This window comes from Actinomadura chokoriensis (assembly GCF_041463665.1).
Lineage (GTDB): Bacteria > Actinomycetota > Actinomycetes > Streptosporangiales > Streptosporangiaceae > Spirillospora > Spirillospora chokoriensis_A.
Map to the genome: position 1 here is coordinate 55939 of NZ_JAXCEJ010000001.1, position 57485 is coordinate 113423.

At 72.3% G+C, this 57485-nt stretch carries 52 protein-coding genes (2 of these 52 only partly in view); 24 read left to right on the forward strand and 28 right to left on the reverse strand.

Annotation, left to right across the window (positions count from 1 at the left end; all coding sequences use genetic code 11):
* Positions 1–1169 carry the 3' portion of a PucR family transcriptional regulator gene (locus SM418_RS00285; RefSeq protein WP_371938943.1) on the forward strand. It extends 250 nt beyond the left edge of the window, so only the last 1169 of its 1419 coding nucleotides appear in the window; its start codon lies beyond the left edge, outside the window; its stop codon occupies positions 1167–1169.
* Positions 1170–1259: 90 nt separating this feature from the next.
* Positions 1260–2135 (forward strand): hypothetical protein, encoded by an 876-nt coding sequence (locus SM418_RS00290; RefSeq protein WP_371938942.1) that lies wholly within the window; start codon positions 1260–1262, stop codon positions 2133–2135.
* Positions 2136–2326: 191 nt separating this feature from the next.
* Here SM418_RS00290 and SM418_RS00295 read toward each other — a convergent pair whose 3' ends face one another.
* The 6 genes from SM418_RS00295 to SM418_RS00320 all read right to left on the reverse strand — a co-directional run bounded on the left by SM418_RS00295 (position 2327) and on the right by SM418_RS00320 (position 8647).
* Entirely contained in the window at positions 2327–3058 is a 732-nt protein-coding gene (locus SM418_RS00295) for a Clp protease N-terminal domain-containing protein (RefSeq protein ID WP_371938941.1), read from the reverse strand.
* Positions 3059–3107: 49 nt separating this feature from the next.
* Entirely contained in the window at positions 3108–4022 is a 915-nt protein-coding gene (locus SM418_RS00300; protein ID WP_371938940.1) for an NAD-dependent epimerase/dehydratase family protein, read from the reverse strand.
* Positions 4023–4030: 8 nt separating this feature from the next.
* Entirely contained in the window at positions 4031–5554 is a 1524-nt protein-coding gene (locus SM418_RS00305; RefSeq protein WP_371938939.1) for a class I adenylate-forming enzyme family protein, read from the reverse strand.
* 136 nt (positions 5555–5690) lie between these two features.
* Positions 5691–6893 (reverse strand): cytochrome P450, encoded by a 1203-nt coding sequence (locus tag SM418_RS00310; protein WP_371938938.1) that lies wholly within the window; start codon positions 6891–6893, stop codon positions 5691–5693.
* Entirely contained in the window at positions 6890–7642 is a 753-nt protein-coding gene (locus tag SM418_RS00315) for a glycosyltransferase family 2 protein (RefSeq protein ID WP_371938937.1), read from the reverse strand. The genes SM418_RS00310 and SM418_RS00315 overlap by 4 nt, the downstream gene beginning before the upstream one ends.
* Positions 7643–7645: 3 nt before the next feature.
* Positions 7646–8647, reverse strand: a complete 1002-nt coding sequence (locus SM418_RS00320; protein ID WP_371938936.1) for a 3-oxoacyl-ACP synthase III family protein — start codon at positions 8645–8647, stop codon at positions 7646–7648.
* A 187-nt stretch (positions 8648–8834) separates the two neighbouring features.
* On the opposite strand from SM418_RS00320, the gene SM418_RS00325 reads away from it, so the two are divergent.
* On the forward strand, positions 8835–10043 hold the full coding sequence (locus tag SM418_RS00325; RefSeq protein ID WP_371938935.1) for a cytochrome P450: 1209 nt from the start codon (positions 8835–8837) through the stop codon (positions 10041–10043).
* Here the strand turns inward: SM418_RS00325 and SM418_RS00330 are convergent.
* Positions 10040–10444: an SCO2583/SCO2584 N-terminal domain-containing protein gene (locus SM418_RS00330; RefSeq protein ID WP_371938934.1), complete on the reverse strand. Its 405-nt coding sequence runs from the start codon at positions 10442–10444 to the stop codon at positions 10040–10042. The genes SM418_RS00325 and SM418_RS00330 overlap by 4 nt on opposite strands.
* Before the next feature lie 328 nt (positions 10445–10772).
* On the opposite strand from SM418_RS00330, the gene SM418_RS00335 reads away from it, so the two are divergent.
* From SM418_RS00335 to SM418_RS00365, 7 genes are all read left to right on the forward strand, one after another.
* The gene (locus tag SM418_RS00335; RefSeq protein ID WP_371938933.1) at positions 10773–12017 is read left to right on the forward strand and encodes a cytochrome P450; all 1245 of its coding nucleotides are present in this window, start codon (positions 10773–10775) and stop codon (positions 12015–12017) included.
* Between the two features lie 116 nt (positions 12018–12133).
* On the forward strand, positions 12134–13291 hold the full coding sequence (locus SM418_RS00340) for a steroid 3-ketoacyl-CoA thiolase (protein WP_371938932.1): 1158 nt from the start codon (positions 12134–12136) through the stop codon (positions 13289–13291).
* Between the two features lie 69 nt (positions 13292–13360).
* Complete coding sequence (locus SM418_RS00345; protein ID WP_371938931.1) at positions 13361–14350, forward strand: MBL fold metallo-hydrolase; 990 nt, start codon at positions 13361–13363, stop codon at positions 14348–14350.
* A gap of 189 nt (positions 14351–14539) precedes the next feature.
* Positions 14540–15811 carry a cytochrome P450 gene (locus SM418_RS00350; protein ID WP_371938930.1) on the forward strand — a complete coding sequence of 424 codons (1272 nt, stop codon included), beginning with the start codon at positions 14540–14542 and terminating at the stop codon, positions 15809–15811.
* Positions 15812–16114: 303 nt separating this feature from the next.
* Positions 16115–17425, forward strand: coding sequence for a glycosyltransferase family 4 protein (locus SM418_RS00355; protein WP_371938929.1), 1311 nt, complete (start codon positions 16115–16117; stop codon positions 17423–17425).
* Between the two features lie 42 nt (positions 17426–17467).
* Positions 17468–18229 carry a class I SAM-dependent methyltransferase gene (locus SM418_RS00360; protein ID WP_371939018.1) on the forward strand — a complete coding sequence of 254 codons (762 nt, stop codon included), beginning with the start codon at positions 17468–17470 and terminating at the stop codon, positions 18227–18229.
* Entirely contained in the window at positions 18219–19334 is a 1116-nt protein-coding gene (locus tag SM418_RS00365; RefSeq protein ID WP_371938928.1) for a prenyltransferase, read from the forward strand. The genes SM418_RS00360 and SM418_RS00365 overlap by 11 nt, the downstream gene beginning before the upstream one ends.
* On the opposite strand, the gene SM418_RS00370 is transcribed toward SM418_RS00365, so the two are convergent.
* Complete coding sequence (locus SM418_RS00370; RefSeq protein WP_371938927.1) at positions 19331–20044, reverse strand: class I SAM-dependent methyltransferase; 714 nt, start codon at positions 20042–20044, stop codon at positions 19331–19333. The two genes, SM418_RS00365 and SM418_RS00370, sit on opposite strands and share 4 nt — an antisense overlap.
* Positions 20045–20207: 163 nt before the next feature.
* On the opposite strand from SM418_RS00370, the gene SM418_RS00375 reads away from it, so the two are divergent.
* The 3 genes from SM418_RS00375 to SM418_RS00385 all read left to right on the forward strand — a co-directional run bounded on the left by SM418_RS00375 (position 20208) and on the right by SM418_RS00385 (position 22683).
* Positions 20208–20399 (forward strand): ferredoxin, encoded by a 192-nt coding sequence (locus SM418_RS00375; RefSeq protein ID WP_371938926.1) that lies wholly within the window; start codon positions 20208–20210, stop codon positions 20397–20399.
* An 85-nt stretch (positions 20400–20484) separates the two neighbouring features.
* Positions 20485–22368 carry a DUF8508 domain-containing protein gene (locus tag SM418_RS00380; protein WP_371938925.1) on the forward strand — a complete coding sequence of 628 codons (1884 nt, stop codon included), beginning with the start codon at positions 20485–20487 and terminating at the stop codon, positions 22366–22368.
* Positions 22369–22497: 129 nt separating this feature from the next.
* On the forward strand, positions 22498–22683 hold the full coding sequence (locus SM418_RS00385; RefSeq protein ID WP_371938924.1) for a hypothetical protein: 186 nt from the start codon (positions 22498–22500) through the stop codon (positions 22681–22683).
* Positions 22684–22957: 274 nt separating this feature from the next.
* Here the strand turns inward: SM418_RS00385 and SM418_RS00390 are convergent, their stop codons facing one another.
* Both SM418_RS00390 and SM418_RS00395 read right to left on the reverse strand, forming a co-directional pair.
* The gene (locus tag SM418_RS00390; protein ID WP_371938923.1) at positions 22958–25582 is read right to left on the reverse strand and encodes a WD40/YVTN/BNR-like repeat-containing protein; all 2625 of its coding nucleotides are present in this window, start codon (positions 25580–25582) and stop codon (positions 22958–22960) included.
* 111 nt (positions 25583–25693) lie between these two features.
* Positions 25694–26254, reverse strand: a complete 561-nt coding sequence (locus SM418_RS00395) for a DUF1707 SHOCT-like domain-containing protein (RefSeq protein WP_371938922.1) — start codon at positions 26252–26254, stop codon at positions 25694–25696.
* A gap of 204 nt (positions 26255–26458) precedes the next feature.
* Between SM418_RS00395 and SM418_RS00400 the strand changes: the two genes are divergently transcribed.
* Together SM418_RS00400 and SM418_RS00405 are read left to right on the forward strand one after the other, a co-directional pair.
* Positions 26459–27043: a Uma2 family endonuclease gene (locus SM418_RS00400; RefSeq protein ID WP_371938921.1), complete on the forward strand. Its 585-nt coding sequence runs from the start codon at positions 26459–26461 to the stop codon at positions 27041–27043.
* A gap of 56 nt (positions 27044–27099) precedes the next feature.
* Positions 27100–27798, forward strand: a complete 699-nt coding sequence (locus SM418_RS00405; RefSeq protein WP_371938920.1) for a cupin domain-containing protein — start codon at positions 27100–27102, stop codon at positions 27796–27798.
* 54 nt (positions 27799–27852) lie between these two features.
* On the opposite strand, the gene SM418_RS00410 is transcribed toward SM418_RS00405, so the two are convergent.
* The 10 genes from SM418_RS00410 to SM418_RS00455 all read right to left on the reverse strand — a co-directional run bounded on the left by SM418_RS00410 (position 27853) and on the right by SM418_RS00455 (position 39430).
* Positions 27853–28857, reverse strand: coding sequence for a sugar phosphate isomerase/epimerase family protein (locus SM418_RS00410; protein WP_371938919.1), 1005 nt, complete (start codon positions 28855–28857; stop codon positions 27853–27855).
* 1 nt (position 28858) lies between these two features.
* Positions 28859–29998, reverse strand: coding sequence for a Gfo/Idh/MocA family protein (locus tag SM418_RS00415; RefSeq protein ID WP_371938918.1), 1140 nt, complete (start codon positions 29996–29998; stop codon positions 28859–28861).
* Between the two features lie 139 nt (positions 29999–30137).
* The gene (locus SM418_RS00420) at positions 30138–31232 is read right to left on the reverse strand and encodes an ABC transporter substrate-binding protein (RefSeq protein WP_371938917.1); all 1095 of its coding nucleotides are present in this window, start codon (positions 31230–31232) and stop codon (positions 30138–30140) included.
* Between the two features lie 90 nt (positions 31233–31322).
* A complete protein-coding gene (locus tag SM418_RS00425) occupies positions 31323–32348 on the reverse strand; it encodes an ABC transporter permease (protein ID WP_371938916.1) in 1026 nt (341 codons plus the stop codon).
* Positions 32345–33871 carry a sugar ABC transporter ATP-binding protein gene (locus SM418_RS00430; RefSeq protein WP_371938915.1) on the reverse strand — a complete coding sequence of 509 codons (1527 nt, stop codon included), beginning with the start codon at positions 33869–33871 and terminating at the stop codon, positions 32345–32347. The genes SM418_RS00425 and SM418_RS00430 overlap by 4 nt, the downstream gene beginning before the upstream one ends.
* 15 nt (positions 33872–33886) lie before the next feature.
* Entirely contained in the window at positions 33887–35074 is a 1188-nt protein-coding gene (locus SM418_RS00435; protein ID WP_371938914.1) for an ROK family transcriptional regulator, read from the reverse strand.
* A 212-nt stretch (positions 35075–35286) separates the two neighbouring features.
* Positions 35287–35892 carry a GTP-binding protein gene (locus SM418_RS00440; RefSeq protein ID WP_371938913.1) on the reverse strand — a complete coding sequence of 202 codons (606 nt, stop codon included), beginning with the start codon at positions 35890–35892 and terminating at the stop codon, positions 35287–35289.
* On the reverse strand, positions 35873–36262 hold the full coding sequence (locus SM418_RS00445; protein WP_371938912.1) for a DUF742 domain-containing protein: 390 nt from the start codon (positions 36260–36262) through the stop codon (positions 35873–35875). Before SM418_RS00445 ends, SM418_RS00440 begins: the two co-directional genes overlap by 20 nt.
* A gap of 1 nt (position 36263) precedes the next feature.
* Complete coding sequence (locus SM418_RS00450) at positions 36264–36710, reverse strand: roadblock/LC7 domain-containing protein (RefSeq protein WP_371938911.1); 447 nt, start codon at positions 36708–36710, stop codon at positions 36264–36266.
* Complete coding sequence (locus tag SM418_RS00455; RefSeq protein WP_371938910.1) at positions 36707–39430, reverse strand: sensor histidine kinase; 2724 nt, start codon at positions 39428–39430, stop codon at positions 36707–36709. The genes SM418_RS00450 and SM418_RS00455 overlap by 4 nt, the downstream gene beginning before the upstream one ends.
* 601 nt (positions 39431–40031) lie before the next feature.
* On the opposite strand from SM418_RS00455, the gene SM418_RS00460 reads away from it, so the two are divergent.
* Complete coding sequence (locus SM418_RS00460; RefSeq protein ID WP_371938909.1) at positions 40032–40874, forward strand: sirohydrochlorin chelatase; 843 nt, start codon at positions 40032–40034, stop codon at positions 40872–40874.
* A 29-nt stretch (positions 40875–40903) separates the two neighbouring features.
* On the opposite strand, the gene SM418_RS00465 is transcribed toward SM418_RS00460, so the two are convergent.
* Together SM418_RS00465 and SM418_RS00470 are read right to left on the reverse strand one after the other, a co-directional pair.
* Complete coding sequence (locus tag SM418_RS00465) at positions 40904–41701, reverse strand: enoyl-CoA hydratase/isomerase family protein (protein ID WP_371938908.1); 798 nt, start codon at positions 41699–41701, stop codon at positions 40904–40906.
* Between the two features lie 4 nt (positions 41702–41705).
* Positions 41706–42608, reverse strand: coding sequence for an SDR family oxidoreductase (locus SM418_RS00470; RefSeq protein WP_371938907.1), 903 nt, complete (start codon positions 42606–42608; stop codon positions 41706–41708).
* A 214-nt stretch (positions 42609–42822) separates the two neighbouring features.
* Here SM418_RS00470 and SM418_RS00475 point away from each other — a divergent pair, with 214 nt between their 5' ends.
* On the forward strand, positions 42823–43887 hold the full coding sequence (locus SM418_RS00475; RefSeq protein WP_371938906.1) for an NAD(P)H-dependent amine dehydrogenase family protein: 1065 nt from the start codon (positions 42823–42825) through the stop codon (positions 43885–43887).
* A gap of 46 nt (positions 43888–43933) precedes the next feature.
* On the opposite strand, the gene SM418_RS00480 is transcribed toward SM418_RS00475, so the two are convergent.
* Entirely contained in the window at positions 43934–44611 is a 678-nt protein-coding gene (locus tag SM418_RS00480; RefSeq protein WP_371938905.1) for a DedA family protein, read from the reverse strand.
* A gap of 164 nt (positions 44612–44775) precedes the next feature.
* Between SM418_RS00480 and SM418_RS00485 the strand changes: the two genes are divergently transcribed.
* The 6 genes from SM418_RS00485 (at position 44776) to SM418_RS00510 (ending at position 52228) form a co-directional block, all read left to right on the forward strand.
* Positions 44776–45684: a glutathione S-transferase family protein gene (locus SM418_RS00485; RefSeq protein ID WP_371938904.1), complete on the forward strand. Its 909-nt coding sequence runs from the start codon at positions 44776–44778 to the stop codon at positions 45682–45684.
* 61 nt (positions 45685–45745) lie between these two features.
* Positions 45746–46417 (forward strand): AIM24 family protein, encoded by a 672-nt coding sequence (locus SM418_RS00490; protein WP_371938903.1) that lies wholly within the window; start codon positions 45746–45748, stop codon positions 46415–46417.
* A gap of 83 nt (positions 46418–46500) precedes the next feature.
* Entirely contained in the window at positions 46501–50223 is a 3723-nt protein-coding gene (locus SM418_RS00495) for a multifunctional oxoglutarate decarboxylase/oxoglutarate dehydrogenase thiamine pyrophosphate-binding subunit/dihydrolipoyllysine-residue succinyltransferase subunit (RefSeq protein WP_371938902.1), read from the forward strand.
* A gap of 87 nt (positions 50224–50310) precedes the next feature.
* Positions 50311–50490 (forward strand): DUF6104 family protein, encoded by a 180-nt coding sequence (locus tag SM418_RS00500; protein ID WP_371938901.1) that lies wholly within the window; start codon positions 50311–50313, stop codon positions 50488–50490.
* A 187-nt stretch (positions 50491–50677) separates the two neighbouring features.
* A complete protein-coding gene (locus SM418_RS00505; protein WP_371938900.1) occupies positions 50678–51502 on the forward strand; it encodes a DUF4097 family beta strand repeat-containing protein in 825 nt (274 codons plus the stop codon).
* A 3-nt stretch (positions 51503–51505) separates the two neighbouring features.
* Positions 51506–52228 carry a PadR family transcriptional regulator gene (locus SM418_RS00510; RefSeq protein WP_371938899.1) on the forward strand — a complete coding sequence of 241 codons (723 nt, stop codon included), beginning with the start codon at positions 51506–51508 and terminating at the stop codon, positions 52226–52228.
* A gap of 42 nt (positions 52229–52270) precedes the next feature.
* On the opposite strand, the gene SM418_RS00515 is transcribed toward SM418_RS00510, so the two are convergent.
* The 4 genes from SM418_RS00515 to SM418_RS00530 form a co-directional block, all read right to left on the reverse strand.
* On the reverse strand, positions 52271–53239 hold the full coding sequence (locus SM418_RS00515) for a zinc-binding dehydrogenase (protein ID WP_371938898.1): 969 nt from the start codon (positions 53237–53239) through the stop codon (positions 52271–52273).
* Between the two features lie 71 nt (positions 53240–53310).
* Positions 53311–54114 (reverse strand): amino acid ABC transporter ATP-binding protein, encoded by an 804-nt coding sequence (locus SM418_RS00520; protein ID WP_371938897.1) that lies wholly within the window; start codon positions 54112–54114, stop codon positions 53311–53313.
* A gap of 13 nt (positions 54115–54127) precedes the next feature.
* Positions 54128–55039 (reverse strand): amino acid ABC transporter permease, encoded by a 912-nt coding sequence (locus SM418_RS00525; RefSeq protein ID WP_371938896.1) that lies wholly within the window; start codon positions 55037–55039, stop codon positions 54128–54130.
* Between the two features lie 3 nt (positions 55040–55042).
* Positions 55043–55951 (reverse strand): ABC transporter substrate-binding protein, encoded by a 909-nt coding sequence (locus SM418_RS00530; protein ID WP_371938895.1) that lies wholly within the window; start codon positions 55949–55951, stop codon positions 55043–55045.
* A gap of 330 nt (positions 55952–56281) precedes the next feature.
* On the opposite strand from SM418_RS00530, the gene SM418_RS00535 reads away from it, so the two are divergent.
* The gene (locus SM418_RS00535; RefSeq protein ID WP_371938894.1) at positions 56282–57472 is read left to right on the forward strand and encodes an NAD(P)-dependent malic enzyme; all 1191 of its coding nucleotides are present in this window, start codon (positions 56282–56284) and stop codon (positions 57470–57472) included.
* On the opposite strand, the gene sodX is transcribed toward SM418_RS00535, so the two are convergent.
* Positions 57459–57485, reverse strand: partial view of a nickel-type superoxide dismutase maturation protease gene (sodX, locus tag SM418_RS00540; RefSeq protein WP_371938893.1) — the end only. Its footprint extends 444 nt past the window's final position; 27 of the gene's 471 nt are visible here — the last part of the coding sequence; the start codon falls outside the window, past its right edge; it ends in the stop codon at positions 57459–57461. The genes SM418_RS00535 and sodX overlap by 14 nt on opposite strands.

The following is a 57485-nucleotide window of genomic DNA, read 5'->3' on the forward strand; positions in this document are numbered from 1 at the left end:
GCGCCATCCCGGACGACCTCGTCGACGCCTGCCGGCGGCACCGGCTACCGCTGTTCAAGGTCCCGGAGGACGTGGCGTTCGCGACCGTCACCGAGGAGGTCGTCCGGCACCTGTCCGGGGCGCGGGCCGCCGACCTCGCCGCCGTCCTGGACCGGCACCGCCGCCTCGTCGAGGGCACCGGCCTCGGCGCCGTCGTCGACCTCGTCGGGCACTGCCACGTCCTCACCCCGACCGGCCGCGTCGTCGCCGGCCCGGCCCCGGCCGACCCCGCCGCCCTCGCCGCGGCCTTCCTCACCGCGCCCAGGCTGCCGCACCACGTCCCCGCCCTGGACGCGTCCCTCTTCCCGGTCGCCGCCGGAACGCCGCGCGTCGCGGACTGGTTCATCGCCTTCGAGGGCGACTTCACCGACTGGCCCGCCGAACGCCGCACCCTCACCGCCGAGCTCGCCGCGATCGTCGCGCTCGAACGAGCCCGGCTGGACGTCCCCGCCGACGTTGCCGTCGTCACCGGAGGGGACGTGTCCCGGCTGGCCGACGTCCGCCATGTCGCCGTCGCCGCCTCCGGCCGGGGAGGGCTGCGCCCCGCCGAGCTGCGCGCCCTCCTCGCCGAGATCTTCACCGCCGCGCACCCGGCGGTCGGCGTGCTGGACGAGGAGGCCGTCGCACTCGTCCCCGCGGGGGACCGGGACATCGCCGCGGCGCTCCAGAGCGCTCTGGACTTCCTCGCCCCCGGCCTCGCCGGCGACGGCATCGCGGCCGGCGTCAGCGACGCGGCCCCGCCGTCCGGCCTGCGCGCCGCGATCGAGGAGGCCCGCCACGCCCGCCGCCTCGCCGCCGCCCGCCCGGCCCCCACGTGCGTCGTCCGCCATGACGAACTGGCGACCCACGTCCTGCTGCTGGCCAGCGTGCCGGACGACGTCCGCCGGATGTTCGGGGAGCGCCTCCTGGACCCGCTGCGCGACTACGACAGGTCCCATGGCGCCGACCTCGTCCGCACCCTGGAGACGTTCCTGCGGCACTCCGGCTCATGGACGCGCTGCGCCGAACAGCTGCACCTGCACGTCAACTCCGTCCGCTACCGCATCCGGCGCATCGAGGACCTGACCGGCCGCGACCTCTCCAGCCTGGAAGACCGGGTCGACTTCTTCCTGGCCCTCCGCCTCGGCTGAGCCCGGTCGCCACGCAGCGGTAGCGCGGTTCACGGCGAGTCATTGGATAGTCAAGATATCCAATAGTGATCGCACGATAGCTTTCCGTGCATGGTCACCGCCAAGCACGAATCCCCCATACAGATCATCCGCGACGCCCCGGAGGTCGTCGTCCAGTTGCTCAGGACGGGCTTCGGCGTCGACGTCCCGGACGAGGTGACGATCAGGTCGACCAGCGAGGCGTGCACGCAACTGGCCCCCACCGCCTACGTCGCCGACAACGTCGTGGAGATCTGCGAGGCGGCCTCCCCGGAGCCGACGATCGGGGTCGTCGCCGAAACACAGCTCGCAAAGGATCCCGCCAAGCGCGGCACCTGGCCGGTCTACCTGACCACGCTGCACGCCAGAGTCAAGTGCCCGTGCTACCTGCTGGTCATCTGCCCGGTGCGCTCAGTGGCCGAATGGGCACGGAAACCGATCCGAATCGGGCATCCGGGCTTCACGCTCACACCGTACGTGGTCGGCCCCGGCATGGAGCCGCTCGTCACCAGCACCGACGAGGCCGCACAGGCGCCCGAACTGACCGTCCTGGCGACGCTCGCCAACGTCATGCCCGCCGACAAGGCGAGCCTGGAGATCACCTACGCCGCACTGGCGACCATTGAGAACAAGGATGAGAAAACCGGCCGCCTGTACACTGACATGGTGATGGCCGTGCTCTCGAAAGCCGCTCAGAGCATCCTGGAGGAGTACGTGACCACCGGTACCGCCGACTACGAGTTCAAGAGCGAGCCCTTCCTGCGCACCCGCGCCGAGGGAAGGGCCGAGGGGGAGGCGGAGTCCCTGCTGCTGGTTCTCGACGGGCGGGGACTGGTGGTGTCCGATGCGGCACGAGAGCGGATCATGGCCTGCCGGGACGAGTCGGTTCTCCGCGCCTGGCTGCGGCGGGCGGGCACGATCGGGTCGACGGACGAACTGTTCCGGTGATCCCGCCTCCGCCGGCCGCGCTTCCCCGTCCCGGTTGAGCCGCACACGGCATCGAACCTGCGGCCTCTCCCGCTTGGAAGACCGGGGCGGCTTGTTCCCGGCCCTCCGCCTCGCCTGACGCGGGGGTCAGGAGGTGTGGCGGGAGAGGGGCGCGGTACGCGGAACGCATCGCAGCGTCCCGCCCGGCCGGACTACGGGGTTTCGTCGGGGGCCATGGCCTGCAGCGCTTCGGTGATGTTCGCTTCGGCGGCGGCCTTGTCGATGCCGGCGCCGGAGAGGATGCCGGTGCCGTTCTCGAGCTCCAGGAGGGCGAGCAGGATGTGCTCGGTGCCGATGTAGTTGTGGCCGAGGCGGAGGGCCTCGCGGAAGGTCAGTTCGAGGGCCTTCTTGGCGCCCTGGTCGAAGGGGATGAGCGCCGGGAGGTCGGCGGACTCCGACGGCAGCGCGGCGGTGGCGGCCTGGCGGACGGTGTCGAGCAGGACGTCCTGCCCGGTGATGGCCTTGGCCGCGAGCGCCTCGGGTTCGGAGAGCAGGCCGAGGACGAGGTGGGCGGGGGTGATCTCGGCGCTGCCGGCGGCGCGGGCCTCGTTCTGCGACGCGATGACGACGTTGCGGGCGCGGGTGGTGAACCGGGAGAAGCCCTCGGACGGGTCGAGGTCGGGGGACGCGCCCTTCGCGACGAAGCGCTTCTGCGCGGCCTGCTTGCTGACGCCCATGCTCTTGCCGATGTCGGTCCAGGACGCGCCGGAGCGCCGCGCCTGGTCGACGAAGTGGCCGATGAGGTGGTCGGCGACCTCGCCGAGGTGCTCGGCGGCGATCACCGCGCTGCTGAGCTGTTCGAGGGTGTCGGTGTGGACCTTCTTGATCGCGTTGATCAGGTCGTCCAGCCGGACCTGGGCGTTGGACTGCGCGGGTTCGCTCATGCGTCAACCATAGGTTGACGATCGATGATCGTCAACCCAAGGTTGACGATTACCAGCCGGCGGCGCCCGCGAAGGACGTCGGGCGCGGGTCGTAGCCGAGGACCTGCCTGGCGGCGGTGATGTCGAGCGTGCGCTCCAGGGCCAGATGGCCGATCGCGTAGCGGGTGATGCGCGGGGGTTGGGGACGGCGGGCCAGGAGGTACGCGCCTTCGGCCAGGGTCGCGAGGGGGCGGGCGATCCGGGTGGGGACGTAGAGCGGTCTCGCCTTGATGCCGCGTTCGCGGAGGATGTCGCGGAAGGCGTCGTCGATCGTGACCGGCGACGCGTCGGCGATGTTGAAGACGCCCGAGGTCACCGGGCCGGTCGCGGCCAGGAGGCAGGCTTGGACGAGGTTGCCGATCGAGGTGAGGCTGATGCGCTGGCGGCCGGTTCCCACGGCGGGCAGGAGGGGGCCGCGCACCGCCGACAGGACGCGCGGCAGCAGCGTCGTGTCGCCGGGGCCGTAGACCGCGTGGGGGCGCAGGATGACCGCGCCGTGGTCGAGCGCGAGGCGTTCCGCGGCGGCCTTCGAGGCGCCGTAGGCGTTCATGTAGCGGGACACCGGCGCCTCGTCCTCGCTCACCATGATGCTCGGACCGTACGGGTCGTACACGCTGGCCGTGCTGACGTGCACGAACCGCGCGCCGGGGAAGGTCGTGAGGGCGCTGCGGGTGCCGGTGAGGTTGGCGGCGAAGAGTGCGGGGGCCGGTCCCCAGTCGGTGACGCTGCCCGCGCAGTGGACGACCGCGTCCACGTGGGGGGCGTCCTTAAGCGGGCCGTGGGTCAGGTCCCATGAGCGATACGTCGCGTTGCCCAGGCGAGCTTGCGGGACGGTCGGTCGACGGCCGAACGCATAAGTCGTCATGCCCCAGGCTGTGAGGGCCCGGCAGACCGCGCCGCCCACGAAGCCTGATGCGCCGGTCACCGCGATCCTCATTGCGCCACCAGGACGCGAAGCCGGTCGCGGTCGAGTTTGCGAGTCCGGCCTGAGCGCGGCAGTTCGTCCAAGACGACGATGCGATCGGGCAACGCGTCGTGGTCGATGACGTCCGGGAGGGACCGCTGGAGTTGGACGCGTAGGCGGGGTGGGCCCACTACGGCCAGCACGACTTCCTCGTCCCCTGTCTGCGGGTCCGGGACGCCCACTATGGCGGCTTCGACTACGTCGGGGAGGGCCGCGATCGACGGTTCGTAGAGGCCGGGGTAGAGGTTGAACTTGCCTCGGATCAGCATGTCCTTCTTGCGCCCTATGAGGACGAGGCGCCCTTCGTCCATGCGGGCCAGGTCGCCGGTCGGGAGTTCGGTGATGGGGTCCGCGCCCAGGTAGCCGCGGCACAGGTTCGGGCCGGACAACAGGAGTTCGCCGTCCTCCGCTAGGCGCGCGCCAACACCGGGCAGTGGCGCGCCCAAGAGGTCCCCCTCCCCCTGGGCCACGCCCGATTCCGCGTGGGCGAGTTTCTCCTGAGCCGATGCGATCGCCACGGGCAGGATCTCCGTCATCGCGTACACGGACAGGACCTCGGCGGACGGCGCCGCAGCCATCGCCCTCCGCAGGATCGGCGCGGGCGCGGGCGCGGCACCGAGCAGGACGTACCGGACGGACGGCGGTATTTCCGGAACGACATCCAGGATCTCGGCCAGGTGGACGGGGACGCAGAACGTGTGCGTCGCACCCCGTTCTCGCATCAGCCGGGCGAAGCCGGCGGGCGGGCAGAACAGCGGCGGCATCGACCAGCGGGCGCCCGCGATCAGTGTCGGCAGGCCGAGCATGAGCTGGTCGGTGTGCACCACGTCGCCGGGGCCGAGGGGCAGCCGGGACCGGAACAGCTCGAGCGCGGCCGCCAGAGATCCCTGCGTGTGGACGACCGCCCGCGGGCTCGCGGTCGTCCCCGAGGTGAAGATCACCGCGGCGGGCGCGCCCGGATCGGTGTCCCGGCCGGGCTCGGGGGCGTCCCCGCGGATCAGGCGGGCGAACGACAGCGCGCCGCGCGGCACGCCCGGCAGCCGGCGGCCGACGTGGATGTGCCGCATCGGGCCCTCGCCCGGGATCTGGAGGTCGGCGAGGTTGGGCAGGAGCAGCCCGCGCCGCCGCGCGTAGGCCCGGACGGGACGCAGCCGGCTGCCCGCGTACAGCACCGACTCCGCCGCCGACCAGCGAGGGCGCGCGAGCCGCAGCCGCGCGGTGAACATCTCCGGCCCGGCCCCCGGGTCGGCGAAGACGACCACTCCCCCGGCCGCGACCACGCCCAGCGCCAGGACGAGCGACTCCGGCGACGGCCGTACCGAGAACAGCACCCCGTCCCCCGGGGCGAGTCCGGCCGACAGCAGCCCGTGCCGGACGGCCAGCACCCGCCGCCGCAGCTCGACGTACGTCAGTTCCGCACCGGCCCCGGAGACCAGGGCGACCGACTCGGGCGTGCGGGCGGCCTGGTCGAGCAACTGCCGGACCAGTGTCACGCCGATCCCTCCTCTGAGCAGGCGGCCGCGGCGGGCCCGGGGTGGACGTGCACACCCCGGCGGCGCGGGGCCTCGCTCGTCTTCATGTCCCCGCTCGTCGTCATGTCCCCGCTCGTCGTCATGTCCCCATGCGTCGTCATGTGCCCGCCCGCTCTGCCCGGACGGCGAGGTACCGGTACGTCGGGATCAGCACGCCGCGCGCCGCCGACCGGCGGCTGATCACGAGTGGCCCGGCGGCCAGCAGCGCCCGGACGACCAGGCGGATCTGGGCCATGGCGAGCGGGTAGCCGATGCAGAAGTGCGGTCCGGCGCCGAACCACAGGCGGCGCGGCTCGGACGGCCGCGGGCGGTCGAGGTCGAACGGGCCGTAGGCGCGGCAGCAGTTGTGCGTGGCGATCAGCACCCGGTCGCCGGGGCGGATCGCGACGCCCCCGACCGTGGCGGGACGGTGCACGCTGCGCAGCATCACCGGTGTCGGCGTCGTCACCCGCATGGCCTCCTCGATGGCGCGGTCGAGCAAAGAGAAGTCGTGCAGAGAGGAATCGTGCAGGGAGAGATCGTGCAGGGAGAGATCGTGCGCGACGCGGCGCAGCTGCCCGTGATCGGCGAGGAGGGCGATCAGCCGGGGCACCAGCGTCGCGACGGTCTCGGTGCCGGTCAGGAAGAACGCGCCGGCCGCGCCGCGCGCCTCGTCCTCGGACAGGCCGAGCGCCCGCATGCGTCCCATGACCGTCGACTCGTCCCCGGCCAGGTACGCCTTCGCGGCGATGTCGCCGAGCGGGTCGAGCACGCCGTGGGCGCGCCGCACCTGGGACGGGGACAACCGGCGCGTCCGCAGCGACACCATCGAGACGATCCGCTCGCCCTGCTCGAAGAGGTCCCGGTAGGCCGCCTCGCTCCCGCCCTCCAGGCCGATGACCTCCCCGATCACCGTGCCGGCCATGACGCGGGCGGCGTCCACCAGGTCGACGGTCGCGCCGCGGCCGAGGCTGTCGGCCAGCCGTGCCAGCGGTTCGGCCAGCACGCGTGCGCACAGCGAGGCGGTGTAGGACGGGGCGAACAGGTCGGTGAGGCGGCGGCGGAGCGCCCGGTGCGCGTCACCCTCCATGTTGAGCAGGACGGACGGGCCGAGCACCGGCGTCCACAGGTCGCCGGGCGAGCCGGGACCGTCCTTGCGGAAGGTCTCGCCGTCCATCAGGATCCCGCGCGCCAGGGAGGCGTCGTTCACGACCACGCCGACGCCGGGCACGCGGACGACCGGGCCGCGCCGGGCCACCCCGCGCAGCAGCGGGTACGCCAGCGGATGCGCGGCCAGGTAGAGCCGCTCCTCCCAGTTCACCGGATGTCCACGACGGCCGGGCGATAGCGGTGGTCGGCGTACCAGCCGAGCGTCCTGACCAGGCCGAACGCGCGCAGCCGGCGCACCGACCCGTACACGGTCACGTCCTTGCGCAGGCCGTAGGCGCCGGTGACGCGGCGGACGCGGTTGACGAGCGCGCGGTCCTCGTGGACGTCCTCGATCCGGGTGCGCGGGAAGCCGCCCGACCGCTCGTAGAGCTCCGCGGTGATGGCGACGTTGCAGCCCGGCATCATCACATAGGGGCCGAGGTAGAGCGGGTCCTGGTTGCCGGGACGGAAGCGTCCGAAGAGCGCGGCGACGTCGATGACGGCGGGCAGCAGGCGCCGCTCCCAGAACTTCAGCGGGAACTCGTCGGTGCGGGGCAGCAGCGGACCGGACACCATCTCCAGCCCGTCGCCGAACGCGCGCTTCACCGCCGCGACCCAGCCGCGGTGCGGCAGGCAGTCGGCGTCGGTGCGGGCGACGTGCGTGGCGCCGCCCCCGATCGCGTGCCGGACGCCCGTGTCGGCGGCGGCCCCCGTCCCCTTCTCCGGTTCGTGGACGATCCGGACGTCGAGCGCCGGGTGCGCGGCGGCGAACTCCTTGACGACCTGCGCCGTCCCGTCCGTGCTGCCGTTGTCGACGATGACCAGCGAGAACCCGGTGTCGGTCTGCTCGGCGAGGCGGCGCAGCGTCGCGCCGATCGACCGCTCCTCGTTGAAGGCGGGAATGACGACCCACAGGTTCATGGCTCACAGCTCCGCGAACATGACGCCGAGGCTGACGCCGCCGGCAAGGCCGATCAGGGCGATCCGGTCGCCGGGGCCGCAGCGTCCGGCGTCGCGCGCGGCGGCGATCTGGAGCGGGAGGCCGGCGGACGCGACGTTGCCGTGCTCGGGCAGCGTGACGACGAGCCGGCCGGCCGGGATGCCGAGGATCGAGCGCAGCACCTCCAGGTACGGCAGCGTCACCTGGTGGACGGCGACGACCGCGAAGTCGTCCCAGGTCAGCCCGGTCTTCTCCAGCGCGGTGGTGAAGATCTCCGGGCCGCTCGCGACGAAGGCGTCCTTGAGGCGCCGGCCGTCCCCGCTGAAGTAGGTGAACTCGGGGTCGCGGGGGTGCATCGAGCCGCCGCCGGGCAGCGTCCCGATCCGCCAGCCGCTGGAGACGGCGGCGAAGTCGCGGTAGAAGATCCCGCCGTCCGGCGCGGCCTCGACGAGCATCGCGGCGCCGCAGTCGGAGAGCGTGTAGCCGGCGAACGCGTCCACGAACTGGGCGCGGTCGCGGACGTTCCAGCGGATCGCGCGGGACGGGCTCTCCCCCGTGCAGACGAGGACGCGCTCGTGCTGGCCGGTGCGGATCAGGGCGTCCGCCACCTGCAGGCCGTTCAGGAAGCTGTTGCAGGCGTTCTTCACGTCGAAGACCGGGCAGGTCGCGCCGAGCTTGGCGGCGACGATGTGCGCGGTCGCGGGCTCGATCAGGTCCTGCGACGCCGAGCCGAAGATCAGCAGGTCGAGGGCGGCCGGCCCGGCGGCGCGCTCGGCGAGGACCCGGCGGGCGGCTGCGACGGCCAGGTCGGACGCCTGCTCGCCGTCGCGCATGACGTGCCGGACGCGGATGCCGGTCATCCGCTCGACGATCGTGGGATGCGGCCGGTACGCCGGGCTCTCGGCCGCGACGCGGGCCTCGACCTCGGCGCTGGTGACCGTCCGCTCGGGCAGGTGCGCCGCGACGGCGGTGATGCGGGCTCTCATGGACTCGGGTCCCCCGGTTCTCGTGCTCGGTGTCCGGCAAGACTCGCCGACCCCGGGCGCCTGCGGTGAGGGAGACCCTACGGAGCAGGACCGGATGTTGTACCCGGTTTGCCGCGAGTACCGCCACTCACCCGAATTGAGTAGTACAGCCTTTCCGCCCGGATTCCCAGCCCGGCACAATCACCGGATGACCAGCACGAAGACACCCGCGGGAGTCCGCGCGGCGGCACGGCACGAGGCGCGGCTGCTGTGGGCGGCCAACCCCGCCCTGTTCGCGCTCCTGGAGGCCGCGCGGCACACCGGGCCCATCGCGCGCGTCCCCCGGCTCGGCTGGGTGGTGACGGATCCCGTGCTGGCCCGGCACGTCCTCAACGACCATGTCTCCTTCGGCATGAACGGCGAGGGCGGCGTCGGCCACCTGTGGACGCAGCTGTTCGGGGACGAGATGGCGCAGTTCTTCGGCGGCGCGCGGCACGCGGAGATCCGTACCCGGGCCCGCGACCTGTTCACCGAGGACGCCGCGCGGGTCCTCGTGGAGCGTTCCCAGGGCCCCTCCCACGCCGCGCTGGCCCGCCGGCTCGCCGCGGGCGGGACCGTGGACGTCGCCGACGCCGCCCGTGTCCTCGCCGGGCGGACGGTCGCCGACCTGCTCGGCCTGCCCGCCGGACAGGCCGCCGGGCGGGCCGCCGGCGACTACCGCCGGCTGTTCGCGGCCGGGGAGCGGCTCGCCCGGCTGGCGCTCGGCACCACCGCGTCCACCGACCTCGACCCGGCGGTCCTCGCGCGGGCCCGCGACATCGTGGCCGAGATCACCGCCGGCGTCCCGGACGCCTACCGGACGGCCGGGCCGGACACGCTCCTCGGCCGCTGCCGGGAACTGGGCCTCGGCCTCCCGCTGGCCCGCGGCCTCGCGACCCTGCTGGTCATCGCCGGGACGGAGACGGGCGCGTCGGGGACCGTCCGCACGGTGGCGCTGCTGCACGACACCGGCAGGCAGAGGGCGCTGCTGGACGACCCGTCCCTCATGGACAACGCGGTGCGCGAGGGCCTGCGCGTCGCCACCCCGGCCCCGGTGATCGGACGGCACGTGAACCGGGACGCGACCGTCGGCGGGCGGCGGCTCCGCGCGGGCGAGCGGGTCCTGCTGCTGACGTACCGGGCGACGAACGGCGCCGGGCCGTTCGACGTCCACCGCGAGTACGTCCCGGAGACGCGGCAGCTGTGGTTCGGCGGGGGCCGCCACCTGTGCCTGGGCGCGGCCGTCGCGCGCACGCAGGTGGCGCGGACGCTGGCGACGCTGCTGTCGGGCTGCCGCCCCTACCGGGTGGTCTCGCGGCGGGTGGCGCGCGGAGTGCTCGTCCCGGCGTACGCGGAGCTGCGGGTGAGGCTCGCCTAGACCTCGGGGATCTCCGACGGCGGCGCCTTGGGCACGGGGGCCGTCGGGGCGGGGGCCGACGGGGTGGGAGCGGGCTTCGGGGAGTAGGTGGTCGTCGGGCTGACCGGGCGCCGCGGCTCCGCGTCGCGAGGCGCGGAGTTCCACCACCAGAGACCGAACGAGATCGCGAACAGCACCAGCACGCCGCCGATCAGCTGGACCACCGCCCTGCGATGGCTCGGCTCGCGACGGCCGGGGCGGCGCCGGAACCGGCGCCCGCCGGAGGGCCGCGCGGCCCTCCGGGCCCGGCGCCGCTCGGTGCGGCTCGGCGGGCGGGCGCGTTCGCGCGCGGACGGCTCGCGGAACGCGGCGCTCCTGACGAATTCCTCGTCGAACACGGGCTCGTCGAAATCTGCGGCCATGGGGCTCTCCGGCGCGGGGGAGGTCGTGATCCCAGGCTAGTCCACGATCCCGGGTCCCACACGCGGGGAATTTCTAGAACGCGTTCTAGTTGAACCTCCGGGGCCGGGTGAGGAAGCTCACCGGACGGCCTCTTGCTGTCGATCACGGCATGTGCAAGAGGAGACTCCGCCCGCACGACATCAAAGCAAGCAAGGACATGACCTCCGATACCCATCAATCGCGTGATTGAGACGCCAGATTAGACTTGAGTCTCATTTGCTCTTGAAGTTGCGGTGAAACCGGTTCTACGGTGGGTGGTAAGCGCCGTCATATCGGGAGGAATCGCACATGAGCCCCACCGTTTCGGAGACCGCCGCCGTTCCCGCCGGGTTCGACTTCGCCAGCCCCGACCTGATGGCCGAGCGCGTCCCGCTCGCCGAGTTCGCGCTGCTGCGCCGCACCGGCGCGCCCTGGTGGAACGAGCAGCCGCGCGGCCGCACCGGGTTCGACGACGACGGCTTCTGGGTGATCAGCAAGCACGCGCACATCAAGGAGATCTCCCGCGACCACGAGCAGTGGTCGTCCAACGCCAACGGCGCCCTGATCCGGTTCAACGAGACGTTCACCGCCGAGGAACTGGCCGTCCAGCGGGACAACCTGCTGCTGCACATGGACCCCCCGCAGCACAGCAAGCTGCGGGGGATCGTGTCCCGCGGGTTCACCCCGCGCGTGATCAACGCCCTGCACGACGCGCTCCAGGACCGCGCGGAGCGCATCGTCGCCGAGGCGCGCCGCCGCGGCGGCGAGGGCGACTTCGTCTCCGAGGTCGCGGCCGAGCTGCCGCTGCAGGCGATCGCCGAGCTCATCGGCATCCCGCAGGAGGACCGGCGCCGGGTGTTCGACTGGTCCAACAAGATGCTCGGCTACGACGACCCCGAGTACAACGACGACCCGGCCTGCGCCGCCGCGGAGATCATCGGCTACTCGATGGGGCTGGCCGAGAAGCGCCGCGGCTGCCCCGCCGACGACATCGTCACCAAGCTCATCCACGCCGACGTGGGCGGGCACGCCCTGACCGACGACGAGTTCGGCTACTTCATGATCAAGCTCGCCGTGGCCGGCAACGAGACCACCCGCAACGCGATCACGCACGGGATGATCGCGTTCATGGACAACCCCGACCAGTGGGAGCTGTTCAAGGCCGAGCGTCCCGAGACGATGGCGGACGAGGTGGTCCGGTGGTCGACGCCGGTCACCGCGTTCCAGCGGACGGCCGTCCGCGACACCGAGCTGGGCGGCGTCGAGATCAAGGCCGGCGACCGCGTGGCGATGTACTACAGCTCCGCCAACTTCGACGAGGACGTCTTCGCCGACCCGATGACGTTCGACATCACCCGCTCGCCCAACCCGCACCTCGGGTTCGGCGGCACCGGCGCGCACTACTGCATCGGCGCGAACCTGGCCCGGCTGGAGATGGGGCTCATGTTCAAGGCGATCGCCGACCAGATGCCGAACATCACCCGGGTGGGCGAGCCGCGCCGGCTCCGCTCCTCCTGGCTGAACGGCATCAAGGAGCTGCGCGTCAGGTACTGACCGCGCGCACGCGGGCCGCGGCCGGCGTGCTATCCCTCTCAGCGGGACCCGGGATGGCCCTGGAAAGTTAGAACACGTTACATTAAAAGGTGAATCGTGTTCTAGAAGGAGACCACATGGGTACCCCGGTGATCGTCGAGGCAGTGCGCACGCCGCTCGGGAAGCGCAACGGATGGCTCGCCGGCATGAAGCCGATGGCCGTCCTCGCGCACGCGCTGAACGCGCTGGTCGAGCGGTCCGGCATCGACGCCGCCGAGGTGGAGCAGGTCTTCGCGGGCTGCGTCACCCAGGCGGGCGAGCAGGGCGGGCACATCGGCCGCTACTCCTGGCTGTACGCCGGCCTGCCGTGGCAGGCCGGCGTCACCACGCTGGACGCGCAGTGCGGCTCCTCGCAGCAGGGCGTCCACCTCGCCGCGTCGCAGATCGCCGCCGGCGTCGTGGACGTCGCCATCGGCTGCGGCGTCGAGGTGATGAGCCGCGCGCCGCTCGGCACCAACGTCATGCCCGCGAACCCGCGCCCGGACGACTGGTCGATCGACATGCCGAACCAGTTCGAGGCCGCCGAGCGGATCGCCGCCCGGCGCGGCATCACCCGCGCCGACCTGGACGCGTTCGGCGCCCGCTCGCAGCAGCTCGCCGCCAAGGCGTGGGCGGACGGCCGCTTCGACCGCGAGGTCGCGCCCGTCACCGCGCCGGTCATGGACGCCGAGGGCAACCCGACCGGGGAGACCCGCGAGGTCACCCGCGACCAGGGCCTGCGCGAGACCACCGCCGACGGCCTCGCGAACCTCAAGCCCGTCATGCCGGACGCGCTGCACACCGCGGGGACCTCGTCGCAGATCTCCGACGGCGCCGCGGCCGTCCTGCTGATGTCGGAGGAGAAGGCCAAGGCCCTCGGCCTGCGGCCGCGCGCCCGGATCAGGACGCAGGCCCTCGTCGGCGGCGAGCCGTACTACCACCTGGACGGCCCGGTGCAGGCGACCGAGCGCGTGCTCCAGCGCTCCGGGATGACGATGAACGACATCGACATCACCGAGATCAACGAGGCGTTCGCGTCGATCGTCCTGTCCTGGGCGTCGGTCCACAAGCCGGACATGGACACGGTCAACGTCAACGGCGGCGCCATCGCCATCGGCCACCCGGTCGGCGCCACCGGCGCCCGCCTCATCACGACCGCCCTGCACGAGCTGGAGCGCCGCGACGGCGGGACGGCCCTCATCACCATGTGCGCGGGCGGCGCCCTCTCCACGGCCTCCGTGCTCGAGCGAATCTGATCCGACACTCCGCCCCGGCTACCGTGGCCGGGGCGGACCCATGCTTTGCAGGCGCGAAAGGCGGTCTCGGTGCAGCCGGAACCTGAGGACCTCGGCGGCGGGTTGTGGAGCGTTCCCGTCCCCATCCCGGACAACCCGCTCGCGTACACCCTCGTGTACGCGGTGGAGAGCCCGAAGGGGCCCGTGCTGATCGACGCGGGCTGGCAGCACGAGGACGCGTGGGCCTCCCTCCGCGACGGCCTCGGCACGTTCGGGATCGACGTGTCGGACGTCCACGGCGTGGTCGTCACGCACTTCCACCCCGACCACTCGGGGCTCGCCGGGCGCGTCCGTGAGACGTCCGGGGCCTGGATCGCCATGCACCACGCGGACGCCGACGTCGTCCGCCGTTTCCACGCCGTCGGCCAGGGCGGGCGCCGCGAGTTCGAGCTGACCGCCCTGCGCCGCGCCGGCGCCGCCGACTCCGAGCTGACCGGGCCGAGCCGGCAGACGCCGGTGTCCCCGCCGGCGCTGCCCGACCTCGAGCTGTCCGACGGCGACCTGCTCGACGTCCCGGGCCGCCGGCTCCGCGCCATCTGGACGCCCGGCCACTCCCCCGGCCACATCTGCCTGCACCTGGAGGACGGCGACCGCATCTTCACCGGCGACCACGTCCTGCCGCGCATCACCCCGCACATCGGGCTCTACCCGTACGACACCCCCGACATCGACCCGCTGAGCGACTTCCTCGGCTCGCTCGACAAGGTGTCGGCCATGACGGTGGGCGAGGTCCTCCCCGCGCACCAGTACCGCTTCAACGGCCTCTCGGACCGCGCCCAGGAGATCATCGGCCACCACGAGGAACGCTTCGCCGAGGTGACGGCCCTCCTGTCGTCCACGCCCGTCACCCTCTGGGACCTCACGGCCGGCCTCAGCTGGCGGCACGCGTGGGCCGACATGCCCCAGCAGGCCCGCCGGATGGCCGCCGCCGAGGCCGCCGCCCACCTGCGCACCCTGGAGACCCGGGGGATCGTCCGCCGCGACGGCACGGACGACCCGTTGCGCTACGTCCTGCGTTAGCCGCGCGTCGGCCGCGCGTTCAGCCGCGCGTTCAGCCGCGGAGAGCGTGCCCCCGCCGTACCAACCGGTGGGACGGTGCCCGCAGGGCCTTGATGAGACTCCAGTCTCATGTTAGAACGTGTTCTAGGTCTGCGGCCAAGCAAGCGCTCAGTCGAGCGTCTGGCTCCGTCCCGGCACGAAGGATCCTCCATGGCACTCGCGACGTCCACCGCCTCCGCTTCCCGGCCCTTCCGCGCCCCCGAGATCGACATCATCGATCCGGGGGCGTACGAGCGCGGCGGCATCCCGCACCGGCAGTTCCAGTGGCTGCGGGACAACGATCCGGTGCACTGGCACCAGGACCCGAACGAGGGCGTCCCGGGGTTCTGGGCGGTGACGCGGCACGCGGACGTGGTCTCGGTGTCGCGGCGCGCGGACCCCTACTCCTCGCACGAGCGGTCGGCGATGTTCGAGGAGTTCTCGGACGAGGACATCGCCATGTACGGGCAGATGATGCTGTTCCAGGACCCGCCGGACCACACCCGGCTGCGGTCCATGGTGAACAAGGGCTTCACCCCGCGGATGATCGGCCGGCTCGAGGACCACATCCGCAAGATCTGCAACGAGCTGATCGACGAGGCCGCGCCGCTCGGCGAGTGCGACTTCGTGGAGAGGTTCGCCGCGCCGCTGCCGCTGTACACGATCTGCGAGCTGCTCGGCGCCCCGCTGGAGGACCGGGAGAAGATCTTCCACTGGTCGAACAAGCTGGTCGCCTTCAACGACCCCGAGTTCGTCGAGGGGCGCGAGGAGTCGACGCTGTGCGCCGCCGAGTTCGCCGAGTGGGGCGGGCAGCTGGCCGCGGCGCGCGAGTCCACGCCGCGCGACGACATCGTGACCAAGCTGCTCACCCCCGACGCCGACGGCTCCAGGATCTCCCTGGAGGAGTTCCAGCTCTTCGTGATCATGCTGTCGATCGCCGGGAACGAGACCACCCGGACGGCCACCGCCGGCGGCATGCTGGCCTTCTTCGAGCGGCCCGACCAGTGGGAGCGGCTGCGCGCCGACCGGAGCCTGCTGCCGACGGCGGTCGAGGAGATCGTCCGCTGGGTGAGCCCGCTCAACCAGTTCCGCCGGACGGCCCTCGTCGACACCGAGCTCGGCGGCAAGGAGATCAAGGCCGGGGACAAGGTCGTGCTGTTCTACGGGTCGGCCAACCGGGACGAGCGGGTGTTCGAGAACCCGTTCACGTTCGACGTGGGACGCGACCCGAACCCGCACATCGGGTTCGGCGGCGGCGGCCCGCACTACTGCCTCGGCACGCACCTCGCGCGGATGAACCTGCGGATCATCTTCGACACGATCCTGGACCGGATGCCCGACATCCGGCTGGCCGGGGAGCCGCGCCGGCTCCGCTCCAACTTCGTCAACGGCTACAAGGAGATCCCGGTGAGCTTCACACCGTCGGCCCCCCTGGGAGGCTGACGGCGCCCGTCACCCCGGGACGAGGAGGTTCGAGGCGATGAGCACCCCCGGCGCCACCGGCCGGCATCCGGGGGTGTTCTCGCCATGGCGGCGGGCCCCACTTCTGCCTTGAGTCCCACCTCGCCCGACTATCAGACTGAGTGTGCTTTTCGAAACACTTTTGGACGCCGTGCCCAATATTGAACTCAGCGGTAACGTTCGCAGGCTAAGGTCTAGTTTCATCAACGGCATACCAGGAGATGCCGGTGCACGTGCGACCGGCGTCCCTCGACTGACGGGAGTGGTGCGTGGGCAGGGACTGGCGTGGGTGAGGCAGGTGAGGTGGGCGGTCCCTCCAAGGGCGGCCCGTTGCGGGTGGCCCTGCTGTCCTACCGGAGCAAGCCGCACTGCGGCGGCCAGGGCGTCTACCTCCGGCATCTGAGCCGGGAACTGGTCGATCTCGGGCACACGGTCGAGGTGATCTCCGGCCAGCCCTACCCCGAGCTCGACCGCGAGGAGATCACTCTCACCAAGCTCCCGAGCCTGGACCTGTACCGGGACGAGGACCCGTTCCGCACCCCGTCCCTCGGCGAGTTCCGCGACTGGGTGGACGTCCTCGAGTTCGCGCACATGAAGACGGGCGGCTTCCCCGAGCCGCTGACGTTCTCGCTGCGCGCCCTGCGCCTGCTGAAGCGGCGCCGGCGCGACTTCGACGTCGTGCACGACAACCAGGTCCTCGGGCTCGGCAACCTCGGCATCTCCCGGCTCGCGCTGCCGCTGGTGACGAGCATCCACCACCCGATCAGCGTCGACCGGCGGATCGAGATCGAGGCCGCCCGCGGCATCAAGCAGAAGCTCGGCAAGCTCCGCTGGTACGGCTTCGTCGGGATGCAGGCGCAGGTGTCGCGGCGGATCGGCCCGGTGCTGACGGTGTCGGAGTCGTCCAAGGTCGACATCGTCAAGGACTTCAAGGTCGACCCGCGCGACATCGAGATCCTGCCGCTCGGCGTCGACACGCGCATCTTCCACCCGCGCGGCGAGCGCGTCCCCGGCCGGATCGTGGCGATGGCCAGCGCCGACGCGCCGATCAAGGGCGTGGACGTGCTGCTGCGCGCGGTCGCCAAGGTCGCCACCGAGCGGGACGTCCACGTGGTCGTCGTCAGCAAGCCGAAGCAGGACGGCCCGACCGACAGGCTCGTGCGGGAACTGGCGCTCGGCGACCGCGTGCGGTTCGTCAGCGGCATCAGCGACGACGAGCTGGGCGAGCTGATGGCGTCGGCGGAGATCGCCGTCGTCCCGTCCCGCTACGAGGGGTTCTCGCTGCCCGCCGTGGAGCACATGGCGTCCGGGACGCCGCTGGTCGCGAGCCGCGCCGGGGCGCTGCCCGAGGTCGTCGGCGACGCCGGTATCCTCGTCCAGCCCGGGGACGTCGAGGAACTCGCCGCCACCCTGCACCGCCTGCACGACTCCGCCGAGGAGCGGGCAAGGACGGGCGCCGCGGGGCTCGCGCGCGTACAGGAGCGTTTCGCCTGGCCGGCCGTGGCGCAGGCCACCGTCGAGCACTACCGGGCGGCCATCGCCCAGCAGGACTACCTGCGGCTGGCGGCCCGTGCCGACCAAGCACGGGGCAAGTAGCGGGACGCCTGCCGGGCGCCCCTGTACGGAAGGAGCACGACCCTGCTGACCGTGGATTTCCAGCAGTTCCGCCTCACCCCCGGAGACCGCGTCCTCGACATGGGATGCGGTGCCGGACGGCACGCCTTCGAGCTGTACCGACGGGGTGCGCGCGTCGTGGCCTTCGACCAGGACGCGGAGGAGCTGGCGGGCGTCGAGAAGATGTTCGGGGCCATGCGCCTCGAAGGCGAGGTGCCCGCGGACGCGACCGCCGAGACCGTGCAGGGTGACGCGCTCGACCTGCCGTTCCCCGACGACCACTTCGACGCGATCATCGCGTCCGAGGTGCTGGAGCACATCCCCGACGACATGCGGGCGATGCGCGAGCTGCTGCGCGTCCTCAAGCCGGGCGGCAAGCTGGCGGTGACGGTGCCGAGCTGGCTGCCCGAGCGGGTCTGCTGGGCGCTGTCGGAGGACTACCACACCGCGCCCGGCGGGCACGTGCGGATCTACACGCGCGCCGAGCTGGAGGCCAAGCTGAAGTCGGTCGGCTTCAGGGTCGGCGGCCACCACCACGCGCACGGCCTGCACGCCCCATACTGGTGGATCAAGTGCGCGGTGGGCGTGAACAACGACGGCCACCCGCTCGCCAAGGCCTACCACCAGGTCCTCGTCTGGGACATCATGAAGCGGCCCCTCGCGACCCGGGTGGCCGAGCGGGTGATGAACCCGCTGATCGGCAAGAGCGTCGTCGTGTACTTCGCCAAGCCCGCGACGCCGGGCACGCCCGCGGCCCCGGCCAAGGAGACGGCGGATGCGGTCTGAGACCGTTCCGCCCTCGGTCCCGGGGGTCCTGACGCAGGCCGACGTCGTCGCGACGGCGCGGAGCATCGCGGCGCAGCAGGAGGAGTCCGGCGCGATCCCGTGGTTCTCGCCGACCGGCGGCGTGCCCGGCCACGTGGACGCGTGGAACCACGTCGAGGCGGCGATGGCGCTGAGCGTCGCCGGGTTCGGCGCGGAGGCGAGGCGCGCCTACGAGTGGCTGCGCGGCGTCCAGCGGCCGGACGGGTCGTGGCCCGCCAAGTGGGTGCTCGGCGAGGTCACCGAGCCGGGCGGCGAGTCCAACCACGCCGCCTACCTCGCGGTCGGCGTCTGGCATGAGCTGGTGGCGACCGGCGACGCGGCCTTCGCGCGGCACATGTGGCCGGCGGTCCGGCGGGCGATCGACTTCACGCTCGGGCTGCGGACCCGGCGCGGGGAGATCATCTGGATCCGGCACGAGAACGGCGAGCCGTCCGACCACGCGCTGCTGACCGGCTGCTCGTCGATCTACCAGTCGCTGCGCTGCGCGGTCGCGCTCTCCGAGCACCTCGGCGAGCCGCAGCCGGAATGGGAGCTCGCCGCCGACCAGCTCGGCCACGTGGTGGCCGCGCACCCGGAGGCGTTCGCCGACAAGAGCCGCTGGTCGATGGACTGGTACTACCCGGTGCTCGGCGGCCCGGTCCGCGGCGCGGACGCGGCGCGGCGGTTCGACGAGCAGTGGGACGCGTTCGTGGTGCCCGGGCTCGGCTGCCGCTGCGTGTCGGACCAGCCGTGGGTGACGGCGGCGGAGAGCTGCGAGCTGGTCCTCGCGCTCGACGCGGCCGGCGAGCGGGACCGCGCGCTGGAGCTGTTCACGACCGTCCAGCATCTCCGGCACGAGGACGGCTCGTACTGGACGGGCTGGCAGTTCGAGAACGAGCGGCACTTCCCGGGGGACCGCTCCACCTACACGGCGGCGGCGGTGATCCTCGCGGCGGACGCGCTGTCGGACGCCTCCCCCGCCTCCCGGCTCTTCAAGGAGATCGCGGGACGGCCCCTCGGGCCCTCGGAGGCGTCCGATCCGCTCGCGTGCGGGTGCGCGCTCGTTCCGGCGGCGAACCGCGGCTAGGCGGGCGTGAGAGGGTCGCTGTCGCCGACGCGTTCGAGGACGCGCAGCGACCCTTCCACCCGTCGTTCCTCGAAGGCTCCGCTCGCCAGGGCGCGCAGGTAGACGTGGTAGGGCGGCTGGCCGCCGTCCTTGGGGTCGGGGAAGACGTCGTGTATGACGAGGGCTCCGCCGACGGCGACGTGCGGGGCCCAGCCCTCGTAGTCGCCTTGCGCGTGCTCCTCGGAGTGCCCGCCGTCGATGAACAGCAGTGCCAGCGGCGTCCGCCAGAACGCCGCCACGGTGCGGGACTGACCGACGATGGCGACGACCTCGTCCTCCAGGCCGGCCGCGGCGATGGTCTTGCGGAACGTGGGCAGCGTGTCCATCCGGCCGGTTCTCGGGTCGACCAGGGACGGGTCGTGGAACTCCCAGCCCGACTGGTTCTCCTCCGAGCCGTGGTGATGGTCGACGGTGACCAGGATCGTCCCCGCCGTCCTGGCCGCGGCCCCCAGGTACACGGCGGACTTGCCGCAGTAGGTGCCGACCTCCAGCATGGGGCCGGTCTCCGCCAGCAGGGCCCCGTAGTGCAGGGCCGTCTCGTACAGGGCGCGGCCTTCGCCGTCCGGCATGAAGCCCTTGGCCGTGCGCGCGGTGCGCAGCAGGTCGGCGGGCATCGCGGGGGCGGCCTGGGCGGTCGTCCCCGGCTCGGTGGACGCCTTGGTGTGGGTCATCGATCTCCTCCGTCGGGGCACCCTACTATCCGCGCCGGATGGGGTGAGATGCGAGTCTTGCCCAGGCAGACTGGAACGTGTTCTACTTTCGGGGGTGATCGCCGTCTTCCGAACCAGGTTCGGTAGGTTGGCGGTCACGGTGCATCCTTGAACGGAGATGGCGATGAGAGTACGAGTCGACCCGCTGGTGTGCGAGGCGAACGCCGTGTGCGTCGGGCTCGCACCCGAGGTCTTCGACCTCAACGACGACGACGAGCTCCAGATCCTCCAGCCGGACGTTCCGGCGGAGGAGCAGGACCGCGTCCGGCACGCGGTGCGGTCGTGCCCGAAGGCCGCGCTGTCGCTGGAGGACTGACGCGCCTCCCGCCCCTCCCCCGCCTGCTGTTCGAGTAGTTCGGCCTGTGGGCGCGACGGGGCCGTCCCGCCCGTATCATCTTTCGGTGATCAACGGTTTGGGGACGGCCCTGGCCGCGGCGGCGCTCGCCGCGCCCCTCGCCATCGCGTCCCCCGCGAGCGCCGCTCCCCGCCCCGTCCGCAGCCACGACGTCCGCATCCACGACGTCCGCATCCACGACGTGCAGGGCGCCGCGCACGTCTCCCCGCTGAACGGCGCCAGGGTCGCCCGGGTCCCCGGCGTCGTGACGGCGAAGACCGTCAACGGGTTCTGGATGCAGGACCCTCGTCCCGACCGGAACACCGCGACGTCCGAGGGCGTCTTCGTCTTCACCCGGAACCGGCCGGGCGCGGCGGTCGGCGACGCGGTCCGGGTGGACGGCACGGTCCGCGAGTTCCGCCCCGACGGCGCGTCGTCCGGCGGGCTCACCCGCACGGAGATCGACGCCGCCTCGGTGGCCGTCGCCGCCCGCGGGGCGGCCCTGCCGCCGCCGGCCGTCCTCGGCGGCCCGCACGGACGCAGAGCGCCCACGCGCGTGGTCGACCGGGGCCACGGGAACGTCGAACGCGGCGGGGCGTTCGATCCGCGCCGTGACGGCCTCGACTTCTACGAGGCCCTCGAAGGCATGCGGATCGGGATCGGCGACGCCGTCGCGGTCGGCCCGTCCCGCTACGGCGAACTGCCGGTGCTGCCCGCGAACGGCGCCGGGGCCGGGACGCGGACCGCGCGCGGCGGCATCCTGCTCCGCGACGGCGACGCCAACCCCGAACGGGTCATCCTCGACGACGCGCTCGCCCCGCTGCCCGGCATGAACGTCGGCGACAAGCTGCCCGGCGCGCACCACGGCGTCCTCGACTACTCCTACGGCGACTACAGGCTGCTGCTCACCGCGACCCCGCGGCGCGCCCCGGGCAGGCTGTCCCGGGAGACGACCCGCCCGCAGCGTCCCGGGGAGATGGCCGTCGCCACCGCCGGGCTGGGCGGGCTGGACCCCGACGCGCCGCCCGCCCGCTTCACCGCGCTCGCCGACGACATCGTGCGCGGCCTCGGCTCGCCCGACCTCATCGCCGTCACCGGCGTCGGCGACAACAGCGGACCGGACGACGACGGCACCGTCGCCACCGACCAGACCGTCGCGCAGCTCATCACCGCGATCAGCGCGGCGGGCGGCCCCGCCTACGACTGGCGCTCGGTGGACCCGCGCGACAACGCCGACGGCGGCAAGGACGGCGCCAACGAACGGTCCGGGTTCCTGTTCCGCACCGACCGGGGGCTCGCGTTCGTCGACCGTCCCGCCGCGGCGGAGCCGGTCCCGGAGGAGCCGCCCGACCGGCCCGACCCGGCCGTCACCGCGGTCAAGGCCGTCCGGCGGGGCGGCACCGCCGGGCTGACGCTGAGCCCCGGCCGGATCTCCCCCCGCGACGCCGCCTGGGCGGGCGCGCAGAAGCCGCTCGCCGGGGAGCTGACCTGGCAGGGCCGCCGCCTCATCGTCATCGCGAACCGGTGGTACCCGCGCACGGGCGACGACCAGCCGCTGTTCGGCCGGAACCAGCCGCCGTCCCGGCCCACCGAATGGCGCCGCGACGCGCAGGCCCGCGTGGTGGCGGGCTTCGTGAACTCGGTCCGGAAGGTGGACGCGAACGCCCGCGTGATCGTGGCCGGCGACCTCAACGCGGGCGGGACGTCCCTGCCCGTCCAGACTCTCGCCAGGGGCGCCGGGCTCGCCGGCCTCCCCGCCGAGCGGCCCCCGGGCGACCGCTACACCGCGGTGTCCGGCGGCAACGCCGAGGACCTCGACCACATCCTGCTCAGCGCGTCCCTGGCCGCACGCAAGCACGAGTTCGACATCGTGCACCGCAACGCGGAGTTCGCGGAGCGGGCCGGCGACCGGGACCCGACCGTGGTCCGCATCGACATGTCCGGGAAGTAGGCAGGCTCCCCAATTTGGGAGCCACCAAAAAGATCGTCACGGCACATCCCCGAATGCCGCCGGTGTTTTCTCCTCGTATGGCCGGGCAACGACGGATCGTCATACCCCCCACCCGGAGGAGACGCCTTCATGGCGACCAGATATCGGCCGCACTTCAGCCTGCTCGGCCTCGTCTACACCATCGTCGGCGTGTTCGTCGCCTGGGACCGCGGCTACATCAACGAGAGCTTGGTCGAGCGCGTCGTCAGCGCGCTGCTGGCCGTGTTCCTCTGGATCCTCGTCCTGCTCGGCGTGGACTTCCACATCGACTTCTGACCCCCTGGCATCGACTTCCGACCCCCTGACAGGGCACGGGCCGTCCCTCTACCCCCCCCGGGACGGCCCGTGTCCTCTACGACAGGTGCACATCGCGCCTCGGCCATAGACCGCAAAGTGGGCAAAAGGTTACGTTCCGCCCATGACGAAAAAAGACTGCAGTTGCGGACATGGCGGCGGATGCTCGTGCCCGAAGGGCTGCTCCTGCGGGTGCAACGGCTGACCCCCGCCGGAAGACCGGCCCGGCTCGACGACGGGAACCGCCACGGTCCTCCTACCTGGGAATGGGCGCGTGCCAGAGCGTCGGGGTCCCGTGGTCGGTTCCCGTAGCCAGGACGTTGGCTCCCATGGTGGCCAGCGCGGTGAGCCGCTGGTCGCCCGGGCCGCTGAGCCCGCCGACGTCGAGTCGGCGCCAGGTCGTCCCGTCGGTGGACGTCAGGACGGCGGCGTCGTCGCCCGAGCTCGCGGTCACGATGAAACCCTGCGGGGCGGGCGTGACCGCCGTGGCCGTCACGCCGGGGCCAAGGTTGCGCTGAGCCCACGTCGCTCCGGCGTCGGTGGAGACCAGCGCGGTCGCGGTCGCCGAGAGCGCCACGAGGGTCGCGCCGTTGACCGCGACCTGAGTCAGCGGCGCGGTGAACCCGGGCGGCAGTTGAGCGGCCGTCCACTTCACGGCGTCGGGGGACGTCCAGATGGCGGGCGCCTTGCCGCGGACGCCGACCGCCACGTACCTGCCGGTCGTCGCGGTCACGTCGGACGGGACGCCGTCGAGCCCGGCCTGCCTCCAGGTCCGCAGGTCGGTGGAACGCCAGGCCGCGCGCGGGCCCACCGCGACGTAGCCGGACGGTCCCGTGGCGACGGCCACCGGCGGCGGCCCGGCGGGGAACGCGGCCTTCTGCCAGCTCAGCCCGTCCTGCGAGGTCAACGCCAGGGTGGCGGGCGACGCGCCGGACGCGCTGCCCACGGCCAGCCAGCCGCGGTTCCCGCGCACGGCGTCCGCCAGGCGCCCGCGGGCGCCGGGGAGCTGGGCGCGCGTCCACTGCAGGCCGTCGGGGGCCGTCCAGATCGCGGCGCCGCCGTTGGTGCCGCCCACCGCGACCGACAGCCCGGGGGCGGTGGCGAGCGACCTGATCGAGCGCTCCGCGTGGACGGCGCCCGGCACGGTGCGCAGGTCGACGCCGTGCAGGTAGGCGTCGTCGCCCTGGCGGCCGGAGAGCACGGGCGCGCCGCCGGCGGCGACCGTCAGCCCGCTGCCGACCACGGGCGCGGGGGCGCTGCCGCCCGGCTGCCACGTGCGGCCGTCGGCGCTGCGCAGGATGGCGTGCGAACCCTTCGCGCCGCGCACGACGACGGCGAGGCCGGCCCGCGTCCCGCCGAAACGCTCGATCCCGGATCCGGCGAACCGGCTCGCGACCTGCCATCTCTGGCCGTCCGCCGAGGTGAACAGCACCCCGAACCGCGTGGTCTTGCGGCGCTTCTTCGAGCCGGTCGTCCGCTGGCCCTCCCGCACGGTCGCGAACCCGCCGGGACCGGCCGCCAGGCCCTTCGTGGGGCCGTAGGAGCCCTGCGCTTGGGGCACCTGCACGGGGGCCCAGGTCCGGCCGCCATCGGCGGACCGCCAGAAGCCCTCGCTGCGCACGGTCCGCGTGACCTTCTTGCGGCCCTTCTTCTGCGTGACCTTCCTGGAGTACGTGCCGTGGGCCACGACGGCGTTCCCGGTCGCCGCCACGCGGTCCAGGCCGGTGATTCCCTTGACGCCGTCGATGCGCTGCCATGCGCGTCCGTCGGCGGAGGCCCATGCGATGGCGCGCCCCTGCGAGGCGCCCACGGCGACGAACTCCTGGCCAATGCGGGTCAGGTCGTTCACCTGGTCGGACGGCGTGAAACCGGCGTCGAGGGGACGTCGCGTCCAAGTCTTGGCGTCGTCGCTGGTCCACGCCACGGTGCCGTTGCCGGGCGTCCGGCCGAGGGCGGCCCACTGCCCGGAACCGCCGGAGATGAGGCGGGGGGTGTCACCGGGCGGAGGCGTCGCGCCGTCCGGCGTGCGGACCTCCGCGACCGTCCAGGCACGGCCGGCGTCGGCGGAGACGAGGAAGCGGGTGCGTCCGGTGCCGGGCGCGCTGTCGCCCTCGGTGCCGGCGGCGACGATCGTCCCGCCTGCGGCGGCCACGGTGGTGAGGTCCTGGACGAGGCCGTCGGTGGTGGCGGCCGGGTCGAGGGCGAAAAGCTCGTCGGCCGCCATCGGGCCGCGGATGCCCGGCTCGCCCGGGGCCTCCGCGCGCTGCGCGACGGCGAAGACCGTCCCGGCGGCGACCACGACGAGCCCGGCCCCGACCGCCGCACGCGCGCGGAACCGCCGCGACGGCGCCGGCCTCCCGGACGGCTTCCGCGCCGGGCGCCCGGCGACAAGCACGTCCCCGGGTTCGGACTTGGGGGGCTTGGACTTCTTGGGCGCAGACTTCTTGGGCGCAGACTTCTCGGGCGCGGGCGCGGGCGGGGCCGCCTTCGGCTTCTTTGACGCGGACTTCTCGGGCGCCTCCTTGGGCGCGGGCGCGGGCTTGGCCGCCTCCGGCTTCTTGGGCGCGGACTTCCTGGGAGCGGTCTTGGGCTTGGGCGGCTCGGGCGCGTCCACCGCCGCCGCGGGCGGGTCCCCCGCCCGGAGCGCGTCGTGGCTCGCCGGCCCGACGGCGCGCTCGCGGGGCGGGGCGCCGTGCCCCCAGCTCAGCCCGGCCGACCGCCATGCCTCGTAGGCGCGCTGCCAGGGCGACAGGGAGGCCCGCATGTCGGCGATGTCGCCGGCGACGCCGAACGTCAGCCGCCGCCGGATCTGGCGGGAGCCCGCCGGCTCGTCCTCGACCGTCCGCGGGGCCTCGTCCTGCTCCGGGGTCCTCGCCGTCACTCGCGCTCCTTCACGGTCCTGTCGGACCACCATCAAATCGCGCCATGGGACGTCCTGTACCGACATCCGCATGAACGGCGGCCGATGGGGCCGCTGGAGCGTTCTATCACCTCAGAGCCGAGGTATCAGACCTTTCACCCGGATAGCCCCCTTGTACGCATAACCCCGGACATGGACGATCGGCGCCCCCGCCGGCGGGTCGCCGGACACCTCCACGGACACCCCCACACCGTCCGCTTCCACACGGATACCAACCGGTACGGTGATCTCCACCGTGGACTTGTAGGCGAGCACCCGGAGCGTGGTGATCGGGCCGTCCAGCTCGGCGGACCGGAGGTCGAGCGCACCGGAGCCCTTGTAGACGACCGTCGTGAAGCGTTCCGGCAGCCGCCACCGCCCGGCACGCGTCACCGAACTCTTGTAGGCGACCTGGAACCGCCCCACGGGCCCGCCCTGGAGAGCCGACGGGACGGGCCGGCCGGACGGCAGGTCGGCGGCGACGGCGCCCAGTTCGCCGTGGGTGCGCGCGGCGAGGACCCGGTCTATGCGCTCGTCCAGCTCGGGTTCGTCCAGCCGCCCCTCGGCGAAGGCGGTGTGCAGCCGGACGAGCATCTCGTCTCGGTCGCGGTCCGACGCGCGCAGTGCGGGCACGGGATGCTGCTCGACGCTCATCGCATCTCTCCTTCGGGGCCGGCCTCCCCAGCCTGCTCCCTCCAGTCCATGGAGGGCCAAGACGCGATACATCGTAACCTGCCACCGCTCGGCTTTCGAGACATTCGGCCGGATCCCGACACGCGATCATGCTTACCGTCCATCCGGACGTCCGTCCGCTAAGTTCGGGACAGCCCGTAGATCGAGGTTGAGGGGGGACGGTCCATGGGCGGGACGCTCGGCCGCGCGCATGGCCCGTACACGCTGTACGACCTGGACGCGCTTCCCGAGGAGGGCCGCCGCTACGAGCTCGCCGACGGCTGGCTGCACGAGCTGCCCGGCGACCTGTGGCACGACCACGCGGCGGAGCAGCTCAAGGCCGTCCTCAAGGACGCCGCCCGGCAGGCCGACGCGGACGTCCACATCGCCGGCGCGCCGCAGGACGTGACGACACCGTCCGGCATCCGCAAGCCCGACGTCTTCGCCGTGGCCCGCGACGTGGCCCGCACGGCCCTCGAACGCCAGACCCGCACCTACTACGGCCCCGACCTCATCCTGGTCGCCGAGGTCGTCACGCCCCGCACGGTCAACGAGCAGACCGACCGCGTCCGCAAGGTCGACGAGTACGCCGCGACCGGCATCCCCCACTACTGGCTGGTCGACCTGGAACCCCGCCCCACCATCACCCTGCTGGAACTGAGAGACGACCACTACGAGGTGACGGGCAAGGCCCGCTCCGGCGAAACCCTCACGCTGGACCGCCCGTACCCCATCGCCTTCGACCCGGCCCGCCTCTCCGAGATGGACTAGCCCCCACCGGAGGGTGGGTCACCGGCAAGATCGTTCCGACGGTCTAGGCTCGACGGGTGTTGCTGATCACGACGCTCGACGCCTGGGAGGCCCAGGCCGGTCCGCGGTTCGTCCTGTCCGAGGCGGGGGCGGTGTGGGCGCCGGAGGAGGCCGCCCTCGCCGTCGCCGACGACGCGTTCGAGGACGGGCAGGTCGTCGCCGTCACGCTGGATCCCCTCCCCGGCGCGGTGCCGGGCCGCGGGGTGATCGACCGCACCGCGGCGGCCCGCCTCCGCTACCTGCGGCGCGGCCCGGACGGGCGCCATGTCGCGGTGCTCGACCGGCCCGCGACCGCCGAGGCCCTCGATCTCCTGCCGCACCCGGAGGGCGGCTGGTACCGGGAGACGTGGCGGTCGGAAGCGACCCTCACTCCGGGCGGCTATCCGGGCGAGCGGGCGAGCGCGACCGGCATCTACTTCCTGCTGCCGCCGGGCGAGGAGTCGATGTGGCACGCCGTCCGGTCCGCCGAGGTGTGGCTGTGGCACAGGGGCGGGCCGCTGGCGCTGCTGCTCGACGGCGACGGCGAACGTCCGTCCGGGAAGCCCGAGACCGTGATGCTCGGCGACGCCCTGGCGGACGGGCAGGTCCCCCAGGCCGTCGTGCCACCCGGCGTCTGGCAGGCCGCGCGCCCGGCCGGAGACGAGGAGGTCCTGGTCAGCTGCGTCGTCTCCCCGGGCTTCGACTTCGCCGACTTCCGCGCACTGCCGGATTCGTGAGGTACGGTGCGCAGCCCCCGTGCGTGGCCTCACCGGGGCGGCACACCGCGTGGCTCAGTCGGAGGAGAAGGCGGCGTCGAAGGCGCCCTCCGGCGGCTGCATGGCGTTGAGGGCGCGGACGAACTCCAGGGCTTCGGGGGCTCCCTGGAGGCGGTCCATGCCGGCGTCCTCCCATTCGATGGAGATGGGGCCGTCGTAGCCGATCGAGTTCAACGCGCGGAACACGTCCTCCCAGGGGACGTCGCCGCGGCCGGTGGAGATGAAGTCCCAGCCGCGCCGCATGTCCGCCCAGGGCAGGTGGGACGAGAGGCGCCCGCGGCGTCCGTCGCCCGTCCGGACCTTGGTGTCCTTGCAGTCGACGTGGTAGATCCGGTCGCGGAAGTCGAGCAGGAAGCCGACCGGGTCGAGCTCCTGCCACACGAAGTGGGACGGGTCGAAGTTCAGCCCGAACGCGGGACGGCGCCCGATCGCCTCCAGGGTGCGGACGGTCGTCCAGTAGTCGTAGGCGATCTCGCTCGGGTGGACCTCGTGCGCGAACCGGACGCCGACCTCGTCGAACACGTCCAGGACGGGGTTCCAGCGCTCGGCGAAGTCGGCGTAGCCGCGCTCGACCATCGCCTCGGGCGTCGGCGGGAACATCGCGACCGTGTGCCAGATCGAGGAGCCGGTGAAACCGACGACCGTGCCGACGCCCAGCTTCGCGGCGGCGCGGGCGGTGTCCTCGATCTCGGCGGCGGCGCGCCGCCTGACGCCCTCGGGCTCGCCGTCGCCCCAGATCCGCTCGGGCAGGATCGCCTTGTGGCGTTCGTCCGGGTTGTCGCAGACGGCCTGCCCGACGAGGTGATTGGAGATCGCCCACACCTTCAGGTCGTGCTTGGCGAGCGTCTGCAGCTTGCGCGGGATGTAGGTGTCGTCGGCGAGGGCCTTGTCGACCTCGAAGTGGTCGCCCCAGCAGGCGATCTCCAGGCCCTCGTAGCCCCAGCCCGACGCGAGGCGGCAGACCTCCTCGAACGGCAGGTCCGCCCACTGGCCGGTGAACAGGGTGATCGGTCGTGCCATGTCACGCGCTCCCTTCGACGTCGACCCAGCAGCGGGCCGCCGCACTGGCCGCGACCGCCGCGAGGACGCGCTGCACCTGCAGGCCGTCGGCGAACGACGGGCTCGGGTCGGCGCCCTCCGCGATGGCGGTGAGCAGGTCGGCCGTCTGGTGGGTGAAGGTGTGTTCGTATCCGAGGACGTGGCCGGGCGGCCACCAGTGCCCGGCGTACGGGTGGACGGGCTCGGTGACGACGATCCGGCGGAAGCCGCCGGTCGCCGCGTCCTCGTCCCGGTCGTGGAACCACAGTTCGTTGAGCGATTCGAGGTCGAACGACAGGGCGCCGGACGAGCCGCTGACCTCGATGCGCAGCGAGTTCTTGCGTCCCGTGGCGAACCGGGTGGCCTCGAACGTGGCGAGCGCGCCGGCGTCGGTGCGTCCGATGAACAGGGCCGCGTCGTCCACGGTGACCCGCGCCGTGCCGCCGCCCGGCACCGGACGTTCCCGGACGAACGTGTCCAGCAGCGCCGACACCCCGACGAGCGACTGCCCGGTGATGAACTGCGCGGTGTCGATGATGTGCGCGCCGATGTCGCCGAGCGACCCCGACCCCGCCCGGTCACGGTCCATCCGCCAGGTGAACGGGGCCGCGGGGTCGGCCAGCCAGTCCTGGAGGTACTGCGCCCTGATGTGCCGGACGGCCCCGATGCGTCCCTCGTTCACCAGCCGCCGGGCCAGGGTGACCGCCGGGACGCGCCGGTAGTTGAACCCGACCATCGACCGGACGCCGCGCTCGCGCGCCCGGTCCGCGGCGGCGGCCATCGCCTCCGCCTCCGCGACGGAGTTGGCGAGCGGCTTCTCGCACAGCACGTGCTTGCCCGCGTCCAGCGCGGCGACCGCGATCTCGGCGTGGCTGTCGCCCGGCGTGCAGATGTCGACGAGCTGGACGTCGTCGCGGCGGAGCAGCTCCTTCCAGTCGGTCTCCACCGACGCCCAGCCGAGCGACTCGGCGGCGGCGCGGGCGCGGTCGGCGGAACGTCCGGCCAGGGCGGCCATGACGGGCGTCAGCGGCGGCCCGAAGAACGGCCCGACGCTGCGCCACGCCTGGGAGTGGGCGCGTCCCATGAACGCATGCCCGACCATCCCGACTCCGACGGTCGTCATATCCTGCTCACCTCTCTGTGTCGTCTCCTGGGCCCCGGCCTCCGGCGGGCACCGGCCGCTCCTCGCTCCGCCGGGGTCGTCCGGTGCCCGGTCGGCGCGCCCGCCCGCAAGCCGGCGGGCGCGCCGGCGCCCCCGTCGCTCAGGACTCGAAGCCGAGCGGCAGGTAGGTGTCGACGTTGTCCTTGGTGACCGTCTCGGACGCCAGGGTGATCGACTGCGGCACCCGCAGCTCCACCAGGTCCGCCATGCCCCTGCCATGCGCGATGAGCCGGCCGAGCTTGATCGCGGACGCGGCCATCGTCGGCGGGTAGGTGACGGTCGCCTCCAGCACGCCGCCGCCCGACTCGATCTCCCGCATCGCGTTGGCGGACCCGGCGCCGCCGACCATGAAGAACTCCTTGCGGCCGGACTGCTTGATCGCGGCGAGCACGCCGACCCCCTGGTCGTCGTCGTGGTTCCACATCGCGTCGATCTTCTTGTGCGCCTGGAGCAGGTTGGCGGCGACCTGGTTGCCGGACTCGACGGTGAACTTCGCGTCCTGCTTCGCGGTGACGGAGTATCCGTAGGACTTCAGCGCGTCCGCGAAGCCCTTGCTGCGCTCCTGCGTCAGCGGCAGCGTCGCGATGCCCTGGATCTCCACGATGACCGGGTCCGAGACGCCCTTGCCCTTCAGCTTCCGGCCGATGTAGTGGCCGGCGGAGACGCCCATGCCGTAGTTGTCGCCGCCGATCCACGTCCGGTACGACAGCTTGTCGGGGAAGACGCGGTCGAGGTTGACGACCGGGATGCCGGCGTCCATCGCCTTGCGGGCGACCTGGTTCAGCTGCTCGCCGTCGTTCGGCAGCAGCACCAGCACGTTCACCTTCGCCTGGATCAGCGACTCGACGGCGGAGATCTGCTGGTTGATGTCGTTGGTCGGCTCGACCGGCTTGAACGTGACGTCCTTGTACTTCCTGGCCTGCGCCTCGGCGCTCTTGGCGATCGCCGCGATCCAGCCGTGGTCGGCGGCGGGCGCGGAGAACCCGAGGGTGACCTGCGTGCCCGGCTTGTCGTTGTCGCCGGCGAGCGAACCGGCCTGCGCGGCCGGCGCCGGGTCGTCCTTCTCGCTGTTGCTGGTGCAGGCGGCGGCGAGACCGCCCGCCGCGACGACGGCGCCGCCGAACAGGACGTTCCTGCGGTTCGGACGGGCGCCCTGCTGACGGGGGTTCTGCCGACGGGGGCTCTGATCGCGCATGACGTGCTCCTGGTGGAGGGATGGGGCGTCCCCCGCCGCGCTCCTCCCCGAAGGACGCGCGGCGCTGGACATGGGGGGTGGAGGTGAGGGTCAGGTGGGCGAGCGGAGCCCGCGGCGCTGCAGCAGCACGGCGATGACGATGATCACGCCCTTGGCGATGAGCTGGTCGCTGGTCTGCAGGCCGTTCAGGATGAACAGGTTGGTGATGACGGTGAAGACCAGCACGCCGAGGATCGACCCGGCGACGGTGCCGCGCCCGCCGGTGAGCAGCGTCCCGCCGATGATCACGGCGGCGATCGCGTCGAGTTCGTACAGGTCGCCGTGCGTGCTGGAGCCGGTGGTGGTGCGCGCCATGATGATGATCGCCGCGATGCCGCAGCAGAAGCCGGACAGCGCGTACAGCAGCAGGGTGTGCCGCCGGACGTCGATGCCGGCGAGCCGCGCCGCCTCGGGGTTGCCGCCGACCGCGAACGTCCGGCGGCCGAACGTGGTGCGGCCCAGCAGCAGCCATCCGGCGAGCGCGACGGCCGCGAAGATGTAGACGACGAGCGGCAGCCCGAGCGGCTTCGTGGTGGACAGCGCCTCGATGGCGTCGTTCTCGGGACGGACGAGCTGGGTCCTGCGGTCCGACATCCGCTGCGCGAGGCCGCGCGCGGCGACGAGCATCGCCAGGGTCGCGATGAACGGGACCATGCGCCCGTAGGAGATCAGCAGCCCGGTGACGATGCCCGAGCCCGTCCCGACGAGGATCGCGCACAGCGCCATCACGCCCGGCCCGTAGGACTGCGTCGCGACCGTCGTCGCCCACACCGAGGCGAGCGCCATCACCGAACCGACGGACAGGTCGATCCCGCCGCCGATGATCACGAAGGTCTGGCCGACCGTGATCACGCCGATGGTGGCGGCGAGCGCGAGGATGCCGACGACGTTCCCGGACGTGGCGAAGTTGTCCGGCTGCGTCACCAGGCCGACGATCGCGAGCAGCACCAGCGCGGCGACGAGCCCGAGGTGGTGGATCTCGCCGCCGCCGGCCCTGGCGAGCGGCTTCCACGGCCCGCCGCCCGGCTTCCCGGCCGGCGGGCCGAGCAGCCCCGCAGAAGGACGCGTGTCGGTCACAGCGCACTCCCTTCCATGATCATGTTGAGCACGGCGCTCTCGTCGAGGCCGCGGGCGTCGCCGGTGTGCACGACGCGCCCGTCCCGGACGACGAGGACGCGGTCGGCGAGCCCGAGCACCTCGGGGACCTCGCTGGACACCAGCAGCACCCCGATCCCGCGTCCGGCCAGCTCGCGGATCACCGCGTACAGCTCGGCGCGGGCGCCGACGTCCACGCCGCGGGTCGGCTCGTCCAGGATCAGCAGCCGCAGCCCGGCCGGGTCGAGCAGCCACCGGGCAAGGACGACCTTCTGCTGGTTGCCGCCCGACAGCGTCACGACCGGGCGTCCCGGGTCGGGCGGGCGGATGTCGAGCGCCTCGATCTGGCGGTGCACGTCGGCGAGTTCCCGGCGGCGGCTGAGCCAGCCGAAGGAGGCGTACCGGGACAGCCCGGCGACGCTGACGTTCCCGGCGACGGTCTCGTTCATCAGCAGCGCCTGGCTCTTGCGCTCCTCCGGCGCCATGCCCATGCCGCGCCGCACCGCCGCGCGGGTGTCGCCCGGACGGACCGGACGGCCGTCCACGAGCACCCGCCCCCGCGCGGGACGCCGGGCGCCGTAGACCGCCTCCAGGATCTCCGAGCGGCCCGACCCGACGAGCCCGGCCAGCCCGACGATCTCACCGGCGCGGACGGTGAGCGACACGTCCTCGAACGCGCCGGGCAGCGTCAGGCCCTCGACCCGCAGCACCTCGGCCCGCCCCTCCCCGGACGCGCCGGACGCGCCGGACTTGGGACGTTCCGGGAACGCGTACTCAACGTCGCGCCCGGTCATCATCGCCACGATCTCCTCGGTGGACGTGGTCCGCGCGGGCAGGCCGCCCGCCACCGCCCTGCCGTCCTTGAGCACGGTCACCCGGTCGCCGATCTCGCGGATCTCCTCCAGCCGGTGGGAGATGTAGACGACCGCGACCCCGGCGCCGGTCAGCTCCCGGATGATGCGGAACAGGTTCCCGACCTCGTCGTGCGCGAGCGCGGCGGAGGGCTCGTCCATCACGATCAGCCGGGCGTCGTGCGAGAGCGCGCGGGCCATGCTGACGACCTGCTTGCCCGCCGCGGGCAGCCGCCCGACCTCCCGGCGCGGCGGGATCTCCCCGTGCCCGAGCCGCCCGAGCAGCTCCCGCGCGGCCCGCTCGGCCTCCGCGCGCCGGGTGAACCCGAAGCGCGCCCTCTCATGGCCGAGGAAGATGTTCTCGGCCACCGACAGGCCGTCCACCAGGTCGAGCTCCTGGTAGATGGTGGCGATCCCGGCCCGCATCGCGGCGGTCGGCCCGGCGAGCCGCACCGGCTCCCCGGCGAAGACGATCTCGCCCTCGTCCGGCTGGTGCGCACCGGCGAGCACCTTGATGAGCGTCGACTTGCCGGCGCCGTTCTGCCCGAGCAGGCAGTGCACCTCGCCGGGACGGACGTCGAGGTCGACGCCGTCCAGCGCGCGGACGCCGGGGAACTGCTTGGCGATGCCGCGCATCAGCAGCAGCGGTTCCATCGCGGGCCTCCTCGGTCAGGACGCGGAGAAGACGTGGTCGCTGATGAGCCGGGCGCCGCCGACCACGCCGGCGGCGCCGGCGAGCTCGGACAGCACGATCGGGAGGTTGCCGGTCGCGAGCGGCGCCGACCGGCGGTAGACGACGCCGCGGATCTCGGCGAGCAGCGTGTGCCCGAGCCCCGCGACGCCGCCCGCGATGATCACCAGGCCCGGATTGAAGAAGCTGACCAGCCCGGCGAGCACCTGCCCGACGTGCCGTCCGCCCTCCCGGACGAGCCGCACGGCCGTCGGGTCGCCCGCGGCCGCCGCCTCGCCGACATGCTCGGCGGACAGTCTCCCGTGGGTCTCCAGCAGGGCCGCGAGCGCGGGGGACGCGCCGGACCGCGCCGCCGCCTCCGCGTCCCGCGCGAGCGCCGCGCCGCCGAAGTAGGCCTCCAGGCATCCGGCGTTGCCGCAGGCGCAGATCGGCCCGTCGTCGTCGACCCGGATGTGGCCGATGTCCCCCGCGCTTCCGGACACGCCCCGGTAGATGGCCCCGTCGACCACGATGCCGCAGCCGATGCCCGTGCCGATCTTGACCAGCAGGAAGTCGTCGACCGACCGCGCGAGCCCCGCGTGCAGCTCGCCGAGCGCCATCAGGTTCACGTCGTTGTCGACCAGCACCGGGCAGCCGAGCTCCTGCCCGATCGCGTCCCGCACCGGGAACCGGTCCCAGCCGGGCATGATCGGCGGGACGACCGGCATGCCGTCGCGGAAGCTGACCGGCCCGGGGACCCCGATCCCCGTCCCGTGCACCTGCGGGATGAGCCCCTCGTCCCGCAGCTTGCCGAGCAGGTCCAGCGCCCGCTCCAGCACCACGGTCGCGCCCTGCCGCACGTCGCACTGCTCGCTCACGTGACCGAGCACCTCCAGCGCGCCGTCCGTCACCGCGACGTCGATCGAGGTGGCCCCGATGTCGAACGCGACGAACCGCAGGCTCGGCGACAACCTGACGATCCCGGACCGACGCCCGCCCCGCGAGGCCGCCAGCCCCGCGCCCTCGACGAGCCCCAGCTCCACGAGCCGGTCCAGCTCGACGGCCAGCTTCGACCGCGACAGCCGGACGACGTCCCCCAGCTCGGCGCGCGAGCGCGGCCCCTCGTCACGCAGCAGCCGCAGCAGCCGTGCCTGGTGCACGTTCTGCGGACGAGCCGACATGCGCATCACGCCGTCCTCTCGGGATCGATCCGCGGCGACCGGCCGTGTGACGCCGGTCTCATGGGCGAGACCGTAACCCGCTTTCGCCGCGCTGAGAAGACCTTTTCCCTAGATCATCCGAACTTTCTCCACTCAAAGGACAAAGCTGGGACGAAACAACGGCCCCGCGCCATCGCGTGGAACGCGGTGGTACGGGGCCGTCGCGGATGACGCGAGCGTCAGTAACTGACCGTCTGGCGGCCGCTCATGGTTCGCATGATGTGCTCGACCAGGGTGATGAGGACTCGCTTGGCGTCCTCGCGGTCGCGCACGTCACAGGAGATGACGGGCACGTCGGCGGGGAGGTCGAGGGCGTCCCTGACCTGGTCGTGGGAGTGGTGGCCGGCGCCGTCGAACCGGTTGACGCCGATGATGAACGGGACGCCGCGCCGTTCGAAGTAGTCGACCGAGGCGAAGCAGTCGGCGAGGCGCCGGGTGTCGACCAGGACGACGGCGCCGAGGGCGCCCTTGGCCAGTTCGTCCCACATGAACCAGAAACGGTCCTGACCGGGGGTGCCGAAGACGAACAGGACGAGGCCGTTCGGCAGGGTGATGCGGCCGAAGTCCATCGCGACGGTCGTCGTCGTCTTGTTCGCGACGGCACTGGTGTCGTCGACCCCGATGCTCTTCTCGGTCAGCGCCTCCTCGGTGCGCAGCGGGCGGATCTCGCTGACCGCGCTCACCAGGGTGGTCTTGCCGACGCCGAAACCACCGGCCACGAGGATCTTCACCGTCAGCGCGGACTCGCCCTGGTGGGCGGACGCGTCAGAGCGCACGGATTCCATCGATCACTTCCTTGAGTACGCGCTCGCTGGGGAACTGCGCCACCGGCGCGGGACGCCGGACCTGAATCAGCGAGTGGTCGAGCAGATCACCGAGCAGGACACGGACCACCCCGAGGGGGAGTTCCAGATCCGACGCTATCTCGGCGACCGACAACGGGGTGCGGCAAAGCTCCAGGATCATGTCATGTTCGGGCTCGGGCGCCCACCGCTCGGCGGGAAGAGCGCCGTCCGCGGTCTCCGGCGGGTCCGCGACGGCGATCAGCGCGACCAGGTCGAACTCGTCGCCGTCGTAGTGCGTGCGGCCTCCGGTGACCGCGTACGGGCGGACCACGGGCCCCGCGGCGTCGTCGTACCAGGCCGTGCCGCCCATCTCACCGCCCGCCGGGCTCGGCCGCGGCGACCCGCGGATCGGCGGACAGGTGCTGCCCGACCCGGGTGACCAGCATCGCCATCTCGTAGGCGATGATCCCGAGATCGGCTTCGGCGTCGGCGAGCACGGCCAGGCACGCGCCGCGCCCGGCGGCGGTGACGAAGAGGAACGACGACTCCATCTCCACGATCGTCTGCCGGACGGGGCCGCCGCCGAACGACTCCCCCGCCCCGCGCGCGAGGCTCTGGAAGCTGGCGGCGACCGCGGCCAGGTGGTCGGACTCCTCCCGGGCGAGGCCCGCGGACGAGGCGATCCGCAGCCCGTCGCTGGACAGCACCACCGCGTTCCGCACCGGCGCCACCCGCTGGACGAGGCTGTCGAGCAGCCAGTTCAGGTCACCGCCGGCTCCGCCCGGGACCTCCGCGCCGGAATTCTGGGCATGTGTCATGGGGCGTCGTCCTCCTGGTCGCCTGGATTCCGCGCGGCCTGCGCCGAGCCTGATGCCTCCGCGTCGGCCGCCTCCTGCCTGCCACGCCGCCAGCCCGCCTGCATGGCGGACAGCATGGATCGCATCGCCTCGGCCGAGCGCGCCTCGTCGTCCTGAGCCCCGTCCGCGGGAGCGGCCGCGGCGGGCTCGCCGGGCGGCTGCGGCGCGTCCGCGGGGACGGGCGCGGCCAACGGCGCCCCGGCCGGTTGGGCGGGCCCGGGCGGTCCGGTCGCCCCGGGCGCGGAAGGCGGGCCCGGAGGCTCCGCGGGCGGAGCAGGCCGCGCGGGAGGGGCGGGCGGAGCCTGGCCCCGGGCGGCGAGGTGCGCGTCCACCCGCTCCTTGAGCTGGGGCGCCAGGTGGGTCTGCCGCCTGCGCTTGGGCAGCTCGCCCTCCTTCGGCGGCGCCGCGGGCGGCGCCTCGGCGGGCGCCGGTTCGGCGGGCGGTGGCTGCACGGGCGACGCGGACGGTGCGGGCGGCTCGGCGGGGCCGGGCGGCGCGGGCTCGGCGACCAGCCGCACGACGCCGCCGGAGTCGACCGCCGGACGCGCGGGCGCCGACAGCGCCGCGGCCTGCCTCGGCAGCGCCCGCATCGGCCCGGTGGAACGGCGCACGACAGGGTCCGGGTCGGCGCCCTCCACGATGAGCGAGCCGGGGATCAGCGTGATCGCGGTCGTCCCGCCGTACGGGGACGGGCGGAGCGTGACCGTGATGTCGTGCCGCTGCGCCAGCCGCGCCACGACGAACAGGCCGAGCTGGGCGCTGTCGGACGGGTCGAACTCGGGCGGGTTCGCGAGCCGCTCGTTCGCTGCGCGCAGCGCCTCCTCGGTCATCCCGAGGCCGCGGTCCTCGACCTCGATCGCGAACCCGCTGGCGACCGGGTGCCCGCTGACCCGCACCGGCGACTGCGGCGGCGAGAACGTGGTGGCGTTCTCCACCACCTCGGCGAGCAGGTGGATGACGTCGGCGACGGCGGAGCCGAGCAGCGCGACGCGCGGCAGCGGCTGCACCCGGACGCGCGGGTAGTCCTCGACCTCGGCGACCGCGCCGCGCACCACGTCCACCAGCGGGACGGGGCGGCGCCAGCCGCGTCCGGCGGTCTTGCCCGCCAGAATGACCAGGCCCTCGGCATGCCGGCGCATGCGGGTCGCGAGGTGGTCGAGCCGGAACAGGTCCGACAGCTCGGACGGGTCCTCGGTGCGGCGCTCCATGGTGTCGAGCAGGCTGAGCTGGCGGTGCAGCAGCGCCTGGTTGCGGCGCGCGAGGTTGACGAACACTTCGCTGATGCCGCGCCGCGCCGCGACCTCGCCCTCGGCGGCCGCGAGCACGGCCTCGCGGGCGCGGTCGAACGACTCGGCGATCTGCCGGATCTCGGTGATGCGGTAGTCGATCCGCGGGTCCGGCTCGGGCTCGGCGGGACGTCCGGCGATGATCTGCTCGGCGAGCAGCGGCAGCCGCTTCCTGGTGAAGTCCACGACGCCGCCGGCGAGCGTGCGGCATTCGCGCACCAGCCGGCGGGAGACGCGGATCGCGATGACGGACGACAGCACGATCGCGGCGAGCCCGAGGCCGCCGGCGAGGCCGAGCCGGGTGAACGCGCGGATCGCGAGGTGCCGGCCGCGGTCGACGACCGCGTCGAGGATCCGGTTCTCCAGCTGGTACAGCTGCCCGTTCGCGGTGTCGGCGACGGACCGCCAGACGGTGGGGTCGATGACGGCGGCGCCCCGCTCGGCGGGCGCCTGCTGCGAGCCGCCCGGCTGCGCCGCCTGCCGGCCGCCCTGCCCGTGCGGCATGGCCGTGGCCGTCCCGCCGGCGCCGGTCGCCGGGGTCCCCGTCGTCGGGGTACCGGACGTCGAGGTGCCGGACGTGGGGGTACGGCGCGCCGCGGCCTTCTGCGGTTCGGCGCCGGCGATGACCTGGTCTTCCAGCTTCATCATCTGCATGACGGCCGGGGACGACATGAGCCGCTCGTAGCGGACGCGGTCGGCCGCGGACAGGTCGCGGGCGCTGACCTGGTGCATCGTGTGGTGCGCCCCGACGAGCTTGGCGAACTCCCCGCGCTCGGCGGCGGTGATGCGGCCCGCGGCGAGCGCGCCGGTCAGCAGCGCGTCCTCGCGGGCCATGAACTCGCGGGCCAGGCCGAACGAGGTGAGCGTGCGGACCCGCCCGGTGAGCGGCCCGTCCGCCGGCGTGGTCGCGCTGTAGATCGCGTAGCCGCCGTCGATGAGCTCGTTGTACTCGCGCAGCACGGAGGGGCGTCCGCCGGTCCGCTCGTCCACGCCGCGGCGGAGCGACTTCAGCGTGCCGAGCTTGCCCACGAGGTCGTCCATCCGCTTGACGACCTCGGGCTGGATCGCGTCCCGCAGCCCGCCGTCGGCGCTGCCCGCGCGGACGTCCTCGACCGCCTGGTCGGTCGCCTGCCGCTGCGCCCGCATGACGCCGGGAGCGGCGGGGGCTCCGCCGAGCTCGGCCATCGACAGGCGCCGCTCCTTCTGCAGCGCGGCGATGAGCCGCTGCGTGGGCAGCACCGTCTTCTGCTGGAACGCGCGGCTCTGCAGCAGCTGGTGCGCGTCGCCGTAGGTGATGCCGGTGAGGAACGTCCACAACGCGGCGAGCGCCAGCAGCGGCACGAGGACCAGCAGGGTGATCCGCGCCCGGATGGAGGAGAAACCGCGGGCCGTCACGGCTGGCGGACCCTCACTGGCGCGTCCTCCTGCACTGGGTCGTACGGCACTGGGGGGTGGGACATGCGGGGGAAACCTCCCGATGCGTGGAGTACGGAGGTGTGCGGGAGCCTACTACGTCGCGGGTTCACGGTGATCGGGCATCCGATCACCGTCCGCGGCCTCCCCCAGGTCGGGCCAGGTCAGGACGTGCTCCATCGGCTCGGCGAGTGGGCGCGGCCCCTCCGGCGTCTCCGAAGTCCTGGACCACAATGGCGGCCCTTGACGGGGCCACAGCCCCCTTTGGCGCCTTTCGGAGGCATTAGCACCATTCCACGGCACCTGCGGCGCTGCCCGCGGCCCGGGGGACCTTGGCGCATCTCACGCAAGCAGATTGCGGCAAATCAGGACAATTTGCTTCATTTCCCCCTGTTGCTCGGCAGGATTGCGCCATACTCTGCTTCTTCACCATCGCTCGCGTCGCGCCGGCACGGGAAGGAGAACCGCGATCCATACAGGCAACGACGGAGGCCGGAACGAGGTCGCGCCCGCCGGGCCGCGGAACGCGGCAGGCCGGGCCGGGAGGACGGCTCCCGGGCCGGAGGGCGTTACGATTCCCGCCGTGAGTCCCGAAAGCCAGGCATCCGAGGCACTGCCGTCGCGACGGCGCCGCACCCCCCGTGGCGGCCGGCACCGCGGCGACGAGTCCTTCCTGCTCCCTCCCGGATCCCCCACGCTGGTCCTGGCCGTGCCCGGGTACGCCCGGCAGGCCGGCACCGAGCTCGCCGCCGAGCTCGCCCGGCTCGTCGAGATCGAGCACACCGGGCAGCCCGCCTACATCGGGCACCTGGACGGCGACGAGGCGAGCCTGTACGGCGTCCTCGCCGCGCTGCGGCAGGAGCGGGACGAACTCGCGGCGGTCGTGGTGCCGCTGTCCACCGGCCCCGACCCCGCGCTCGACCGGGCCGTGCACGCCGCCGTGGCGGCCGCGCCGGTGCGCGCCGTCGCCGCCGAGCCGCTCGGCCCGCACCCGCTCATCGCGGAGGCGCTGCACGACCGGCTCGCCGACGCCGGACTCGCCCGCGCCGACCGGATCAGGCTGATGACGATGGTGACCGCCGCGTCCGGCGTCATCGTCGCGACGCCGGGGGACGCGACCGCCGTCCGGCAGGCCGAGGTCACCGGCGTGCTGCTCGCCTCCCGGCTGGCCGCCCCGGTCTTCACCGCCTCGCTGAACGACGAGGCGTCCGTCAAGGCCGCGGCGGAGCAGCTGCGCATGGCCGGCGCCGCGTCCATCGCGCTCGCCCCGCACCTGATCGGGGCCGAGCCCGAGGCGATGCTGGCCCCGCACGCCGCCGCCTCCGTGGGCGCGGCCCACTGCGCCCCGCTGGGCGCCCACCCGGCCCTGGCCCGGCTGGCGGCCCTCCGCTACGTCGAGGCGCTCTCCATCGCGCTCGCGGACTAGCCCAGGGGGCGCGACCCCCTGGGCCGGTCTCAGCGGTTCTTGAACTCCGGCGTGCGCTTCTGCAGCGTCGCCGTCATGCCCTCGGCGAGGTCCTCGCTGAAGAAGGCGAGCGTCTGGACGGCCGTCTCCGCCATGAGCTGGCGGCGGAGGCCGGGGGCGTCCAGGGACGCGTTCAGCAGTTCCTTCGTCCGGCGCAGGCCGTACGGGGACTTGGCGAGCAGTTCGTCGGCGAGGGCCTGCGCCCCCGCCAGGTCCGCCCCCTCGGCGGTGATCTCGGTGATCAGGCCGAGCGCGTCGGCACGGGTCACGTCCAGCCGCTGCGCGCGGTAGGACAGCTCGGCGGCCTTCGCCGGGCCGACCAGCCGCGGCAGCAGCCAGGAGAGCCCGCAGTCGCCGGCCGACAGGCCGAGGTTCGTGAACGGGACGACGAACCGGGTGGTCGGGTCGGCGACCCGCAGGTCGCAGGCCAGCGCCCAGGACACCCCCATGCCCGCGACCGGGCCGTGCAGCGCCGCGATCACCGGCTGCGGGATCTCCCGCAGCCGCGCGGTGACCTCGGCGCCGCGCGCGATGCCCCGGTAGAGCCGCTGGACGCGGCCCTCGGCGCTCTCCCCGCCCGGGTCGCCGCCCTGGATGTCCATGCCCGAGCAGAACCCGCGGCCCTCGCCGGTGAGCACGACCACGTGGGTGGACGCGTCGCGCGCCAGCTCGTTCAGGACGTCGAGCATCTCCTCGGTCAGGGCGCCGTCGACGGCGTTCAGGCGCTCCGGACGGGAGAGGGTGACGGTGAGCACCCCGTCCCGCCGGTCGATCTTGATCCCGGCCAACGGCTCAGGAGGTGAGCTGCTGGATCAGGGGGCCCATCTGCTCGCCCACGTTCTTGAACACCGTCAGCGGCTCGCCGGCGCTGATGGCCGCCCAGTTGTCCCGCACGTCCTCGACCGAGAGCGTGGTGTTCTGCCCGTAGCCGGGGCCCTCCGCCACGAAGATCTTCGCGATCCGGCCGCCGCCGACGGTGTAGACCTCGCCGGAGTCCTCGTTGGACTCGTGCACGAGCCAGGTGACGAGCGGCGTCACCTGGTCGACGCCGAGCTTGTCGGCGAAGTCGGCGGGCAGCAGGTCCTCGGTCATCCGGGTCCAGGCGACCGGGGCGATCGCGTTGGCCTTGATGTTGTACTTGGCGCCCTCCTGCGCGAGGGTCTTGGTGAACCCGACCAGGCCCATCTTCGCGGTGGAGTAGTTGGCCTGGCCGAAGTTGCCGAACAGGCCCGCCGGGGAGGAGGTGTTCACGATCCGGCCGTAGCCCTGCTCGCGCAGGTGCTCCCAGGCGGCGCTGGACACGAGGAACGAGCCGCGCAGGTGGACGGCGATGACCGCGTCGAACTCCTCCACGGACATGTTCTTGAACGACTTGTCGCGCAGGATGCCCGCGTTGTTGACGACGATGTCGACCTTGCCGAACGCGTCCAGCGCGGTCTTGATGACGGCCTGGGCGCCCTCGGGGGTCGCGACGTTGTCGGGGTTCGCGACGGCCTCGCCGCCGTTCTTCTTGATCTCGTCCACGACCTCCTGGGCGGGGCCGGCGGAGGCGCCGACACCGGACCGGTCGCCGCCGAGGTCGTTGACGACGACCTTGGCGCCGCGCGCGGCGAGTTCCAGGGCGTGCTGGCGGCCGAGGCCGTGGCCGGCCCCGGTCACGACCGCGACCCGGCCGTCGTAGCGCAGTTCCGACATTCGTTTCTCCTCACATCGTGGGGCCCGCCCCCAGGAAATCATCCGGGGGCCGCCGAGTGGTACCACTAAACCGAATCTCGCTCGGCCGCACTCCACCGGGGTACCTTCCCCGCGTACGATGAGGCATGGGGAAGTTGCGCTGATTGCCGCAATTCACCGGAGCGGCCACGTAGTCTGCAACGAATCCGCGAGGAGCAACGGAGGTCCCGTCTCGATGATCGCCGCCGCGCCCGGCACCGGCCGCCGCCCGTACCGCGTCGTGCAGTGGGCGACGGGCGCGCTCGGACGCAGCGCGATCAGGGGCGTGCTCGACCGCGACGACATGGAGCTCGCCGGCGTCTGGGTGCACACCCCCGCCAAGGAGGGCGCCGACGCCGGAGCCCTGGCCGGCCGCGCCCCGATCGGGATCACCGCCACCCGCGACATCGAGGACATCCTCGCCCTCGACGCCGACTGCGTCGTCTACGCGCCGAGCCCCGCCCCGGACCGGTTCGCCGAACTGGACACGATCTGCGCGCTGCTGGCGTCCGGGAAGAACCTGATCTCCCTCAGCGGGCTCGTCTACCCGCTCGCGCACGGCCCCCGGTTCGCCGGCGAGCTGGAACAGGCGTGCAAGCGGGGCGGGACGTCCGTGCACGGCAGCGGGGTCAGCGGCGGCTTCATGGCGGACGTCATGCCGCTCGTGCTGTCCCGGCTGTCCCGCCGCATCACCCACGTCTACGCCCGCGAGTGCACGGACTTCGCCCGGCACCCGTCCCGGCGGATGGTCCACGAGATGATCGGCTTCGGCAAGACCGAGGAGGCCTACCAGCGCGCGCTGCGCCCGAACCGGACCGCGATGCGCGCGATGTTCGCCGAGAGCCTGCACCTCGTCGCGGCGGGCCTCGGCGTCGACCTCGACGAGATCGACGTCGACGTCGACCACCGGCTCGCCGGAACCGACCTCGTCACCGCCGCCGGGCCCGTCCCGCAGGGCACCGTCGCGGCGGCCCGCTGGACCTTCAGCGGCCTCGCCGGCGGGCGTCCCGTCATCACCGTCGAGGTGGTGCACAAGGCCGACGCCGCGCGGATGTCGCAGGAGTGGGGGCGCCCCGGATACTCGCTCCGGGTGGACGGCCGCCCGTCGCTGGCGCTCGCGGTCGACGAGGACTGGGTCTCCGACGTGATCTCCGCCGCGTCCGGGCACGCGCTGAACTCCGTCCCGGCCGTGTGCGCCGCCGAACCCGGGATCCGGACCTACCTCGACCTGCCGGCGATCACCGGGCGCATGCACATCTGAGCGTGACGGCGGCGGCCGGGCGACGTCCCGGGCATCGTCCCGGGCGTCACGGCAGCGTCCGCGCGGGTTCCTCCGGAGCGCCGGCCCGCGCCCCGGCCTCCTCGCCGGCCTCCTCGCGGGCCTCGCGGCGGCGCTTGCGGACGGTCCACACCACCAGCCCGGCGACGGCGGCCACGGCGATCCCGATCGCGAGCCCCCGGCCCGCGAGCTTGGCCGTGTGCTCGAACGCGGTGCCCGCGAAGAAGCCGCCGAGCGTGAACGTCGCGACCCAGGTCACGCCGCCGATGACGTTGAACACCAGGAACCTCGGATAGGGCAGCCGCGAGCTGCCCGCGAGAGCCGGCATGAGCGCCCGCAGCAGCGCGGTGAAGCGCCCGATGAACACCGCGAACGCGCCCCGGCGGCGGATCAGCTCCTGCGCGCCGGCGACCTTGGCGCGGTGTTTTCGCATCACCCCGACGTCCAGCAGCCGCGGCCCGTACCTGCGGCCGATCTCGTAGCCGACGGAGTCGCCGGCGACCGCCGCCACGACCGCGATGGCGAGCAGCAGCGGCAGCGACAGGACGTGCTGGCTCGCGAGGACGCCGCCGACGACGATCGCGGTCTCGCCGGGGAAGACGAACCCGACGAACAGCGCGGCCTCGGCGAACACCAGCGCCGCGATGATCAGGTAGATCATCGCGGGCGGCAGCCCGTCCACCAGGGCGTTGAAGTGCTCGAGCATGGACCCCCGCCATCTCGTCCAGCCGGGACCGGAGTACGGCCGTTTGACACTTGCTAGCGACGGTTATGGTATCCGGGAGGTTCCCCACCCGGATCGGTCTTTCGGGTGACCTTTCGGGCGGCATCCCCGGGCGGCCCCGAAGACTCTCTGGAGGAGAGGCACGCATGAGCGTTCAGGAGGTCGAGGGGGGACGGTTCGTCCGGCAGGCGAACCGGTTCACCGACCGGATCACCGCGGACGGCTCGTCCGGCTTCCCCGCCGAGCCCGGCCGGTACCGGCTGTTCGTCTCCTACGCGTGCCCGTGGGCGCACCGCACCCTGATCGTCCGGCGCCTCCTCGGCCTGGAGGACGCGATCGGCGTCGGCGTGGTCGACCCCATCCGGGACGAGCGAGGCTGGCGGTTCCCCGACCGCGACCCCGTCACCGGCGCCGTGTTCCTCTCCGAGCTGTACCTCTCCACCGATCCGTCGTTCCAGGGCCGCTACACGGTCCCGTCCATCTGGGACACCGTGACCGAGCGCCTGGTCACCAACGACTTCCCGAACATCACCACGATGTTCGAGACGGAGTTCACCGCCCACCACCGGCCGGGCGCGCCCGACCTGTACCCGGAGGCGCTCCGCACCGAGATCGACGAGCTGAACGGCCTCGTCTACACGACCGTGAACAACGGCGTGTACAAGGCCGGCTTCGCCACATCCCAGGCCGCCTACGAGGAGGCGTTCGACGCTCTCTTCGACACTTTCGGACGGCTCGAGGAGCGGCTCTCCACCCGCCGCTTCCTGTTCGGCGACGACATCACCGAGGCCGACGTGCGCCTCTACCCGACGCTCGCCCGCTTCGACGCCGTCTACCACGGGCACTTCAAGTGCAACCTGAAGCGCCTGGTCGACTACGAGAACCTCTGGGCCTACGCCCGCGACCTGTACTCGGTCCCGGCGTTCGGCGAGACGACGAATTTCGACCACATCAAACGCCATTACTACGTGACGCAGCGCAACATCAACCCGTCCGGCGTGGTCGCCAAGGGGCCTCTCGTCGACTGGACCACTCCGCACGGACGGGACCGCTGATCGCGTCCCCTCGTTATGCTGGCGGGTCCCCAGTAATCCGCACGAAAGGCATGACCCGACCATGCGCAGTCAGTTCTTCGGAAACATCGACCAGGGCCAGCCCCTCCCCGGCCACTTCGCCCTCCAGAACTCCAAGATGCTCCGCGTCCACCTGAACGGGGACGTCCTGGCCCGGCAGGGCTCCATGGTCGCCTTCCAGGGCCAGATGGAGTTCGACTACGAGGGCGCCGGCGGCCTCGGCAAGTTCATGAAGAAGGCGCTGACCGGCGAGGGCGTCCCGCTCATGCGCGTCAAGGGGCAGGGCCTGCTGTTCGTCGCCAACGACGCCGACGACATCCACCTGTTCTACCTGGAGAACGAGGGCATCACCGTCAACGGCAAGAACATCCTCGCCTACGACTCGCACCTGCAGTCCGACATCCAGCGCGTCCAGGGCGCGGGCATCGCCGCGGGCGGCCTGTTCAACACCACCCTGCAGGGCACCGGCTGGGTGGCCCTCACCACACACGGCACGCCCGTCATGCTCGACTGCGGCCGCGCCCCCACGTTCGCGGACGGCCAGTCCGCCGTGGCGTGGAGCACCAGCCTCCAGGTCGGCGTCAACCGCACCTTCAAGGCCTCCGCCCTGATCGGCCGCGGCAGCGGCGAGGCGATGCAGCTCGCCTACCAGGGGCAGGGCTTCGTCCTCATCCAGGCCAGCGAGGGCCCCACGGTCGCCCCCCACACGCACTGAGGCGCCCGGCGGGCTTTTACTACAGTAGCCTGGGGTGCGTCTCAGAACTCACCTGCGAGCTGCGGAAGAGGGCGATCTCCGCCGTGTCGACAGAGTCGTCGCAAACTAGTGCCGACCCAAAGATCACAGATTTCGGCGCCAACGAGTGGCTGGTCGACGAGCTGTACCAGAAGTACCTCGAAGACCCGAACTCCGTTGACGAAGCCTGGTGGAACTTCTTCGCGGACTACCGGCCGGACGGCCGGCCGTCCGTGACCTCCGCGTCCCCCCAGGCGTCCACCGAGAGCGCGGCCCCGGCGGCCGCGAACGGCACCGCGGCCGCTCCGCCGACAGCGCAGCGCCCGGTGGCGCCCGCGAAGCCCGCGCCGAAGCCCGCGCCGAAGCCGGCCCCGAAGGCGGCGGAGAGGCCTGCTCCGCCGCCGGTGCCGGCGGGCGCCGAGGAGGTCCGGCTGCGCGGCGTCGCCGCCCGGACGGCCACCAACATGGAGGCCAGCCTCGCCGTGCCGACGGCGACGAGCGTGCGGGCCGTACCGGCGAAGCTGCTGGTCGACAACCGCATCGTCATCAACAACCACCTGAAGCGCGGGCGCGGCGGCAAGGTCTCCTTCACCCACCTGATCGGGTACGCGATCGTCCGGGCGCTCGCCGCGATGCCGGAGATGAACGCCGCGTTCACCGAGGTGGACGGCAAGCCGGTGCTGATCCGGCCCGAGCACGTGAACTTCGGGCTGGCCATCGACCTGCAGAAGAGCGACGGCACGCGCCAGCTCGTCGTGCCGAGCATCAAGGCCGCCGAGACGCTGGACTTCCGCCAGTTCTGGGCCGCCTACGAGGAGATCGTCCGCAAGGGCCGCGCCGGCAAGCTCACCCTCGAGGACTTCCAGGGCACCACGATCAGCCTGACGAACCCGGGCACGATCGGGACCGTCCACTCGGTGCCGCGGCTGATGCCCGGCCAGGGGACGATCATCGGCGTGGGCGCGATGGAGTACCCGGCCGAGTTCGCGGGCGCGTCCAGCGACACGCTGTCGCGCATGGGGATCAGCAAGGTGATGACGCTGACCTCCACCTACGACCACCGGATCATCCAGGGCGCGCAGTCCGGCGACTTCCTGCGCCGCGTCCACCAGCTGCTGCTCGGCGAGGACGGCTTCTACGACGAGATCTTCGAGGCGCTGCGCATCCCGTACGAGCCGGTGCGCTGGGTCAAGGACATCTCCGCCACCCACGACGAGGACGTCGCCAAGGTCGCCCGGGTCCACGAGCTGATCCACGCCTACCGGGTCCGCGGCCACCTGATGGCCGACACCGACCCGCTGGAGTACAAGCAGCGCCGCCACCCCGACCTCGACATCCTCAAGCACGGCCTCACCCTGTGGGACCTGGAGCGCGAGTTCGCGACGGGCGGGTTCGGCGGCAAGCCGACGATGAAGCTGCGCGACATCCTCGGCGTGCTGCGGATGGCGTACTGCCGGACGGTCGGCATCGAGTACATGCACATCCAGGACCCGGAGGAGCGCGCCTGGATCCAGGCGCGCGTCGAGGTCCCGCACGACAAGCCGTCGCGCGAGGAGCAGCTGCACGTGCTGCGCCGGCTGAACAGCGCCGAGGCGTTCGAGACGTTCCTGCAGACGAAGTTCGTCGGGCAGAAGCGGTTCTCGCTGGAGGGCGGCGAGTCGGTCATCCCGCTGCTGGACTCGGTGATCTCGGCGGCGGCGAAGGCCAGCCTGGACGAGGTCGTCATCGGGATGGCGCACCGCGGCCGGCTGAACGTCCTCGCCAACATCGTCGGCAAGTCCTACGGGCAGATCTTCGGCGAGTTCGAGGGCAACCTCGACCCGCGCAGCGCGCAGGGCTCCGGCGACGTGAAGTACCACCTCGGCGCGTCCGGCGACTTCGTCGCGAGCGACGGCTCCAAGATCCACACCGAGCTGGTCGCGAACCCCTCCCACCTGGAGACGGTCGACCCGGTGCTGGAGGGCGTCGTCCGCGCCAAGCAGGACGTGCTGGACGTCGGCGAGGCCGGGTTCACCGTGCTGCCGATCCTGATCCACGGCGACGCCGCGTTCGCCGGGCAGGGCGTGGTGGCCGAGACGCTGAACCTGTCGCAGCTGCGCGGCTACCGCACGGGCGGCAGCGTGCACGTGATCATCAACAACCAGGTGGGCTTCACCACCGCCCCCGAGTACTCGCGGTCCAGCGTCTACGCGACCGACGTGGCCCGGATGATCCAGGCGCCGATCTTCCACGTGAACGGCGACGACCCGGAGGCCTGCGCGCGGGTGGCGCGGCTCGCGTTCGAGTACCGGCAGACGTTCAAGAAGGACGTCGTCGTCGACATGGTCTGCTACCGGCGCCGGGGCCACAACGAGGGCGAGAACCCCTCGTTCACCCAGCCGCTGATGTACGACCTGATCGACGCCAAGCGCTCGGTGCGCAAGCTGTACACCGAGGCGCTGATCGGCCGCGGCGACATCACGGTGGAGGAGGCCGAGCAGGCGCTCCGCGACTACCAGGAGCAGCTGGAGCGGGCCTTCACCGAGACCCGCGAGGCGGTGAAGAAGCCGCTCGAACCGGGCTCGGTGGTCAAGCCGGACGTCGAGGAGCGCATCCCGATCGACCACGGCAAGGCCGGGTCGGCGATCCCGCGGGAGACCGTCAAGCGGATCATCGAGACCCAGGTCAGCCTGCCGGAGGGCTTCACCCCGCACCCGCGGCTCCAGCCGATCCTGCAGCGCCGCGCCCAGATGATCGAGGACGACGCGATCGACTGGGCGACCGGCGAGCTGCTGGCGATGGGCTCGCTGCTGATCGACGGCCGCCCGGTGCGGCTCGTCGGGCAGGACACCCGGCGCGGCACGTTCGGCCAGCGGCACGCGGTGCTCGTCGACCGCAGGACCGGTGAGGAGTACACACCGCTCAAGCAGTTCGGGCAGGGCGTGTCGAAGTTCTACGTGCACGACTCGCTGCTCAGCGAGTACGCGGCGATGGGCTTCGAGTACGGCTACTCGATGACCCGTCCGGACGCGCTGGTCTGCTGGGAGGCGCAGTTCGGCGACTTCGCCAACGGCGCCCAGTCGGTGGTGGACGAGTACATCTCGTCCGGCGAGCAGAAGTGGGGCCAGCACTCGGGCGTCGTCCTGCTGCTGCCGCACGGCTACGAGGGCCAGGGGCCCGACCACTCGTCCGCCCGGATCGAGCGGTACCTGCAGCTGTGCGCGCAGGACAACATGACCGTGGTGTACCCGACCACGCCGGCGAACTACTTCCACCTCCTGCGCTGGCAGGCGCTGGCCGAGCGGCACAAGCCGCTGGTCGTGTTCACGCCGAAGTCGCTGCTGCGGCTGAAGGCGGCGACGTCCCCGGTCTCGGAGATCACCGATGGCGCGTTCCAGCCGGTGATCCCGGAGAGCGACCCGGCGATCGACCCGGCGGGCGTGCGGCGGGTGCTGCTCACCACCGGCAAGATCTACTACGACGTGGTGCGGGCCCGGCAGTCGGCGGGCGCGAACGACACCGCGGTCGTGCGGGTCGAGCGGCTGTACCCGCCGCCGGTGGACGAGATCAAGGCGGAGCTGGCCAGGTACCCGGAGGGCGCCGAGGTCGTGTGGGTGCAGGACGAGCCCGCCAACATGGGCGCCTGGCCGTTCATGGCGCTGAAGCTGCCGCACCACATCGAGGGCCTGAAGATGTCGCGGGTGTCGCGCCCGGCGTCCTCGTCGCCCGCGGTGGGTTCGGCGAAGCTGCACCAGGCGGAGCAGGAGGCCCTGCTGGCCAGACTGTTCGGCGAGCAGAAGCAGAAGTAGGAACGACGCAGACCCGAGGGCTCCGGTGCGGCGCGCCGGAGCCCTCGGCGTCCCGAGGGCGAGACAGCGGAAAGAAGACGGCAGTCCATGTACTTCACCGATCGCGGCATCGAGGAGCTGACCGAACGGCGCGGCGCGGAGGAGGTCAGCCTGACGTGGCTGGCCGAGCGGCTCCGCGAGTTCGTCGACCTGAACCCGGAGTTCGAGACGCCCGTCGAGCGCCTGGCCACCTGGCTCGCCCGGCTGGACGACGAGGACGACGACTGATCGGCGACCGGAGGGCGGGTCCGGCGGCGCGAAGGGCGCCGGTCCGCCGCCTCCGGGGGGCTGCGGGCGCGCTCTCCGCGGCGTGCTTCGGCGCGGCGCAGCCGGGGAGCAGACGCGACATGTCTTGACTTTCCGGGGACACGACATATCGTGTTTCTGGAAGTGGAGTCGGACGAAGGGCGGCACGATGTCGCGTTGGACGATCGAGGAACCGACCACCCTGGACTTCGACGGCGTGGTCGCGCTGCGGGTCACCCTGATCGCGGGCAGCGTCTCGGTGCTCGCCTCCGACGAGCGCCCCTCCATCATGGTCGGCGGCGTCGAGGGGCCGCCGCTGGTGATCACGCATGAGGCCGGCATGCTGACCGTCACCCACGAGAAGCTGTGGGAGGGCGTGCTGAGCTGGCTGCGCTCCCACAACGTCCGCGCCGCGATCACGGTGACCGTCCCGCACGACTGCCCCGTCTCGCTGAACCTCGTCTCGGCCGACGCGGTGGTGACCGGCATGACCACCCGCACGTCCATCAAGAGCGCGTCCGGCGACGTGACGCTGGACGGGGTGGCCGGCGCGATCGACGCCAACACCGTGTCCGGCGCGATCGAGGCGCAGGGCCTGGACGGGACGGTCTCGTTCACGTCCGTCTCCGGCGACCTGTCCCTCGCCGGCGCCACCACCGAGCGGCTGGGGGCCCGCACGGTCAGCGGCCGCATCGCCGCCGACGTCGACCTCGGCGCCGGCGGCGGGGTCGACGTCAACACGGTGGCCGGCGAGGTGGCGCTGCGCGTCCCCGAGTCCGCGAACGCCGAGGTCTCGCTGAGCTCGGCCGCCGGACGGATCGAGACGTCGTTCCCCGAGCTCGGCCGGCAGGACCGCACCATCGCGCAGAGCGTCACCGGCAAGCTCGGCGACGGCGGCGGCCGGCTGTCGGTCAACACCGTGTCCGGCGCGATCACCCTCCTCGGCCGCGACGACGCCCCGGAGATCACCACCGGACCCCGAATGGAGAAGTGAGACGTGAGCCCCGTTTTCGGCCACGGTCGCCTGCGGCTGTACCTGCTGAAGCTGCTGGAGGAGAGCCCGCGGCACGGCTACGAGGTGATCCGGCTGCTGCAGGACCGGTTCCTCGGCGTCTACTCGCCCTCCCCCGGCACGATCTACCCGCGGCTCGCCCGGCTGGAGTCCGAGGGCCTGGTCACCCATGAGGTGATCAAGGGCAAGAAGGTGTACTCGCTGACCGACAAGGGCCGCGAGGAGCTGGAACGCCGGATGGACGAGCTCGCCGACCTGGAGGAGGAGATCTCCGCCTCGGCGCAGGAGTTCGCGCGCGGCGTGCAGGAGGACGTCCGGCAGACCGTCCGGTCCCTGCGCGAGGAGCTGACGCAGGCCGCGCGGACGATGCGCGACCAGGGCAAGACCACGTCCAAGGAGGCGTGGAAGGAGACCACCGAGCGCCAGAAGGACGAGTGGAAGCGCCAGAAGGAGTACTGGCGCGAGCAGAAGCAGGCGTGGAAGGAGGAGTGGCGGCAGAACTGGGACGACGCCTGGAAGACGGCGACCGGCACCCGCGACGACGTCGCCCGCCTCAAGCTGGAGCGCCTGCTCCGCAAGTTCGTCGAGGACGTCCGCAAGTCCGCGAAGAAGGCCCGGCTGGACGACGCCGATCTGGACGCCGCCCAGGCGATCCTGGACGAGGCCCGCGAACGCCTGCGGAACGAGGTCTTCCGCAAGGAGCCGTGACCGGGGCCGTGATGCGCCGGAGCCGGCCACGGCTCCCCCGCCTCACGGCGTGAAGACGATCTTCCCGAAGAGGTCGCCCTCGTCCATCGCGGCGAACCCCTCGCGGGCCCGGCTCAGCGGCAGCGTCCGGTCGACCAGCGGCCTGGTGCCCGTCTTGACCAGGAACCGCGCGAGCCGCTCCAACTGCGCCCGCGTCCCCATGGTGGAGCCGACCACCGACAGCTGCAGGAAGAACACCCGGCTCAGCTCCGCCGGCGGCACCTGGCCGCTGGTGGCGCCGGACACCACGATCCGCCCGCCGGGCCGCAGCGACTTCAGCGAGTGCGACCAGGTCGCCTGGCCGACGGTCTCGATGACGGCATCGACCCGCTCGGGCAGCCGCGCGCCCGTCTCGAACGCCTCGTCCGCCCCGAGCTCCCGGGCCCGCTTGCGCTTGGCCTCGCTCCGGCTCGTCGCGTACACCCGGTACCCCGCGGCGGACGCCAGCGCGATCGCGGCCGTCGCCACGCCGCCCCCGGCGCCCTGCACCAGGACGGACGATCCGGGCTGGAGCTCCGCCTTGTCGAACAGCATCCGGTAGGCGGTGAGCCACGCCGTCGGCAGGCAGGCCGCCTGCTCGAACGACAGCTCGGCGGGCTTCGGCACGAGGTTGCGGCGCGGCACCGCGACCTTCTCCGCGAGCGTCCCCTGGTGGATCTCCGACAGCAGCGACCGCTTCGGGTCGAGGGTCTCGTCGCCGCCGCCCCGGTCGGGGTCGCCGATCACCGAGTGGACGATGACCTCGTTGCCCTCCTCGTCCACCCCGGCGGCGTCGCAGCCGAGGATCATCGGGAGCCTGTCCGCGGACAGGCCGACGCCCTTCAGCGACCACAGGTCGTGGTGGTTGAGCGCGGCGGCCTTCACCGTGACGGTCGTCCAGCCGTCCGGTACCTCGGGCTCGGGCCGCTCCCCCAGCGTGAGCCCGTTCAGCGGATTGTCTGCGTCGATCTGCGTGGCCGTGACAGCGAACATGAACAGACACTAACCGCCGCCGCGCCCCGGCCTTCCAGCGGGCCCCGGCCGAACCGTCGCGCCGCCGGGCGCTAGAGGACCTTGGAGAGGAAGTCCCGGGTGCGCTGGTGCTGGGGATTGGCCAGGACGTCGCGGGGAGTGCCCTCTTCGACGACCACGCCGCCGTCCATGAAGACCAGGGAGTCGCCGACCTCGCGGGCGAAGCCCATCTCGTGGGTGACCACGACCATGGTCATGCCGTCGAGGGCGAGCTGCTTCATCGTCTCCAGGACCTCGCCGACGAGTTCCGGGTCGAGCGCGGACGTCGGCTCGTCGAACAGCATCAGCGCCGGTTCCATGGCGAGCGCGCGGGCGATCGCCACCCGCTGCTGCTGCCCGCCGGACAGCTGCGCCGGGTAGCTCCGCACCTTGTCGCCGAGGCCGACTTGCGTCAGCAGGACGACGGCCCGCTCCCTGACCTCCGCCTTGGGCTGCCTCTTCACCCGGCAGGGCGCCTCCATGACGTTCTCCAGCGCCGTCATGTGCGGGAAGAGGTTGAACCGCTGGAACACCATGCCGATCTCGCGGCGCTGGGCGGCGACCTCCTTGTCGCGCAGCTCGTGGAGCCTGCCGCCCGACTCCCGGTAACCGACCAGGTGGCCGTTCACCCACAGGCGTCCGGCGTTGATCTTCTCCAGGTGGTTGATGCAGCGCAGGAACGTCGACTTGCCGGAGCCGGACGGCCCGACGACGCACATGACCTCGCCCGGCTTCACCGCCAGGTCGATGCCCTTCAGCACTTCCAGCCGCCCGAACGACTTGTGCACCGCCTCGGCCTTGACCATCAGGCCGCCGCTCTCGGGCTGGGCCCCCTTGGAGAGCGATGCGCTCGTCATGTCCTCTCCTCGCTCACTGGCCGCCGCCCCCGCCGCGGAAGCGGACCCGCTGCCTGGCCTCGGCGCCCCTGCTGGTGCCCTTGCTGTAGTGGCGTTCCAGGTAGTACTGCCCGATCATCATGACCGAGGAGATCAGCAGGTACCACAGGCACGCCATCACCAGCATCGGGATGATCTTGTAGGTGCTGGCGTAGATGGTCTGCGCGGTGAAGGTCAGCTCCGAGTACGGGACCGCCGCGACCAGCGAAGTGTTCTTCAGCATCGAGATCGACTCGTTGCCGGTCGGCGGGACGATGACGCGCATCGCCTGCGGCAGCACGATCCGCCGCATGGTCTGCATCCGGGACATGCCGAGCGCGCTCGCGGCCTCCTGCTGCCCCTCGTCCACCGACAGGATCCCGGCCCTGACGATCTCCGCCATATAGGCGGCCTCGTTGAGGATCAGTCCCAGCGACGCCGCCAGGGCGGCGTTGACCAGCTCCTGCGTCTTCCAGGTCTCGAACTCGGGACCGAACGGGATGCCGATGCCGACGGTCGGGAACAGCGTCCCGACCGCGCCCCAGATGAGCAGCTGCGTGTACAGCGGGGTGCCGCGGAAGAACCACAGGTAGAGCCAGGCCGCGCCGCTCAGCAGCGGGTTGGCCGACAACCGCATCAGCGCGAGGACGATGCCCAGCACGATGCCGCCCGCCATCGCCGCCAGCGTGAGCCACACCGTGTTGCGGACGCCCTTGAGCACCGCGTCGGAGAACAGGAACTTCCACTGCTCGGACCATTCGAGCGCCTTGCTGGTCAGCAGGAAATGCACGAACATCGCGAGCAGCACGAGGATGACGGCCCCACCGAGCCAGCGGCCCGGGTGCCGGACGGGGACGGCCCTGATGGCTTCGGGCCGCCCCGCATCGACGTCGTTGTCGACCGTCATGGATCAGCTCTGCGCGGCGTTGATCGCCGGGTCGGTGATCGCGCCGCTCTCCACGCCGTTCTCGGTGAGGATCTTCTTGTAGGTGCCGTCGGCGATCAGCGCCTGCAGCGCGCCGAGCACGGCGTCCTTCAGCTGGCCGGAGTTCTTGCCGATGGCGTAGCCGTAGGGCGCGGTGTCGTAGACCTGGCCGATGATCTCCAGCTTTCCGGTCTTCTTGACCGCACCGCCGACGATCGGCGAGTCGGCCGCCATCGCGTCGACCTTGCCGGCGACCAGGTCGTTGTTGACCTCGGTCTGCTGCTTGCGGACGACCTGCTTGATGGCCGGCTTGCCCGCGTCGGCGCACTTCTTGCTGCGCGCCGTGAGGTCGTCGACCTGCACGGTGCCCTGCTGGACGCCGATGCTCTTGCCGCAGGCGTCGTCGGGGTTGACGCCCTTGGGGTTGCCCTTGAGCGCTGCCCAGGCCGTCCCCGCGCTGTAGTAGGTGACGAAGTCGACGACCTTCTCGCGCTCCTTGTTGTCGGTGAAGGAGGAGACCCCGATCTCGTACTTGCCCGACTGGACGCCGGGGATGATCGTGTCGAAGCCCGCGTTGTGGTACTCGGTCTTCAGGCCGAGCTTGGCCGCGACGGCGCTGAACAGATCGACGTCCCAACCGACGATCTTCTGCGAAGCCGGGTCGACGGACTCGTTGGGCGGGTAGGACGCGTCCGTGCCGATGGAGAGCTTGCCATCGCTCTTGATCGCGTCCGGGACCATGGCCGCGAGCTTGCTGTCCACGCTCGTGTTCGAGGCGGTGCCGCCCGAATCGCCAGAGTCGTCGCTGTCGCCGCATGCGGACAGGGCGAGGGCGCCGGTCAGCACGAGAGCGCTCGCCGCGACAAGGCGGCGGCGCAGAGAACCGAGGGTCACTGGTCCCCCTCCAGATGGTTGCGTCGGATCTATCTAGATCCGAAGGTCAGGTGCATAGTTTGGCGTACAACGTCCCTGATCTGGATAAAGGGTCCGAAACAATCACGCAACGAGGTAGCTCCGGATTCGCTACGAATGCCACCTTCTGTGGCGAGCGTCACGTGATGGTCAACACCTGCCCCGGCCCCCGGGGAGGCACCGGACCGTATGGCACAATCGGACAACGGGTGACCCCCGTACGTCGCGAGATGACCACCAGGTGACGGCCACCACACCACCACCACCGCGGCGGCATCGCAAGAAAGCCAACTTTCACTGACAGGGGTCGCTGTGGCTGCTGAGCCCATTCCCACCGAACCGCTCTCCCTGGAGGACGATCCGGCCTTTCCGCTGCACCGCGGCGGCAAGCTGGAGATGCGGTCGACCATTCCGGTCCGCAACAAGGACGATCTTTCACTCGCGTACACGCCGGGCGTCGCCCGGGTGTGCACCGCCATCGCCGACAACCCCGAACTCGCCTACGACTACACCTGGACGTCCAAGGTCGTCGCCGTCGTCACCGACGGCACCGCCGTGCTCGGACTCGGCGACATCGGTCCCGCCGCGTCCATGCCGGTCATGGAGGGCAAGTCCCTGCTGTTCAAGGAGTTCGCCGACGTCGACTCGGTGCCGATCGCGCTGAGCTGCACGGACGTGGACGAGATCGTCGACACCGTGATCCGGATCGCGCCGAGCTTCGGCGGCATCAACCTGGAGGACATCAGCGCCCCCCGCTGCTTCGAGATCGAGGACCGGCTCCGCGCCGCACTCGACATCCCCGTCTTCCACGACGACCAGCACGGCACCGCGATCGTCGCGCTCGCCGCGCTGAAGAACGCGGCGCGCTTCGTCGGCAAGCCGCTGTCGGAACTGCGCGCGGTCGTCGCCGGCGCGGGGGCGTCCGGCATCGCCGTCTCCAAGATGCTGATCGAGGGCGGCATCGGCGACATCGCCCTGTCGGACAGCAAGGGCCTCATCCACGAGGGCCGGGACGGCCTGAACCCGGTCAAGGAGCGCATCGCCGCGCTCACCAACCGGTCGCACCTGAAGGGCTCCACCGAGGAGGCGCTGCGCGGCGCCGACGTGTTCATCGGCCTGTCCGGCAGCACCGTGCACGAGTCGTGCGTCGCGACGATGTCGGAGGACGCGATCGTGTTCGCGCTGTCCAACCCCACTCCCGAGGTGCACCCCGAGGTCGCGCGGCGGCACGCCAAGGTCGTCGCGACCGGCCGCAGCGACTTCCCGAACCAGATCAACAACGTGCTGGCGTTCCCGGGCATCTTCCGCGGCGCGCTGGACGTCCGGGCGCACACGATCACCGAGGGCATGAAGCTGGCGGCGGCGAACGCGCTGGCCGACATCGTCGGCGGCGACCTGACCGCCGACTACATCATCCCGAACCCGTTCGACGACCGGGTCGCCCCGGCCGTCACCGCCGCGGTCGCCGAGCAGGCGCGCCGCGAGGGCGTCAACCGCGTCTGAATCCGGCCCCGCT

Bases quoted from the DNA above. Each gene is read 5' to 3' on its own strand.
- SM418_RS00290 (WP_371938942.1), top strand. From the start codon at position 1,260: ATGGTCACCGCCAAGCACGAATCCCCCATACAGATCATCCGCGACGCC.
- SM418_RS00295 (WP_371938941.1), bottom strand. From the start codon at position 3,058: ATGAGCGAACCCGCGCAGTCCAACGCCCAGGTCCGGCTGGACGACCTG.
- SM418_RS00315 (WP_371938937.1), bottom strand. From the start codon at position 7,642: ATGAACCTGTGGGTCGTCATTCCCGCCTTCAACGAGGAGCGGTCGATC.
- SM418_RS00320 (WP_371938936.1), bottom strand. From the start codon at position 8,647: ATGAGAGCCCGCATCACCGCCGTCGCGGCGCACCTGCCCGAGCGGACG.
- SM418_RS00325 (WP_371938935.1), top strand. From the start codon at position 8,835: ATGACCAGCACGAAGACACCCGCGGGAGTCCGCGCGGCGGCACGGCAC.
- SM418_RS00330 (WP_371938934.1), bottom strand. From the start codon at position 10,444: ATGGCCGCAGATTTCGACGAGCCCGTGTTCGACGAGGAATTCGTCAGG.
- SM418_RS00335 (WP_371938933.1), top strand. From the start codon at position 10,773: ATGAGCCCCACCGTTTCGGAGACCGCCGCCGTTCCCGCCGGGTTCGAC.
- SM418_RS00340 (WP_371938932.1), top strand. From the start codon at position 12,134: ATGGGTACCCCGGTGATCGTCGAGGCAGTGCGCACGCCGCTCGGGAAG.
- SM418_RS00350 (WP_371938930.1), top strand. From the start codon at position 14,540: ATGGCACTCGCGACGTCCACCGCCTCCGCTTCCCGGCCCTTCCGCGCC.
- SM418_RS00365 (WP_371938928.1), top strand. From the start codon at position 18,219: ATGCGGTCTGAGACCGTTCCGCCCTCGGTCCCGGGGGTCCTGACGCAG.
- SM418_RS00370 (WP_371938927.1), bottom strand. From the start codon at position 20,044: ATGACCCACACCAAGGCGTCCACCGAGCCGGGGACGACCGCCCAGGCC.
- SM418_RS00375 (WP_371938926.1), top strand. From the start codon at position 20,208: ATGAGAGTACGAGTCGACCCGCTGGTGTGCGAGGCGAACGCCGTGTGC.
- SM418_RS00385 (WP_371938924.1), top strand. From the start codon at position 22,498: ATGGCGACCAGATATCGGCCGCACTTCAGCCTGCTCGGCCTCGTCTAC.
- SM418_RS00395 (WP_371938922.1), bottom strand. From the start codon at position 26,254: ATGAGCGTCGAGCAGCATCCCGTGCCCGCACTGCGCGCGTCGGACCGC.
- SM418_RS00400 (WP_371938921.1), top strand. From the start codon at position 26,459: ATGGGCGGGACGCTCGGCCGCGCGCATGGCCCGTACACGCTGTACGAC.
- SM418_RS00410 (WP_371938919.1), bottom strand. From the start codon at position 28,857: ATGGCACGACCGATCACCCTGTTCACCGGCCAGTGGGCGGACCTGCCG.
- SM418_RS00415 (WP_371938918.1), bottom strand. From the start codon at position 29,998: ATGACGACCGTCGGAGTCGGGATGGTCGGGCATGCGTTCATGGGACGC.
- SM418_RS00420 (WP_371938917.1), bottom strand. From the start codon at position 31,232: ATGCGCGATCAGAGCCCCCGTCGGCAGAACCCCCGTCAGCAGGGCGCC.
- SM418_RS00430 (WP_371938915.1), bottom strand. From the start codon at position 33,871: ATGGAACCGCTGCTGCTGATGCGCGGCATCGCCAAGCAGTTCCCCGGC.
- SM418_RS00435 (WP_371938914.1), bottom strand. From the start codon at position 35,074: ATGCGCATGTCGGCTCGTCCGCAGAACGTGCACCAGGCACGGCTGCTG.
- SM418_RS00440 (WP_371938913.1), bottom strand. From the start codon at position 35,892: ATGGAATCCGTGCGCTCTGACGCGTCCGCCCACCAGGGCGAGTCCGCG.
- SM418_RS00445 (WP_371938912.1), bottom strand. From the start codon at position 36,262: ATGGGCGGCACGGCCTGGTACGACGACGCCGCGGGGCCCGTGGTCCGC.
- SM418_RS00450 (WP_371938911.1), bottom strand. From the start codon at position 36,710: ATGACACATGCCCAGAATTCCGGCGCGGAGGTCCCGGGCGGAGCCGGC.
- SM418_RS00470 (WP_371938907.1), bottom strand. From the start codon at position 42,608: ATGTCGGAACTGCGCTACGACGGCCGGGTCGCGGTCGTGACCGGGGCC.
- SM418_RS00475 (WP_371938906.1), top strand. From the start codon at position 42,823: ATGATCGCCGCCGCGCCCGGCACCGGCCGCCGCCCGTACCGCGTCGTG.
- SM418_RS00480 (WP_371938905.1), bottom strand. From the start codon at position 44,611: ATGCTCGAGCACTTCAACGCCCTGGTGGACGGGCTGCCGCCCGCGATG.
- SM418_RS00485 (WP_371938904.1), top strand. From the start codon at position 44,776: ATGAGCGTTCAGGAGGTCGAGGGGGGACGGTTCGTCCGGCAGGCGAAC.
- SM418_RS00490 (WP_371938903.1), top strand. From the start codon at position 45,746: ATGCGCAGTCAGTTCTTCGGAAACATCGACCAGGGCCAGCCCCTCCCC.
- SM418_RS00500 (WP_371938901.1), top strand. From the start codon at position 50,311: ATGTACTTCACCGATCGCGGCATCGAGGAGCTGACCGAACGGCGCGGC.
- SM418_RS00505 (WP_371938900.1), top strand. From the start codon at position 50,678: ATGTCGCGTTGGACGATCGAGGAACCGACCACCCTGGACTTCGACGGC.
- SM418_RS00515 (WP_371938898.1), bottom strand. From the start codon at position 53,239: ATGTTCGCTGTCACGGCCACGCAGATCGACGCAGACAATCCGCTGAAC.
- SM418_RS00520 (WP_371938897.1), bottom strand. From the start codon at position 54,114: ATGACGAGCGCATCGCTCTCCAAGGGGGCCCAGCCCGAGAGCGGCGGC.
- SM418_RS00525 (WP_371938896.1), bottom strand. From the start codon at position 55,039: ATGACGGTCGACAACGACGTCGATGCGGGGCGGCCCGAAGCCATCAGG.